The sequence below is a fragment of the Nocardioides maradonensis genome (assembly GCF_054777115.1).
In genome coordinates, this window is the sequence record NZ_BAAHAZ010000027.1 from 1 (window position 1) to 49770 (window position 49770).

52 protein-coding genes are annotated in these 49770 nt (G+C 70.0%); 28 read left to right on the forward strand and 24 right to left on the reverse strand.

The genetic code is table 11. The annotated features are described in order from the left end of the window. Positions 1-342, forward strand: a 342-nt coding sequence (locus tag ACYVAQ_RS22380; protein WP_460792805.1) for a helix-turn-helix domain-containing protein, incomplete at its 5' end; no start/stop codon positions are given. A gap of 15 nt (positions 343-357) precedes the next feature. Here the strand turns inward: ACYVAQ_RS22380 and ACYVAQ_RS22385 are convergent. Continuing rightward, entirely contained in the window at positions 358-741 is a 384-nt protein-coding gene (locus tag ACYVAQ_RS22385; protein ID WP_460792806.1) for a hypothetical protein, read from the reverse strand. A gap of 103 nt (positions 742-844) precedes the next feature. Here ACYVAQ_RS22385 and ACYVAQ_RS22390 point away from each other — a divergent pair, with 103 nt between their 5' ends. Further along, complete coding sequence (locus ACYVAQ_RS22390; protein ID WP_460792807.1) at positions 845-1096, forward strand: hypothetical protein; 252 nt, start codon at positions 845-847, stop codon at positions 1094-1096. 201 nt (positions 1097-1297) lie between these two features. Further along, entirely contained in the window at positions 1298-1462 is a 165-nt protein-coding gene (locus ACYVAQ_RS22395; protein ID WP_460792808.1) for a hypothetical protein, read from the forward strand. Positions 1463-1471: 9 nt separating this feature from the next. Here ACYVAQ_RS22395 and ACYVAQ_RS22400 read toward each other — a convergent pair whose 3' ends face one another. The 20 genes from ACYVAQ_RS22400 to ACYVAQ_RS22495 all read right to left on the reverse strand — a co-directional run bounded on the left by ACYVAQ_RS22400 (position 1472) and on the right by ACYVAQ_RS22495 (position 31608). Next, the gene (locus ACYVAQ_RS22400) at positions 1472-1660 is read right to left on the reverse strand and encodes a hypothetical protein (RefSeq protein WP_460792809.1); all 189 of its coding nucleotides are present in this window, start codon (positions 1658-1660) and stop codon (positions 1472-1474) included. A 223-nt stretch (positions 1661-1883) separates the two neighbouring features. After that, positions 1884-3161, reverse strand: coding sequence for a M48 family metalloprotease (locus ACYVAQ_RS22405; RefSeq protein WP_460792810.1), 1278 nt, complete (start codon positions 3159-3161; stop codon positions 1884-1886). 156 nt (positions 3162-3317) lie between these two features. After that, positions 3318-9410: an LAGLIDADG family homing endonuclease gene (locus tag ACYVAQ_RS22410; protein ID WP_460792811.1), complete on the reverse strand. Its 6093-nt coding sequence runs from the start codon at positions 9408-9410 to the stop codon at positions 3318-3320. Positions 9411-9475: 65 nt separating this feature from the next. Continuing rightward, positions 9476-10033 (reverse strand): hypothetical protein, encoded by a 558-nt coding sequence (locus ACYVAQ_RS22415; RefSeq protein WP_460792812.1) that lies wholly within the window; start codon positions 10031-10033, stop codon positions 9476-9478. Between the two features lie 221 nt (positions 10034-10254). Beyond that, positions 10255-12720, reverse strand: a complete 2466-nt coding sequence (locus ACYVAQ_RS22420; RefSeq protein ID WP_460792813.1) for a toprim domain-containing protein — start codon at positions 12718-12720, stop codon at positions 10255-10257. After that, positions 12717-13655 (reverse strand): DUF4913 domain-containing protein, encoded by a 939-nt coding sequence (locus tag ACYVAQ_RS22425; RefSeq protein WP_460792814.1) that lies wholly within the window; start codon positions 13653-13655, stop codon positions 12717-12719. The genes ACYVAQ_RS22420 and ACYVAQ_RS22425 overlap by 4 nt, the downstream gene beginning before the upstream one ends. A 1-nt stretch (position 13656) precedes the next feature. After that, complete coding sequence (locus tag ACYVAQ_RS22430; protein ID WP_460792815.1) at positions 13657-16605, reverse strand: TraM recognition domain-containing protein; 2949 nt, start codon at positions 16603-16605, stop codon at positions 13657-13659. Between the two features lie 78 nt (positions 16606-16683). Beyond that, the gene (locus tag ACYVAQ_RS22435) at positions 16684-16968 is read right to left on the reverse strand and encodes a hypothetical protein (RefSeq protein ID WP_460792816.1); all 285 of its coding nucleotides are present in this window, start codon (positions 16966-16968) and stop codon (positions 16684-16686) included. A 12-nt stretch (positions 16969-16980) separates the two neighbouring features. Further along, positions 16981-18630 carry an ATP/GTP-binding protein gene (locus ACYVAQ_RS22440; RefSeq protein ID WP_460792817.1) on the reverse strand — a complete coding sequence of 550 codons (1650 nt, stop codon included), beginning with the start codon at positions 18628-18630 and terminating at the stop codon, positions 16981-16983. Between the two features lie 11 nt (positions 18631-18641). Next, positions 18642-20183 carry an SCO6880 family protein gene (locus tag ACYVAQ_RS22445; RefSeq protein WP_460792818.1) on the reverse strand — a complete coding sequence of 514 codons (1542 nt, stop codon included), beginning with the start codon at positions 20181-20183 and terminating at the stop codon, positions 18642-18644. Positions 20184-20185: 2 nt separating this feature from the next. Further along, a complete protein-coding gene (locus ACYVAQ_RS22450) occupies positions 20186-20419 on the reverse strand; it encodes a hypothetical protein (protein ID WP_460792819.1) in 234 nt (77 codons plus the stop codon). An 81-nt stretch (positions 20420-20500) separates the two neighbouring features. Continuing rightward, entirely contained in the window at positions 20501-21691 is a 1191-nt protein-coding gene (locus tag ACYVAQ_RS22455; RefSeq protein ID WP_460792820.1) for a hypothetical protein, read from the reverse strand. A gap of 147 nt (positions 21692-21838) precedes the next feature. Beyond that, the gene (locus ACYVAQ_RS22460; protein ID WP_460792821.1) at positions 21839-22612 is read right to left on the reverse strand and encodes a hypothetical protein; all 774 of its coding nucleotides are present in this window, start codon (positions 22610-22612) and stop codon (positions 21839-21841) included. Between the two features lie 58 nt (positions 22613-22670). Beyond that, entirely contained in the window at positions 22671-22937 is a 267-nt protein-coding gene (locus tag ACYVAQ_RS22465) for a hypothetical protein (protein ID WP_460792823.1), read from the reverse strand. 37 nt (positions 22938-22974) lie between these two features. Then, complete coding sequence (locus ACYVAQ_RS22470) at positions 22975-23952, reverse strand: DUF6668 family protein (RefSeq protein ID WP_460792824.1); 978 nt, start codon at positions 23950-23952, stop codon at positions 22975-22977. 28 nt (positions 23953-23980) lie between these two features. Beyond that, complete coding sequence (locus ACYVAQ_RS22475; protein ID WP_460792825.1) at positions 23981-24451, reverse strand: hypothetical protein; 471 nt, start codon at positions 24449-24451, stop codon at positions 23981-23983. Continuing rightward, positions 24448-27234: an endonuclease/exonuclease/phosphatase family protein gene (locus ACYVAQ_RS22480; RefSeq protein ID WP_460792826.1), complete on the reverse strand. Its 2787-nt coding sequence runs from the start codon at positions 27232-27234 to the stop codon at positions 24448-24450. The genes ACYVAQ_RS22475 and ACYVAQ_RS22480 overlap by 4 nt, the downstream gene beginning before the upstream one ends. Beyond that, complete coding sequence (locus ACYVAQ_RS22485; RefSeq protein WP_460792827.1) at positions 27231-28859, reverse strand: outer membrane protein assembly factor BamB family protein; 1629 nt, start codon at positions 28857-28859, stop codon at positions 27231-27233. Before ACYVAQ_RS22485 ends, ACYVAQ_RS22480 begins: the two co-directional genes overlap by 4 nt. 182 nt (positions 28860-29041) lie before the next feature. Further along, positions 29042-30541: a hypothetical protein gene (locus ACYVAQ_RS22490; RefSeq protein WP_460792828.1), complete on the reverse strand. Its 1500-nt coding sequence runs from the start codon at positions 30539-30541 to the stop codon at positions 29042-29044. A gap of 83 nt (positions 30542-30624) precedes the next feature. Beyond that, a complete protein-coding gene (locus ACYVAQ_RS22495) occupies positions 30625-31608 on the reverse strand; it encodes a hypothetical protein (RefSeq protein ID WP_460792829.1) in 984 nt (327 codons plus the stop codon). 254 nt (positions 31609-31862) lie between these two features. Here ACYVAQ_RS22495 and ACYVAQ_RS22500 point away from each other — a divergent pair, with 254 nt between their 5' ends. The 4 genes from ACYVAQ_RS22500 (at position 31863) to ssb (ending at position 35774) form a co-directional block, all read left to right on the forward strand. Next, positions 31863-32297 carry a helix-turn-helix transcriptional regulator gene (locus ACYVAQ_RS22500; RefSeq protein WP_460792831.1) on the forward strand — a complete coding sequence of 145 codons (435 nt, stop codon included), beginning with the start codon at positions 31863-31865 and terminating at the stop codon, positions 32295-32297. A gap of 83 nt (positions 32298-32380) precedes the next feature. After that, positions 32381-32590 (forward strand): short coiled-coil protein, encoded by a 210-nt coding sequence (locus ACYVAQ_RS22505; RefSeq protein ID WP_460792832.1) that lies wholly within the window; start codon positions 32381-32383, stop codon positions 32588-32590. A 364-nt stretch (positions 32591-32954) separates the two neighbouring features. Continuing rightward, positions 32955-34820: a hypothetical protein gene (locus tag ACYVAQ_RS22510; protein ID WP_460792833.1), complete on the forward strand. Its 1866-nt coding sequence runs from the start codon at positions 32955-32957 to the stop codon at positions 34818-34820. A gap of 570 nt (positions 34821-35390) precedes the next feature. Beyond that, positions 35391-35774, forward strand: a complete 384-nt coding sequence (ssb, locus tag ACYVAQ_RS22515) for a single-stranded DNA-binding protein (protein WP_460792834.1) — start codon at positions 35391-35393, stop codon at positions 35772-35774. Between the two features lie 215 nt (positions 35775-35989). On the opposite strand, the gene ACYVAQ_RS22520 is transcribed toward ssb, so the two are convergent. Then, complete coding sequence (locus tag ACYVAQ_RS22520; protein ID WP_460792835.1) at positions 35990-36343, reverse strand: hypothetical protein; 354 nt, start codon at positions 36341-36343, stop codon at positions 35990-35992. Beyond that, positions 36324-36611 (reverse strand): hypothetical protein, encoded by a 288-nt coding sequence (locus ACYVAQ_RS22525; RefSeq protein ID WP_460792836.1) that lies wholly within the window; start codon positions 36609-36611, stop codon positions 36324-36326. Before ACYVAQ_RS22525 ends, ACYVAQ_RS22520 begins: the two co-directional genes overlap by 20 nt. Before the next feature lie 124 nt (positions 36612-36735). On the opposite strand from ACYVAQ_RS22525, the gene ACYVAQ_RS22530 reads away from it, so the two are divergent. From ACYVAQ_RS22530 to ACYVAQ_RS22615, 18 genes are all read left to right on the forward strand, one after another. After that, positions 36736-37143 (forward strand): hypothetical protein, encoded by a 408-nt coding sequence (locus ACYVAQ_RS22530; protein WP_460792837.1) that lies wholly within the window; start codon positions 36736-36738, stop codon positions 37141-37143. A 14-nt stretch (positions 37144-37157) separates the two neighbouring features. Continuing rightward, entirely contained in the window at positions 37158-37871 is a 714-nt protein-coding gene (locus ACYVAQ_RS22535; protein WP_460792838.1) for a DUF6349 family protein, read from the forward strand. A gap of 64 nt (positions 37872-37935) precedes the next feature. Further along, positions 37936-38265 carry a hypothetical protein gene (locus tag ACYVAQ_RS22540; RefSeq protein WP_460792839.1) on the forward strand — a complete coding sequence of 110 codons (330 nt, stop codon included), beginning with the start codon at positions 37936-37938 and terminating at the stop codon, positions 38263-38265. Positions 38266-38654: 389 nt separating this feature from the next. Beyond that, the gene (locus ACYVAQ_RS22545; RefSeq protein WP_460792840.1) at positions 38655-39053 is read left to right on the forward strand and encodes a hypothetical protein; all 399 of its coding nucleotides are present in this window, start codon (positions 38655-38657) and stop codon (positions 39051-39053) included. Next, entirely contained in the window at positions 39053-39235 is a 183-nt protein-coding gene (locus tag ACYVAQ_RS22550) for a hypothetical protein (protein WP_460792841.1), read from the forward strand. Before ACYVAQ_RS22545 ends, ACYVAQ_RS22550 begins: the two co-directional genes overlap by 1 nt. Then, a complete protein-coding gene (locus ACYVAQ_RS22555; protein WP_460792842.1) occupies positions 39235-40149 on the forward strand; it encodes a DNA adenine methylase in 915 nt (304 codons plus the stop codon). The genes ACYVAQ_RS22550 and ACYVAQ_RS22555 overlap by 1 nt, the downstream gene beginning before the upstream one ends. Positions 40150-40323: 174 nt before the next feature. Further along, positions 40324-40800, forward strand: a complete 477-nt coding sequence (locus ACYVAQ_RS22560) for a hypothetical protein (RefSeq protein ID WP_460792843.1) — start codon at positions 40324-40326, stop codon at positions 40798-40800. Continuing rightward, complete coding sequence (locus tag ACYVAQ_RS22565) at positions 40797-41060, forward strand: hypothetical protein (protein WP_460792844.1); 264 nt, start codon at positions 40797-40799, stop codon at positions 41058-41060. The genes ACYVAQ_RS22560 and ACYVAQ_RS22565 overlap by 4 nt, the downstream gene beginning before the upstream one ends. Before the next feature lie 441 nt (positions 41061-41501). Beyond that, on the forward strand, positions 41502-41711 hold the full coding sequence (locus tag ACYVAQ_RS22570) for a hypothetical protein (RefSeq protein ID WP_460792845.1): 210 nt from the start codon (positions 41502-41504) through the stop codon (positions 41709-41711). 5 nt (positions 41712-41716) lie between these two features. Then, positions 41717-41932: a hypothetical protein gene (locus tag ACYVAQ_RS22575; RefSeq protein ID WP_460792846.1), complete on the forward strand. Its 216-nt coding sequence runs from the start codon at positions 41717-41719 to the stop codon at positions 41930-41932. Then, positions 41929-42147, forward strand: coding sequence for a zinc finger domain-containing protein (locus tag ACYVAQ_RS22580; protein ID WP_460792847.1), 219 nt, complete (start codon positions 41929-41931; stop codon positions 42145-42147). Before ACYVAQ_RS22575 ends, ACYVAQ_RS22580 begins: the two co-directional genes overlap by 4 nt. Next, entirely contained in the window at positions 42144-42416 is a 273-nt protein-coding gene (locus tag ACYVAQ_RS22585) for a hypothetical protein (protein WP_460792849.1), read from the forward strand. The genes ACYVAQ_RS22580 and ACYVAQ_RS22585 overlap by 4 nt, the downstream gene beginning before the upstream one ends. 40 nt (positions 42417-42456) lie before the next feature. After that, entirely contained in the window at positions 42457-42960 is a 504-nt protein-coding gene (locus tag ACYVAQ_RS22590) for a hypothetical protein (RefSeq protein WP_460792850.1), read from the forward strand. Positions 42961-43016: 56 nt separating this feature from the next. Next, a complete protein-coding gene (locus tag ACYVAQ_RS22595) occupies positions 43017-43334 on the forward strand; it encodes a tudor domain-containing protein (protein ID WP_460792851.1) in 318 nt (105 codons plus the stop codon). A gap of 105 nt (positions 43335-43439) precedes the next feature. Continuing rightward, a complete protein-coding gene (locus tag ACYVAQ_RS22600) occupies positions 43440-43961 on the forward strand; it encodes a hypothetical protein (protein WP_460792852.1) in 522 nt (173 codons plus the stop codon). A 303-nt stretch (positions 43962-44264) separates the two neighbouring features. Then, the gene (locus ACYVAQ_RS22605) at positions 44265-45074 is read left to right on the forward strand and encodes a ParA family protein (RefSeq protein ID WP_460792853.1); all 810 of its coding nucleotides are present in this window, start codon (positions 44265-44267) and stop codon (positions 45072-45074) included. Then, a complete protein-coding gene (locus ACYVAQ_RS22610; protein WP_460792854.1) occupies positions 45071-45709 on the forward strand; it encodes a hypothetical protein in 639 nt (212 codons plus the stop codon). The genes ACYVAQ_RS22605 and ACYVAQ_RS22610 overlap by 4 nt, the downstream gene beginning before the upstream one ends. A 366-nt stretch (positions 45710-46075) precedes the next feature. Beyond that, positions 46076-46282 carry a hypothetical protein gene (locus tag ACYVAQ_RS22615; RefSeq protein ID WP_460792855.1) on the forward strand — a complete coding sequence of 69 codons (207 nt, stop codon included), beginning with the start codon at positions 46076-46078 and terminating at the stop codon, positions 46280-46282. A gap of 220 nt (positions 46283-46502) precedes the next feature. Here ACYVAQ_RS22615 and ACYVAQ_RS22620 read toward each other — a convergent pair whose 3' ends face one another. Beyond that, positions 46503-46805, reverse strand: a complete 303-nt coding sequence (locus ACYVAQ_RS22620; protein ID WP_460792856.1) for a hypothetical protein — start codon at positions 46803-46805, stop codon at positions 46503-46505. Between the two features lie 231 nt (positions 46806-47036). Here ACYVAQ_RS22620 and ACYVAQ_RS22625 point away from each other — a divergent pair, with 231 nt between their 5' ends. The 3 genes from ACYVAQ_RS22625 to ACYVAQ_RS22635 form a co-directional block, all read left to right on the forward strand. Further along, complete coding sequence (locus ACYVAQ_RS22625) at positions 47037-47453, forward strand: hypothetical protein (protein WP_460792858.1); 417 nt, start codon at positions 47037-47039, stop codon at positions 47451-47453. A gap of 146 nt (positions 47454-47599) precedes the next feature. Beyond that, the gene (locus tag ACYVAQ_RS22630; protein ID WP_460792859.1) at positions 47600-49240 is read left to right on the forward strand and encodes a relaxase/mobilization nuclease domain-containing protein; all 1641 of its coding nucleotides are present in this window, start codon (positions 47600-47602) and stop codon (positions 49238-49240) included. Positions 49241-49412: 172 nt separating this feature from the next. Continuing rightward, positions 49413-49770 (forward strand): recombinase family protein (locus ACYVAQ_RS22635; RefSeq protein WP_460792860.1); only part of this gene is annotated, 358 nt, incomplete at its 3' end.

Sequence of the window (49770 nt, forward strand, 5' to 3'; positions counted from 1 at the left end):
GAGCGCGGGGTGGCGCTGGCCCTCGGGCGCACGGTCTACGACCCGTCCGACCCGATGGGAAAGATGTTCTTCAACATCCTGGCCACCTTCGCCGAGTTCGAGCTCGACCTGATCCGGCTTCGCACCCGCGAGGGCATGGCGATCGCACGCGCGCAGGGCAAGCTCAAAGGCAAGCCACCCAAGCTCTCAGCCAAGCAGCAGAAGCACCTGGTGCACCTGGACCGCGAAGGCGAGCACACGATCAGCGACCTGGCGGAGCTGTTCAACGTCTCCAGGGCGACCGTCTACCGCGTGCTGCAGCGCCACGCCGCCACCGGCGCCGCGCCGCCCGCGACCCCGTAGGCCGGGCCCGGGGCGCTACGGCCCGACGCGCACGATCGCGCTCTGCAGGGCGCACAGGATGATCGCGGGCCCGCCGGGCCTGCTGGCAAGGTCCTCCAGCTGGCTCTCGGCCCACGGATCGAACCGCACGAGCGCCCACGGATCGAACCGCACGAGCGCTCGACTCCACGCATCGACCCAGCGCCCGGCGACGCGCAGGTCGGGCGGCGCCGGCCGGGAGGACCCTGTTTCTTCCAGGAGCACGTCCAGCAGGTCGCAGTCGGCCGGGCGGCCTCTGAGTAGGCGCGCGGCCAGCCACGCACTCAGGGCGTCGACCTCGCCGTCGACGTCGATCCCGACGCGCTCGCACACAGCCCGGTAGCCGTCTGGATCACGCTGAGTGAGTAGCTCGGCCAGCATCGCTGAGGGGTTGTTCGATCCACTTGTCATGGCAACCACCTATGCGCTCTGGCCGAGGCCTGCTCGATGCGCGCGATCGAACATGCGTTCTACACTTGCGAGGGTGTCGCACAACCCGCCGAAGAACGACGCTTGGCGGCCCTATCCCGACGTGCGGTTCGTGCTCGTGCGCAACGTTGGGCGACTCAAGCCCTCGCGCGGCCTGATCCTCAGCTGGGACGACGAACGCCGACCACGCCGGGCCTTCGTCGTCTACTGGGACGACACCGGCCTGCGGCCGACCGGGAAGTATCAGTGGTTCCCGAAGGACCGGCTGATCCCGGTCCGGGTCGACCCGAACTGGCGCGACTCCTGATGTGACCTAGCTCACGCCGTCGTCGGGGTGCATCGGTGAGCGCACGGCGCGGCTGCCGCACACCTGGCCAGGGTGACTACATCTATCGGCCCTTGGGGCCCCCACACCGACACCTACGACCCGGACTGCACCCAGCCGTGCTGCGACTGGACCTGCAGGTCTGACTGTCTCTGCGCCCGCTGCACCGCGGACCGCGGACCGGTGCTCGACCGCTACGGCCTTCGCCCGCCCGAGCACGCTCGGCTCGTCGACCACGCCACCTACCACCCCGCCTTCGCAGCCTCGCTCGCTGGCGAGGCCCAGCACCTCGAGGAGGTACTGCGCCGCGCCCGCGACGTCAGCGAGCTGGGCTTTCACCCCAGGTGACAGACCTGCTCACGCCGGGCCGGTCAGCGCGGCGATCGCCGCGCTGAGACCACCGAGGACCTGGCCGACGACCCAGCACCCGGCCACGGCCACCAGCGCCGCCACCACGAGCGCCGGACCTGGCCGCCCGGACCGCCACAGGCGGCCGACGGCCGGGCTGACGCTCACGACCAGGACTGCGAGAACGAGTGCCGACATGGGTGTCACCTTTCGTCTGAGAGCGCCCCTGCGGCCCCCTTCGCGCGTAGAAGGTGTCGCCGGCACCCGCTCTGTGACATCCCTCCTGCGCCCGCGCGGCCGATTTCGTCGAAAGGGCCACGGCGACCTCAGAGCCGGGGTAGCGTCTCGCCAGCCCCGTAGGAGACCCGAGACTCCTGCGGGGCTTCTTCGTCTGGTCCCGGACCGGCGCGGCCAGCCCTGGTCAGCTCGTCACGGCCCTCCGGACCTGGCGGTCCGGACGGGCAGCGAGGAGACGGACGAGCCGAGTGGCCTCGGCGTCAGGATCGCCGGTGGAATCCGCGGTCGTGATCGCGGCCAGGCGCTGTTCGGCTGCCGGGTGTGAGGAGTAGTCGCCGTGCAGGCGCCGGACCTCGGGGCGGTCGTCCCACTCGGCCCGCAGCAGCGTCAGCGCCGCGGTGCCCGCGGCGGTGCCGTAGCGGCGCGTGGCCACCAGATCACAGCGGACCTCGCGGGCCTGGGACCGGGCGGCACCGCTACGGGTCCGCTCCAGAGCGCCCCTGGAGCGGACGAGGATGGTCATGGCCAGGGCGAACGGGATCAGCATGCTGGCCAGGCAGCAGAGCACGACCACCGGGCCCGTGCCGAACAGAGCCGCCGCGGCCGCTACGCCGGCCGCCCACGCGGCCAGCAGTCCAGCACAGACCGCGAGAACACGGCCGAGCAGTGCCCCTGCGGCGCTCAGGTTCGCGCGGACCCGTAGGTCGCCGCAGGTGACGTGGGCCAGCTCGTGGGAGATGCTCCAGTTCAGTGCGGGCTCGCTCGACCGTCGGATCGCGAGCAGCGGCACGATGAGGCTCACCCGGCGGCCGCGGAAGATCCCGCGCCGGACCCGCATCACCGGCCCCGGCTCGTTGGTGATGATCACCCGCGGCTGCTCGAGGCCGACCTCGGCCGCGTTGGCCTCGACGAGCTGCTCGATGAGGGCCGTCTCGGTCGCCGTGGCGGGCCGGCCGGGGCGACGCAGCCGGCGGCCGCGTGGCACGCCCCGGCCCTCGTCGACCAGGCCGGGCAGCTCCTTGCAGTAGATCCGGGCTAGATCCGCGTGCGCGGCGGTGGTGGCCACCGTGATGCCGGCGGCGTCGATGATCGGGACCAGGTGCTCGAAGATCCGGCGTCGAAGCCGGCCGCCGGCCCCGGAGCCGATCACCGCGCACATGTGGTCTTCGCGGTGCCACACTCCGTGACGGCGAGCGAGGATCGCGAAGATCGCGTCGCGTTCCTCGCTCATGTAGTACCGCCGGGCGGGGTGGAGTGTCTTGCCGATCATCAGCGCCCATCCCATCGGGATCAGCAGCAGCCACACGACGGCTGTCCAGGCGTTGTAGGTGCGCTGCCAGCGTGTGGTTCCGTGGCGTGCGAAGTGGATGAATGCCCGCAGCTGCCACCAGGTGCAGCGCCAGGTGTCGCGGAGCCGTCGAGGTTCAACGGTGCCCGGCACGCTCGGCGGCCGCTCACCCATCGCGTGCTTCACTGTCCTCGCCAGCACCGCCGCCGCGGGGCTCCGGATCGGCGTGCTCGCGCGCCGCGGGGCCGGCAGGCAGGCTCGTGTCGAGGGCGCGGGGGTCGGGCTCCTCGATGGTTCGGAAGGTGCGGATCGGCCTCAACGCTGTGCTCCCTACTGGCGCCGCGTCGGGCCTGCGGCGCGCTGTCGCTCCGCCGCGGTGCGATCCACCCGAGCGGCGGCGAGGTCGCCACCGGGGCTGCTCGCTGCAGGCTGGGCAAGGCTGGCCGCGGTGGTGACGCGGCCGTGGCCGGCCGCCTCGAGGGCGGCCCGAGCTGCTGGGCTCAGCTCGGGCTCGGGAGCCGCCACCGCCTCGGCGCCCGGTGTGCCCTCGGGCTCGGCCTGTGCGGCGAGCTCGGCGTTGACCTGGTCCAGTCGGTCCTTGGCCCTGACCAGGTCCTCGGCGTGCGGGAACGGCTTGTCGAGCTTGGCCTCGACGTCGGCCAGTACCCGGGTGTCTTCGGCGATCTCGGCTTCGTACAGGCCGATGCGTTTCTCGATCGCGCCGGTCTTGTTCTCGATGCTGCGGATCAGGCCGACGCTGGCTCCCTGGAGCTCGCGCAGTGTGGTGCGGTGCGCGGATCCGGGCACCTCGGCCAGCCCGATCATCACCATGTGCTCGGCGTTGCGGTCGATCGCCGGTGCGCGATCGCCAACGATGGTCACCTCGTGCCCGCCGACGGCGCCCATGACGACTGGTTCGTCGTGGCGGGTCGTCGACAAGATGAGCTGCTGGTTGCGCATCGCCCACGCTGCGGCGGCCGCGGCCGCGTCGACGCGGTTGTCCAGCGTGGTCGACCCGATCTTCATCCGGAACGCGTCACCGCTGGTGTCGACGGTGCGTGCGGCCGCGGCGCGCAGCTCGTCCACGTCGCGGCTGCGCGCCTCGAGGTTGCCCTCCGCGACGTGGCGGGTCTGGCGCAGGGCCGCCTGGGCACGGTGGTGGGCGACCTCTTGCCGGCGGAGCTTCTGGTAGGCCGCCTCGGCGTTGGCCTTCTCCAGCACCAGCGGGTTGCCCGAGGCCAGTGCCTTCGCTTCGGCCGCGGACAGGGCGGTGTCGCCGATGTCGTCGATCTCGCGCGTGTCCAGGCGCCCGCGCATCACCTGGGCGATGAAGGTGGCCTTGCGGCCCACGGTCTGCCAGGAGTAGGCGTCGAAGGAGCGCTCGACGACGTAGCGGTAGATCGCCACCTCGGCGTTCTGGTTGCCCTGGCGGATGCCGCGGCCGTCGCGTTGCTCGAGGTCGGCCGGCCGCCAGGGGCAGTCGACGTGGTGCATCGCGGTGAGCCGGTTCTGCACGTTCGTGCCCACGCCCATCTTCGCCGTCGAGCCGATCAGGACCGCGACGTGGCCGCTGCGCGCGGATGCGAACAGGCGTGCCTTCGCGGCGTCGTTCTTGGCCTCGTGGATGAACCGGACCGCGTCCGGTGCCATGCCGCCCTCGATGAGCTTGCTCCGCAGCTCGGTGTAGGCGTCCCAGCGGGTCTCGTGCGGGGTGCCGAGGTCGCTGAACACCAGCTGCAGCCCGCCCCGGATCGGGGACGACTCGCCGGTCACTTCGTCGAGGTAGACGTTGTCGCGGGTCTGTTTCCAGTGATCGAGGATCCTGGAGGCGACGGCGTCGAGCTTGACCGTTCCGGACTGTCGGGCGGCCTGGTCGACCAGACGCAGGTCGAGTGCCGCCTTCCGGCCGTCGGTGGAGATGAGGAGCATGTTGTCCTCGCTGGCGTCGACCTGGCGGCTGGCGACCTTCTCCGCGCGATCGGCGATCTGCGCGATGTAGTCCTCCAGCTCGGGGGTCGGGTCGAGCACGACGGTTTCCACGTCGCGCTTGCCGTCGCTGGCCCTCGGGGCCAGCTCGGGGACCGGGAGGTTCAGGTCCTCGGCGGTCTTCACGTCGGCGAAGACGTGCCACATGCGCAGCATCTCGGGCACGTTCTGGAACTTGGAGAACCGAGTCTTGAGCCGGAACCCGCCCGCCGGGCCCATCTCCATCTCGGTGACCTGGGAGCCGAACGTGGCCGCCCAGCCATCGAAGGAGGTGACGCCGGCCGCGGCGAGCAGGTCGGGGCGCAGGTAGCGCTGCATCACGTAGGCCTCGGTCACCGAGTTGGCCAGCGGCGTCGCGGTGGCCATCGTGGCCACCCGGTCCCCGTGCCGCTGGCGCAGGTACTCCAGCTTCATGTGCAGGTCGGTGGCCTGCTGGGAGCCCTCGATCGCGGCGTCGCGGATGTTGGAGACGGTCGCGAGGTTCTTGTACATGTGCGCCTCGTCGACGACCAGGTAGTCGATCCCGGTGTCCTCGAAGGACAGTCCGGGATCGCGGGGCATCGCAAGGGCCTTCTTGTGCCGCTCCTCCACGGCCAGGATCCGCTTCTCGATGCGCTTGACGCTCATCGAGTCCGCCTCGCGGGCTGCCTCCAGGCCTGCGCGGAGCTCGACGAGCTGTTGGTCGATGTAGCGGGCCTCGAAGTCGGCCGAGAGGCCGATCTTCTTGAACGCGCCCTGGGTCAGGATGATCGCGTCCCAGTCGTTGGCCGCCGCCCGCGCGACGAACAGCCGGCGCTTGTCGCCGGTCAGGTCCTGGGTCGATGCGGCGAGCACCCGGGCGCGGGGGTAGGCCTGGAGCCACTCGCGCGAGAACTGCTCGAGCATGTGGTTCGGGACCACCACGGCGGGCTTGGAGACCAAGCCCATCCGCTTCATCTCGGTGGCACCGCACACCATCTCGAGCGTGTTGTGCGTGACTACGAATCCCTCGGTGACGTACAGGTGCGACTCATGCGCGACCGCGATGCACTGCATCGGCTTGACTCCGAGTTGTTCCACGGTGACGATCGCGCGGCGAACGGGGCGTGAGCGGTCACGCACCTTCTCTGCCTTCCGCGACAGGCGGAACGGCACAGTGCCGTTGTCGAACGAGACCGAGACATCAAGCGATGTGCCGTTCGCGCGGGACCGAGGCCGGACGCGCGCGACGCCGCCAAGAGAACGGACGAGCCACGCGACGTCCTCCGCGAGACGTGCCGACACGGTGGACAGCGACATAGAGCCGCTCCGGTGATCCACCGTGCCGTCCGCGTCCATGACGCCCTGCAGGACCGCCAGACGCACCGCGGTCGGCGCCTCGCGGTACGCCAGCGGGATGTGCTTGTAGTGAGATGTCTTGCCCATCAGATCCAGATCGTGCAGCGACCGGACCATCTCGTTTGCGTTCCGCTGGAGACGGACAGCACCCACGATCTTGTAGTCGTATCGCCGCGTGGCGGACTTCTTGACGACGTAGCCGAACGGAAGTGTCGATTCGACGGCCGCGACGACCTCCGGGTCAGCGGTCGAGAACCCGACCTGGCTGGCTGCGGCGAAATTCCCGTCGCCGATCAGGATCCCGAGCAGGTAGGGATCCAACGGCCTGTCACGGCCGCCGTCGAATTCGGCGGCCGCGGCGATCGGAACGTCCCACTTCGGCTGACCCTTGGTGTTTCGGAGGCCCCGTGACATCAGTTCGCGAAGCGTCAGAGTCTTCGGGGCGATGCCAGCAGCCCGCCAGTCCGGGGTCGAGACCGTCCACAGGTGCTCGTCGTTGCACTCGACCGTGGCGCCGTCGCTGAACGTCACCTTGTAGACGTCCTTCGGCCCCTGCGGGTAGACGCCCACGATCGGCGTAGCGGAGCCGTCGACGGTGATCACTGACTCGCCGACCATCAGGTCGCCCATGCGGCGGAACCCGCTGGGCGTCAAGACGGGCGCGTCCATCGGCTGCGCCTTGCCGGCGCCGACCTGGTGGAACAGCCCGACTGCTGGTTCGGCGATCATCCGCGCGACCGCGGCCCGCTGGTGCGGCCGCAGGGTCAGGGACTCCGCGAGGCCTGGCAGGGACAGGTAGTCGCCGGCGGTGGTGTAGTCGCGTAGACGGATGGAGTTGAAGCGTCGGTTGTAGATCGCGGCCAGCTCGCTGGCTCGCTGCGGGTCCTCCCAGACCCACTCGGAGAACCGTTCCTGCAGCGCGTCGGCCTTCTCCTGTGCCGCGGTGGTCTCGACCGGGTTCAAGACCCGGCGCTTGCGGCCGTCGGGCCCCTCGACCTCGTCGGAGACCTCGATGCGCTTTTGCTCCATCAGGGACTGTGCGATGTCGGTGGCCGGGCGGCGTTCGGTGCCCCAGTCGTTGGTGGCGCGGATGCCCCATCGTGCGCCGCGGACCTCCCATTCGCCCGGCATCGGGTTCTCGACTCGCACCGTGCGGTCCTCGAGGAGCTCGGTGAGGAACTGCTGGTGCAGTTCCGCGCTGATCCACACTGCGCCGAGCCGGGCCTCGATCTCCTCCACGCCGATCGGGTCCGGCAGGACAGTGGTGAGCGCCTCGACGTTGACTCGGAACCGGTCATCGGTCGCCGCGGCGTCGACGGCGGCGTCGAGCTTGGTCCGTACGTCGCCGGAGAGGTAGTCGGGTGCGTGGACCAGGTCGCCGGTGACCGGGTCGTCGTAGACCATGTCACCGAGCGCGATGCGGGCCTCGTCCTCGGCGACGCCGAGCAGTCGGGCGATCAGCTGCAGGTCGACGTCGCCTGTCTCGTCCAGCGACAGCGCGATCGCCTCGGCCGGCGTCTCGGCGCCCTGCTTGAGCGGCCGCGGTACGACGACGCGCTGGACCAGCAGTGAGGCTGGGCTGCTGGTCTGGGCTTCCTCGTCGAAACGCTCCAGGGCGCGCACGAGGGCACTGTGCGGGTCCTGGCGGAACGTCACCAGGGCCCGTGGCGTGATGCGGGCGGTCTGCTCTACGCCGCGCTCGGGTTGGCCGGTGGCCGGGTCGAGCACTACCTCCCCGGTCTCGGGGTTGGTGAGCGGCTCGTAGCGGCCGGTGCCGCGCAGCGTGTACCGGTTGAGTGGCCCGTACTTGGCGACGTAGGCCTCGTAGTCGCCGCGCAGCTGCGTTCGCTGGGCCTCCAGCTCCGGGGTGTCCTCGACGTCGGCGGCCTCGGCCTCGAGCAGGCTGCGTGCGCCGTCACGTAGCCCGAGCAGCGCCCTGAGCTCGACCGCTTGAGTCTTGGGCACCGCCAGGGGCTCCAGGCGCCCACCGGCCGCGATCCGGAACCCGGATTCGGCCTGGGGGTCGGCGACGATCGAGCCGTCCCACAGCTCGGTCAGGTCGCTGACGGCCTGGGTGCGGGCCTGCACCGCCTCGGGGGTGACCTCGGTGAACACTTGGCCGCGGTCGCGGGCCTGGCGTACGACGTCGGAGAGCGCGACGGCCAGCCGGCCGTCGACGGTCGAGAGGTCCTCGACGAGGACCGACACGGTCTCGCCGCCGTACATGCCGGTCCCGACATGGAACTGGCCCAGCACGTGATCGGGGTGCTCGTCGAAGTAGTTGTTGACCCGGATCACCTTGCCGTCGACCTCGCGTGGGGTGACGGTCTCCCACGTCAGATCCGCCGGCGGGACGCCGTCGGCGCGCTTGCGGAAGAGCAGCAGGTCGGTGAGGGCCTCGGTGCCCGCGGCGCGGCGGTGGGCGCCGCTGGGGAGCCGTACGGCGCCGACCAGGTCGGCCTGCGCGTTCATCTCCCGGCGTGCGGCTGGGTTGGTGGCGTCCATCGTGAACGAGGACGTCAGCACCGCCACCATGCCGCCGGGTCGCGTCATGGCTAGCGACTTGATGATGAAGTGGTTGTGCATCGTGTGCTGGCCAGGGTTGTGCACCGGGTCGTGCAGTGTCACGTCGGCGAAAGGCACGTTCCCGACCACCGCGTCGAAGTGGTCGCGCGGGAACCGCGTGGACGCGAACGACTCCGCCCTGATGTCAGCATCGGGGTACAGGCCGTGCGCGATCGCCGCGGTGGTCGGGTCCAGCTCGATGCCGACCATCCGTGCACCCGCCGGTGCCATGCCGATGAAGGTGCCGGCGCCGCAGCCCGGCTCCAGCACGTCGCCGCCGGTGAACCCGAGCTCGGTGAGTGTGATCCAGATTTGGTCGACGTAGGAGGCGTCGGTGTAGTGCGCGTTGATCGTGGTCCGTCGCGCCGCGTCGTAGGCCCGGTCGTCGAGCAGCTCGCGCAGCTGCTCACGCTCCCGGGCCCACTCGGGCTTGGTGTCGTCGAAGACCTGCGGGATCGCGCCCCACGAGGACCAGCGCGCCAGGGTCTGCTGCTCCTCGGCTGTGGCGGGCCGGCCTTCGGCCTCGAGCAGGCGCGAGGTCTGGATCGCGGCCACGTTGGCGGCGAACCGGGCCTTTCCCCCGGAGGGGGCCAGGTCGCCTTGGGAGCGGGGCCGGAACGCTACAGCTCGGCGCTGCTCCCCTGCGGCGGCAGGAGCGCTCGCAGAGCCTGGATCCGCTCGCTCAGCTCGGCCTCGGTCATCTCCGAGGCCTCCCGGGGCAGCTGCACCAGCGGCAGCAGCGCCGTCCACCTGCGTTCCTGCTCGGCCTGCTCCTCGCTGAGCAGGGGCTGCGCCCAGCCTTCCCGGTCGGCTTCCTCCGCGGCCTCGTCCCTGAGCCGTGTCAGCTGGTCCTCGATCGTCGAGGGGCCCGGCAGGGCTCCCAGCAGGTCCTCCAGCTCCTCGATTAGGCTGCGCGGCTCCGGTTCCACCGAGTACACCAGGTCGCTCAGCACCAGGTCCTCGGCCTGCTTCTGGATCGCCCGCAGCTCCCGGACCGTCTCCAGGTACGGCAGGTCCGGCGGGAGCTGACGCTTCAGCCCGTCGCTGACCGTCACGATCTGCGCGGCCGCGGTCTCCCCCAGCGTCTCGAAGAACTCCGTCGGGTTCTTCAGCTCCGCGTACTTGCGCGGTGCGTGGCGGCGCCAGTGCTCCTGAGCCAGCACCCCGTACCTGTTCATCGCTGTCCCCTTCTGCGCCATCGCTCGCAAATAGGTCGAGAGCTGGCTGATAGTCGCCGCCGCGGGGTCGAGGCGGCGTCGTGCGGGCCTGGTCCAGGCGCGCGTCGGCCACGGGCTCCGGGGTCCCCCAGAGGTCGAACTCCAGCTGCTCGTCGCCGCCCGATCGCGCCACGCCCATCTCCTCGGTCTACTCGATCCTCGCATGCCGTTGCCTCCTTCCCTCAGCGGCGCAGGGTGCGTCCGTGGGTCTGCTGGACTCCGGTTCCCCGGGTCACCTTCGCCTGCACGCCACTGGTCCGTGTGGGTGCGTTCTGCACTTGGTCCTGGGTGGACTGGGAGAAGCCGTGCGAGGAGGCATCGCGAGCTGCGGCCTGCCGGTCGCTCATCTCCCCCTGCGCCTCGTTGCGCCGGTCGTAGGCGGCGGCCTCGGCGTGCTGGGCCTGCGCGGTGACGTCCTCGGCGATCTCCCTCTCCTCGCCTGCCTGGGTTGCCTGGCTCCACCCCTGCTCGGGTTCGGCATCGGGACCGCTCAGGGCCGGTCCGGTGCTCGTGCCGGTGGCCGCGGTCGCTGACGCTTCGGTGGTCTCGGCGGCCTGCCGGCGGTCGCGGGCCGCGTCGAGCTCGTCGACGCGGGTGGCGAGGATCTGTCGGTCGATCGGGTCGACGTAGGGCTCGATCCTGTCGATCAGTTCGGCGAAGCCCTCCCGGGTCGCGTCCGGTCCCGCCAGGTAGCGGTCCACGACCGCGTCGGCGGCTGTGCGGGCCTCGGGGAGGTCGGCCAGGGCGCTGCGCAGCAGCACCGGCCGGTCCTGCCACGCGGCGGCCGGGTCGCTGCCCGGGACCTCGACCTGGCGGACTTCGGCGCCCTTGCTGGACAGCTTGAAGAAGTCCTCCTCGGTGGCCTTCTGGCCGCCGGTGTCGGAGTCGTTGGCGACCCAGACGCGGCCGTTGGCCTTGGCCACGATCGCGTTGGCCTGCGTCTCGGTCATCGCGGTGCCCATCGGCGCCACGCCGGCCGCCTTGCCGTCGGAGGCGAGGCTGATCGCCATCGCGTCGAACGGGCCCTCGACGCGCACCAGCCGGGCGCCGGGTGCGGCCTCGTGGAGGCCGAAGACGTGATCGCCCTTGCGGAACGCCGGCGTCTCGCCGGTGTTGCGGACCTTGGGTGCTCGTGCGTCACCGGACAGGTCGCGGCCGAGGAATCCGACGGTCTCGCCGGTCTCGTGATCGCGGATGCCCATCATCGCGCGGTCGCGGAACACGTCGCGCACCCCGAACTTGCCGCGCTCGGCCAGGCCGGCGGCCACCATCTCCTCGTCGGTGGCGCCGTGGGCGCGGAGATGGTTGGTGAGGTTCTGCCAGCCTGACGGCGCGTAGCCGAGCTGCCACGGTCCCGACTCGAACTCCGAGCCGAGACGTTCGGTGAAGTACTTGTGTCCCGCCGATCCGGGCCGCAGCTGCGCGGCGTAGAAGTCGGCCGCCATGTTGTTGAGCTCGATGACGCGTTCGCGACGGATCGGCGCGGCCGCACCGGCAGACGGCGTCGTCGACGGGGCCGCTGAGGCTGCGGCGGCCTGGGGCCGTCGCTCGCGGGCCGCCTCGGCACTGCGCCGTGCACGGTCCTCTGCTGTACGGCGGGCCTCGGTGTTCTGTGCGGCCTGCTCGGTCAGCGCACCGATGAGCATCGACTCGGGGTTGAGTCCGCGGCGCTCGCGCATCATCGTGGCGATCTTCTCCGCGGACCTCTTCGCGCCGACGTCGCCGGTGAGGGCGGCCGCCGACGCGTCGCGCCATGCGTTCGCCAGCTCCTCGGGCTGTGCGGCATCGAAGCGGGCCGGGGTGAGGTAGGCGTGCCAGGAGTGGTTCTGTGCGATCTCCTCCGGCTGCCCGAGGTGCTCGGACAGGTCACCCATGCCGGCCTCCTGCATCGCGGCCTCATGCGAGGCGAGGTCGGTTGTGGTCCGCTGGTCGCGGCCCTCGTCCCAGACCTGGGCCAGGGCCTCGTCGCGGGCCTCGTGGTCGACGGTCCCGGCCGACGTCGTCCACTTGTCGGGGGTGAACTCCTCGCCGCGGCCGACGTGGTTGGCCCACTGCTCCCACTGGGAGCGCTCAGGGAGTACCTGGGTTTCGGAGTAGTACTGCCAGTCGTCGTGGAACGCCGTCTCGAGCGCGTTCATCGGTGGACGGTCCTGCTCCAGGGGCTTGATCTCGGCCGGGATGGTCCACCAGTCCGGGGCGTGGGTCGCGGCCAGTCCGTAGGCCTCGTTCATGCTCAGCAGCTTCGCGGCCGGCTTGGGGTCGGGCTGCAGGGTCGCGGGGTCGGTGAAGTTGACCAGCAGGGCCGGGTGCTGGCCGTGGGCGTTCTGGATGCGGCGGGCCATGTCCTGCTCCGCCATGCGGGCAGTCGGGTCCATCGCTGACCAGGCGGCGGCCGCGGCCCACCGGTGCGATGCGGCCACGGGGTGCAGCTTCTCCAGGCGCCCCTCGGCGGTCCAGGGGAGGTACTGCTGGCGGGCAGCGTCGCGCTGGGCGAGCCATTCCTCCCGGGTGCGGGCGGCGGCGTCGCGGGTCTTCTCCTGATGACGTCGCGCGTAGCGCTCCATCATCTGGGCCAGGCCAGTGGCCGCGGCGCGCAGCGCGCGGTCCATCTCGTGACCGATCTCGAGCTCTTCGTGTGCGTGGGTCATCGTCGTGCTCCCGAGGTAGTGGCGTTGCTGTGCTTTGTGATGGTGCTGTTCAACGTCGTATCAGTGAGCGCCGACGCATCCGCGCCGGCGACGGCGCCGCTCAGGGCGCCGGCGGCTGCGAGACCTCGCTGGATCTGCGCGGTCTCGATTTCGGCGAACATCCCGACCGGCACCGGGGCGCTGGGCCAGGTCGGCTCTGCGTTGTGGTAGCCCGATCCCGTCTTCGGGTCGACCTTCTTCATGTCGCACTTGTGGAAGACGCCGTCAGGGTCGGTGAGGGTGCGCATGTGGACGTCGAAGTGGTCGCGCAGCCACGTCGAGAACGACGGGGCGGGCTGCAGGCGCATCAGCTCGAAGGCCTCCCAGATCGCCTCCAGGCGGGTGATCGCCTCGGCGTGCTCCCACCAGTGGTCACACCAGCGGACCCGCTCGGCGACGTACTTGTGGACCCAGTTGGGCAGCACGAACTTCTCCACAAACAGGTCGACGGTCGCGAACCGCGCCGGCTCCGGTTCCGGGTCAGGCTGGGCGGGGGTCGACAGCGCCCTCATCAGCGCCTCGGTCTCGGCGTCGACGCGGCGAGCGGCAGTTTCGAGCTTGTGCTCGGCCCGCTCCAGCTTCCGGCCCGCGCGCGTGAACGCGCGCCGCGCCTTGGCCAGCTCTTCGCGGGCCGCTGCTCTCTGCCACTCCTCCTTCCCCTCGTCGGCCTCGATCGCGGCGGCCTTGACCTCGAGTACCGCGATGCGGCCCTCGAGGTCGGCCAGCGTGTCCTGGGCGGTGTCGACGGCATCCTGAGCGCGCTCCAGGGCCGTCTCGGCGGCCGGGAGGTCACCGGTGACGACCACCGGCACCTCCGCGGGCCTGCGTCGGGCCTCTGGCTCGGGGAGCTCGCTATAGAGCTCGGGCGTCTCGTAGTCGTCGTCGCTCGCCGGCATTTCAGATCACCTCCGCGACGTCTTCGCGTTCGGCGTTGACCATCTCGTCCTCGGCCTCCATCCACGCCTGCTTGAACGCAGCGGTGGAGGCCTCGATGCGGGGCGCGTCGACACGTTTGGAGCAGTCGACGAGCTCGCCGAGGATCGAGCGGCCACCGGCCGGCATGACGATGACGCGGCCGCGCGGGAACGCGGCCAGGTCGGACTCGGCGAAGATCCGCTCGTCCTTGAGCTGGGACGAGGTTGAGGAGTGGCCCGGTCCGACCGAGCGTGAGTGGTCCAGGCGCTGCCGGTCACCGATGAGCTGCGCCAGACCCGCTAGGTGCTCCTCGTCGCGCAGGCCTCGGCCGGCGCACGCGATGTTCGCTGCGGACCACATCTCGGTGAATCCGTCCTTGCCCCAGCACTTGAAGCCCTGAGCACGCGACTGGAGGATCACCACCAGGATCAGGCCCAGCGAGCCTGAGTAGCTGAACAGCGAGGGCAGCTCGCCCCAGCGCACGATGTTCGCGCACTCGTCGAGCATGAACAGGATCGGTGTCGGGACCCGGTCCCCGACCTCCTCGGCCAGGTCCATTCCGGCCGCGTGCAGCGCGATCGTCAGCGCGCCGACCAGTGCACGGGAGGAACCGGGCCCGTCCTTGGACAGCATGTAGATCGTCTGCGTGGAGCGGACGAAGTCGTAGGTCGAGAACTCCGGAAGGTCCTCGCCCTCCTCGGGCGGGGTGATCCACTTGGTGAACTTCGGGTTCCGCATCCACCGCACGGCCGAGCGTGCGCCGCCGTAGATGCCGTCGCGGGTCTCGGGGACCATCGACCTGGTCGAGTCGATGTCGTCCGCGGTGGCGTCGTAGCCGTGCGCCCGGAGGATCTCGGCGGGGTCGGTGTCGACACCTGGCCCGCCCTCGGGGAACTTGAGCCACTTCGCGATCGCCGTCACCGGCTGCTCACCGACCGCGGCCGCCATCACGAGCGCGGTCAGCAGGGCCAGTGACTCGGGGCCGAAGAACGGGTCCTCGGCGCCGAGGTCGCCGCCGGTGCGCGAGTCGCGCCAGATCGTTGCCAGCTTCTCCGCGCGCTCCAGGTCGGTGACGTAGCTCAGCGGGTTCCACCAGAACCGGGCGCCGTGGCGGAAGATGTTCTGCGGGTCGAAGACCCAGCAGCCGCCGAGCTCGGAGCGGGGACCCATCGTCATGTACACGATGTCGCGCTTGTTGCTCGTCGCCGCGACCGCTCCCTTGTGCTCGACGATCTGCGGGACCGCCACCGAGCGGGTGTTGTGGGTGACCACGAAGTCCTCGGTGACGAACAACCCGTCGAGGTTGGCCACCGAGATGCACGTCATGTCCGTGGGCTCGGCCGGCTCGATCGCCACGATGGAGCGAACCGGCGTCTCCGAGCGCCGCGCCGCGCGCCACTCCGCCCACCGGCCCACCTTGCGCGGCAGCCGGAACGGGCATCCGAGCTGGCCAGGAAGCCGGATGTGGGAGCGGTACGCCGGGAGGTGGGTGGTCTCCCTGCGGCTGGTCGTGACGGTGCCGCCCAGCGACTGCACCAGGAACCGCACGTCTTCGCTGAGATGGGGTGAGGACGTGGAGAACTGCACGCCGCCGTGGTCGATCCATCCGTCGGTGTCGAGCAGACCGGCGAGGACCGCGGCCCGCACGGCCGGCGGGGCCAGCAGGTAGTCCTGCGGCACGAACTTCTCCTCCGAGCGGTGCATGTGCAGCCCCAGCTGCTTGACCGCCTCCAGCAGCGCGTGACGGCGGCGCCCGCCAAGGCCCTGGACCGAGGAGGCCCGGAAGTCGTAGCCGCGGGTGCCGTCTTCCTTGGTGGTGTTCGGCACCCACCGCAGCGGCGGTGGGAGCGGCAGCATCGGAAGCAGGTCGTCGGGCTCCGCCGTGCTGAGTCCCACCGAATGCTTCTGGAAGCATCCGTCGCCCAGCAGGACGCCAAGGAAGTACGGCTCGATAGGGAGCAGCGGTCGCCGCTGCTCGAGTCGGGCACGGCGCTGCCATGCCAGCTCGGTCGCGTCAGGGCGCATCGTCCGCTCCGTCGGCGCCGGCCGCTCTGTCGGGTAGGGCGTCCCGAGCGGGAGCACCCCCTCGAACTCGACCGGCGCCACAAGCGGCAGGTAGAACCGAGCGCGGCCGTCTGAGGTCTTCAGGCCCCGCTCCAGGATTTCCGCGGTTGTCAACGTCTCCCAGCGGTCGTAGACAGCGCGATCGGCGCGGTGCTTGCCTCGCACCGTCCACAGGTGTTCGGGGTTGCAGATGACCTCGGTGCGGTCGTTCAGCGTTACCCGATACGCCTTGCACATCCCCTGGGGGAACACTCCGGTCACAGGGGTCGGCTGACCATCGACGCCGATCACGCGCTGGCCCGGGCGCAGGTCCTTGATCGGGACCCAGCCGTGGGGCGTGAGCACCGGAGCGTCGGACCGGAGCGCTTTCCCTGCTCGTGGGCCCATGATCCACACCTGACACCACTCGTAGGTGGAGTACAGCCACTCACCGGTCAGCACCGACTTGCACAGCGCGACACCGATCCCGGCCTTCTCGGATCCGAGCCTCTCGGTATCGGCTGCGACCGAGGCTGCTCGCAGCTCCTCGAGGTCGCGCCTCGACGACATCGACGAGGCCAGCCGGTCGGTCCACTCGCGGCCGGTCATCGCCTTGTAGATCGAGCGGCCGATCCACCACACGATCCCGACCAGCGGCACCGCGAAGACCACCAGCCAGCCCGAGGCGGCCAGTGACCACCGGCCCTTCGGGCCGGGCTGGAGCAGCCATCGGCCCGGGCCGCCGGCGCCGTGGCCGGCCACTGACGCGGCGAGCCAGGCGAGCATCCAGCCGCCGACCAGGACCACCAGCAGCCCGAGGACGCCCAGCCACAGCCACAGGCCTTCGTTGCCCGGCGAGGAGCGCTTGTTGGGGCGGGTATCAGACATGGGTGCGCCTCCTTGAGGGGCAGGGAAAAGCAGCAGCGAGGAGAGGGAGGGGCCGCGGCGCGCCGCGCAGGGTGGCGGTCATCGGTCCTCCCCCGGTGTCGGGTCGACGACGTCGCGCGGAACCGGGGTGCTCGAGGTGCGCCACTGGATCACCAGCTCCTCGACGCTTTGGGGATGACGCCGGCTGTAGGAGACCAGCAGCAGCGCCGCCACCATCCCGACGAAGTACACCGGGCTGGTCAGCCAGGCAGGCAGGTCGACGAACAGCGCCAGCGCGGAGACCGCGAGAGCGGCGAGCATCACCAGCCAGCACACGCCCCGAGAGCGCCTGGAGAGCGCGAGCTGTGCTGGATGGAAGCCCATGACCGTCTCCCGCTATCCGGCCGCGTAGGCGTCGAGAAGCTCTGAGCCGAGCCGCCGCGCGGCCGCGATGGCGTCCTCGAAGGTCTTGTTGGTGTCGTGGATCCCCGTCTCGATCTCGACCGGGGTCAGGTTGACCCGGAACGGGATACCTGGCCGCTTGCCGGACTTGATCAAGAACTTGCCCTTACCGACCGGCTCACCACCCTCGCCGGTCTCCGGGTCGACCTCGCCGATCTGCGCCCAGCCGGTGAGCATCTCCTTCTCGGTGTCCGAGATAGCGAACACCTCCTCGAGGTTGCCCAGCTCGCCCGGGTTCAGCCCGCCCATGTAGACCATCTCCGAGGCGGCGACGAAGCCCCACGCCTTCGCGGTGGCTTCCTCGTTGTGGAGCTTCAAGTCGTCCATGCCGTGCGTGCACAGCAGCTGGCCCAGACCCATCGTGCGGTTGAGTCGCGTGATCTCGTCGACGCGGTCGACCATGAACTCCGCGGCCCGCAGCGCGCGCCACAGCTCGTCCATGATCAGCAGGTAGATCCGGCGCGGAGCCAGCCCCGCGTCGGCCAGCGACTTGGCCGCGGCCAGCGCCGTGGACCCGTAGGTCCAGCACACCAGCTGCACGCCGGCCTGGAGCGCGGGATCCATCTCCTCGAACGCCGAAAGGTCGAAGACCACCGGCTTGTCGATCTCCAGTGGCGTCGTGGTGTGGTGAGCGAAGACCTCACCAAAGATCTCCGACCCGCCCGTCAGCGAGTTGAGCGCGTCGAGCAGCCCCTCGGCCCGGTCGTCGTACCGCTCGTCCTGGCCACGGTCCTGGGCCTGGATCCGCACCCGCGGGTGCCGGCTCTTGACCAGCGCCTGCACGTCACCGAACACCGGCACCCGGCCCGGGTTCTCCTCATCCCACGCGGCCAGCGCCGCAGAGAGCATGTTCCGCTCATGGGCGGCCAAGTCGCGCCCCAGCGCGAGCGCGCACAGCCCCACCGCGACGTTGATCCGGCGACCCCGGATGTTCGCCGAGACCCTGGCACGCACGTCGTCAGGCAGCCGCGGCAGCTGCGCCGCCACCGGCCCCGGGTCGAGTGGGTTGATGAACGAATCGGCACGGTTCAGCGCGATGTGCTGACCGTCCATCTGCTTGATCAGCTCGACGTAGTCCGGCTTCCAGTCCGACAGCGCCATCGGGAGGATGCTCTTGTACGGCAAGAACCCCGCGATCCGACGGATGAGGGTGGATTTCCCTACGCCGCGGCGCGCGATGATGAAGCCGCTGGGGTTGTTGACCATGCCGTGCAGGAACCACGACATCGGGTCCCCGCAGACCCAGCCGCGGCCCTCGAGGTGCTCGCCCAGCGGGGTGCCGATCAGCGGCAGGCTGGAGCCGACCACGAACGGGTACAGACCGCAGACCTGCAGGACCGTGGCCCGGAACTCCGGGGTCGGCATGATCCGCAGCGTCCGACCCCCGCCCGCCAGACGCCAACCCTTCGGACCAAGCTGGCCGATGACGCCCTCACGTTCGGCCTTGGTGAGCCGGCGCCTCTTCGGCTCCTCATAAGGCGCCTGCAGCTCCTTGCGCTCCCGACGCTCCCGACGAGACTGCGCCCAACGGGAGAACAGCGGTGCCCGGTCGTCCTGGCGGTGTGAGGCCTTCGCGAATGCCATCGCAACCCCTCCTAGATCTGGTCCGCGAACGTCGCGAGGCCCGCGTGGCGCGTGGGGACCATGCCCAGCGGCAGCGCGGAGATGAACGCCGAGTCCTGCGCACCGCGCGGGATCCGGAACCGCAGCCGCGCGGAGGGCGCCAGGCGGGCGGTCACGATCGTGGAGACCCGGTTGAGCAGCTTGCGCTCATCCATCACCGTGACCGTGGCCAGCATCCCGACCCGGATCAGTGGCGCTCCCTGCGCCTCCTGGTCCGCGGTGCGCTTGGCGATCGCCAGCGCGGCCTCCTGTGCCGACTTCGCCCGAGGCGACTGTGAGACCGCGATCGAGGCCGCGGTCACGTCGCGCTCGGCGATCTCGGCCGACTTGGTCGGCAGCTCGGTGCGGTAGCAGAGCGTGACGCGCTTGCGAGCGATGTCGCGGTGGGGCTTGAGCAGCTGCTCGAGGACCGTGCCGAAGAAGGCACCCTTGGGCGCCTCGCGCATCTGCCACGTCCTCGACCAAGCGCCCTCGTGCTGGTAGCAGTCGAAGTGGTTCACGGCCGTCAGCGGGCCGACCTCATCCCAGGTCAACTGGGTGCCTCCCGAGAGCTGGGCCTCCTCCACCAGGGGTGCCGCGCCCGGGTTGAACGCCACGTGGGTGGCGTCGGTGATCTGCTGGGCTGTCGCTGCCCGGCACGAGGACCCTGCGCCGGTCTGCACCAGCGTCGAGATCAGCTCGGGCAGCAGGTCGGAGATGATGTCGCGCATCTCCGAGGCCGTGCGGGTGTGGACCTCGCCGGTCTCGTCGTCCTTCTCCTCACCGTCGAAGGTCACCGTGATGCGGGTCATCACCTGCGGCGACCCGGTCGCGCCCAAGCCCTGCAGCTGGGCGGCCATCGCACGCGAAAACGCCGGCACCGCGTCCATGTCCTCGGCCGCGCCGCGGTCGATCGCACGCGCCAGCCGCTGCCCTGAGTCAGGGGCGGATTCCACCGTGACCTGCGCGGCCACGATGTTGCCGGTCTTGTTCAGCTGGCCCTGCCACGCCGCCCACTGCGCGACCTCGTTGTCGAAGGTGTCGGGGTCCTTGCCGGACTTGCCCGAGGGGTGGCAGTTGATCACCACCGAGTACAGGTTCGTCTCGCCCCACGTGAGCAGGCCGAACGGGTTGCCGTGCACGTCACGGTGCTCACTCAGGGTCGTGCGGGCCCCTACCCCAGGGAGTCCGATCGTCATGTCAGGAACCTTTCCGGTCAGACCCTGCGACAGGATCGTGTCGCCGTTCTTCTCCGCGCGACGGAACGCACGCTTCGCAAACCACTTGCTGTAGTGCCCCTGGCCGTCGCGGGTCTTGATCGCCTCGGGCAAGATCGCGCCGAGCGAGACCACCACCCACAGTGCTGCCAAGATCAGCGCCCAGATCCCGAGCTGGAACAACATCCCGGCCACGATCACGCCGACCAGGCCGATCGAGGCCAGCACCAGCGCCCCGGTGGCCAGGAACGACAGGCCCCAAAGGCCAGTCAGCCGCGGCGGACGGAGCCCCGCGTACTGCCGCTGTGAAATCGCCATGACTACGCACCCGCCCTGCGGGCCGCACGGCGGGCCGATAGCGCGGCCACCGTCCACCCGATCGCGCACAACAGCAGCACGACGAAGCCGAGCGCCCACAGCGCGCCAGCGGCATAGCCGTCCGAGTGCGACACCGGGCCCGCCAGCGCCGCCACCGCGGCGAACAGGGCCCAGAGGGTCGCCGCCGCCACCCTCCGCGATCTCGCACGGCGCGAGGCCGAACGACGAGAACTCATGAGTACCTCCGAGATATATCTATGCTTTGTGATGTAGCGAGTTTAGCGCACGTTGCGCAGCGCGGGAAGGATGCGCGCGAGCTAATCGCCCGACGCGTCCTCGCCGGCCTGGCCCGCCTGGCCCGCAAGGTTCTGCACCATCCCCGCACCCATCTGCGACGCCGTCGACGAGCCGCCCGTCCCTGAGCCCTCGGGGGCGGACTGGGCCGACTGTCCCGCTGCGATCGGGGACGCGCCCTGCTGCTGCGCTGCCGGCGCCTCCGGCGGCGCACCCTGCTCGGGCTCCTTCCTCGAGCTCGGGTCCGCGCCGGTCGGGCCGTCGCCGTCCGACGGCGTGGCGTCCTTCGCCCCTGGCGCCTGCCCGCCGCCACCGGCACCGGAGCCGCCCCCCAGTCCCCCGCCGCTTGCTCCCGCGGCCGCCCCCGCCGCGGATCCACCGCCGGTGCCGGCGAGCGCGACCATCGCCGCGCCCGTGGCCAGCATCCCGACCGCCGCGCCGCCGGAGAACGCCGACGAAGAACCCATCGCGGCCGCCGGCGCGACGAACTTGATCAACGTCGGCAGCGCCAGGGCCGCCATCACCATGATCGTCAGGCCGTAGATCGCGTTGTAGATCTGCGCCTGCGTGGTCGCCCCATCGGACATCAGCTTGATCCCGACCGCGTAGATCACTGCCGCCACCGGCTTGTAGAGGACGAAGCCCATGATCAGCATCGCGATGCGCTTCCACCGCAGCCAGCCCTCGTCACTCGCGGTCCCCGCACCGGTCGCCTGGGCGAAGCACAGCAGGGTGATGATCGACGCGCCGCGAACGATCATGAACAGGATCTGCACGATCCCGGCCAGGATCGCGAGCAAGTACACGATCAGCAGGGCACCCGAAGCGTTCGGCGTACCCGTGGCCGAGCCCAGCATCGCGTTCTCGAAGATCGACGCGAAGCCGCCCGAGACGTCCTGCCCCGAGGCCTGCTGCAAGATCCAGGGTGCGAAGGCGTCGCCGAACTGGAGACCCAGCATCGTCACCGCCAGCAGCGGCAGACCCGAAGCCAACGTCGTCACCAGCGCCCGCAGGATGCCGTTGAAGCCCTCCCCCGCCCGGCGGGTGTCGTAGCTGACCTTCAACAGCGTCATGCTCACCGTCATCACGAAGATCACCAGAGCGACCGGACTGATCCACGACTGCACCGAGGTGATCGTGGCCGAGCCCTGCCAGCTCTGACCCGACCCCGTCGCCACCTGTGGATCCGGCACCTTCATCCAGAAGGTCGACACCGTCTCCAACAGATCCCGAGCCCCATTCGCGATCATCTGGAAGAACGCATCCGCAGCCGAGCCAGCCACAGCCTGCGCACCGCTACCGATCGCGTCCGTCACGCAGCCGCCCCACGACAGGGGATTCACCGAGCATCCCATCGCCGATCACGCTCCCGGGCCGAAGTTGGTGAATCCTGCAGGCATGGCCGCCACCGGTCCCGGTGTGCCGGCCATATTCGCGCCGTCGGCCTTCCAGTCCCCACCGCTCCACACCATCGAGCTGGGAACCTCGAGGAGCTTTCCGGCCGACGACATGATCAGGCGGAGGTTGCATCGATCCGCCGTGCAGGCATCAATGCGATAGGCCGCCACGGTGAACGCGGCGCCCGAGCCATTCGTTGTCTGCCCCTCAGCCACGAGCTGATCCCGCTGAGCCCCGGGCGTCATGAGCGCCTGGACGACGCTCGAGTAGTCCGCCGGGCTCGCTGAGCCGATCTCGAACGGAAAGTTGATCGCCGCGAACAGCGCGCCGGTCGGCGTGTGCTGGTAGCACGCCCTCACGCCCTGCTGCGTTCTGGTCGGACCGTACTGCGGCGAGCTTGGCGCAGTGAACGAACCGACCGGATCCCATGTCGCCCTTGGGGGCAGGTTCGGGACCGAGCGGCTGCCCTTGGTTCCGTTGCATCCGAGGTCCGCCCACCCTGTGAGCGCGGGCGTCGTGGTCGACGCCGTGGGCGACGAGGAGAGGGGGGCCGTGGGGTTGCCGGTGGGGGTGGGTGGGGTCGTGGCTCCGGTGGTGTTGTGGTTGGGCAGCAGGAAGATCACCAGCAGGGCGATGCCGACGAGGGTCATGAACAGGGCCGCAGCGGTCCACCAGCCGTTTTTGGAGAAGAACGTGGCGGCTCTGCTGGTCTCGACTTGGACGTCGTTGTTGCTCATCGGATCAGTCCTCCTGATGGCTTCCGAGATGGGGCGTCGGGTGCGGTCGCCGGGCGGGTTAGCCGATGACCGCGAAGGTGGTGAAGATCGCAGCGGCCGCGCCCAGGATGATGGCGCAGACGAGGATGATGACGGAGGCCGTTCCGCCCTCGAAGCGTCCGTGGCGCAGTGCCTCGAACCCGGTCTTGCCGATCGAGATCTGGAAGGCGATGAACAGGCCGAGGGAGACGAGGCCGGTGGTCCAGGCCGAGATGACGTTGAGCTTGTCCATGCCGGGCGGCAGGAGCATCGGGATGAGGTAGGCGGTCGAGCTGATCTGGTTCATGGCTTCCTGGCTTTCTGTGCTGTGTGTTTTGGCGGGGCTAGATGGTGCGGTTGTTGGCTGTTGCTCGGTGGGGCGGTTCGTGGCGGTCGGTGAGCTCGGTGGCCTTCTTGAGGATTCGGCGTACGTCGCGGCCGCGCGCGCCGCGCTCGGCGACCGGCGGGAGTGCGACGTTGTGCCGGAGGTCTTCAGACCACGGGACCGTCCAGCAGTTGGGGAATGCCTTCTCCACCGACTTCAGTCGCCGGGCGAGCTGCTTGGACAGCGGGCCGGGTGCGTCGTGGACGACGACGATGCCCAGGACCGTGATTGGGCCGAGGCCGCGGGCGGCGTACTGCTGAGCGGTGCGCAGCGCGAGGTCCAGGCCGTGCGCGTGGGTGCGGGCCACGAACAGCACGGGGATTTCCACTGAGCGGAGTCCGGCCAGGCCGACGCCACAGTCGGCGGCCTGGGGGCCGAGCTCGGCGGCCAGTGTCGAGGTTCCGGCGCCGCCGTGGAGTCCGACGAGCTGCACGACGGTGCTCGGCGTTCCGGCAGTGCTGGGCCACGAGGACGGCACCGCGAGTGCGGGGTTGAGCGGTACGGGCGCGACCGGCGGGTTCCGCGGTCCGGTCGTGTGACCGAACCCGACCGCCGCGAGCCCTCTCCCCCTCTCCTCGCTGCTCGTGTCCTGTACCTGTGGGCCGCCCTCGAGGGCCGGCCCGGGCAGGAACGGGTTCACGCTTGCAGCCGTCGCCGGCGACACCGCGGCCGCCGAGCCTCCCCGGCCGAACAGGCGCCGCTTGGTCGTCTCGGCGGCGGGTTCTACGGCGATCTGCTCTGCGGCGACGTGGCTTGGGTCGACATGGGTCGTGTCGACATGGTTCGTGGAGATCTCCTCGGTCGGCTCCGGTGCTGGCGCGTGCGAGGCCTGGCGCTGGCGGGCGGCCTCCTTTGCGCGCTCTGCCCACCGTCCGGCGCCGCCGGACGGCGGCGCGGCCGCTTCGTCGGTCGGGCTGGTGGGGGTCTGATCACTCATCAGTCGTTCACTCCTCTGGACATGGGGGTCAGTGGATTCCGGGCGGGAACTCGATCTGGAGCAGGTACCAGGGCTGGCCAGGGCCGGCGTGCTCCATGAAGAGCGCGAAGGGGCCGCGGTCGGTCTGTACGTGCACCAGAGCGGTGGTGGCCGGGTCGTCGGGCGCCTTGGGGTCCAGCCGGTACGGGCCGGTGATCTTCAGGGCCGGGATGTTGGCCGGGTCGGTCCCGGCGTAGGCCTGCTGGCCTGCCGGGGAGAGCAGGGGCTGGAGCTGTGTCCACCAGGTGCCGTAGTCGAGGGTGGGCTGGTCCCAGGTGGTGAAGACGGTCCGTGCTGCGCTGACGGCGTCGGTGGAGGGCGTCGTGCTCGCCGTACTGGTCGAGGAGCTGGTCGAGGTGCCCTGGGAGCTCGTCGCTGGGCTGGTGTGGCCGCAGCCGCCCAGGAGCCCGGCCAGGAGTGCCGTGGCGGCAGCGGTGAGGAGAGGGCGGTGGGTGGTCATGCGGCGCTGCTTCCTGTTCCAGGGGCGGCCCAGGGGGCGGCCCAGCCGAGGTAGGTCTGGTGCCACTTGGTGATGGGCATCGAGGCGGGCACGATCCCGACGCGGCCGGTGGTGGGCAGGTCGGTGGAGGCGATCATGTTGTTACCGAGGTAGACCACGACGTGCCCGGCGGTGTCGCCGGCGTTGGCGCTCTTGAAGTACAGCCAGGCGCCGATCGGCGGGGACTGGCCGTCGGCCGCCGTGGCTGGGTGTGCGGCGCTGGTGGAGACGTAGTGGGCCCATCCGTCGGCTGCGGTGTTGTAGCCCGACATTGCGCGGCCGGAGAGGTTGGCGACGAAGTGCTGACACTTGCGGTACCAGGACCCGTTGACGGTGTGGAAGAACGGGTCGTAGGTCCCGGCCTGCACGAACGCCTGAGCGCGGGCCATCAGCTGGTCGGGCGGGTAGGGGCCGACGTAGGCCACGCCGGAGGTAGTGAAGCTGATCTGGCTCGTGCCGCCGGTGGTGGTGCTCGAGCAGTCGAAGGACGCCGGGTTGGCCAGTTGGGCGGCGGCGGTGCCCTGCAGGGCCGCGTAGAGCCGCAGGCCGGTCTGCCAGTAGGGCTGGTAGTAGTTCGGGTCGGCGTTGGCCTGGACCGCGTGAGCGGCGAGCGTGGGCGACATGCCCTGCCAGCCCGGAACGCGGAGCAGGGCCTTGAAGAAGTTCGCTGCAGCGACCTGCGGGCTCATCCGGTCCGCGGTGGTCCCCCACGCGCCGTTGTTGCGCTGCTGGAAGATCCCGATGGAGTCCCGGTCGCCGTAGTTGATGTTGTGCAGCTTCGATTCCCCGTAGGCCGTCATTAGGCCGATCGCGATGCCTCGCGGAGGTATGTTGAGCGTCTTGCCCGCTCCCACCACCGCCATCGCGTTGCGCACCTGGTCGGCCGCGAAGCCCGGCACCGAGGGCGGCGCGCCCTGTTGGCCCAGGCCCTGCGGGCTCACGGTGGCCGCGACGGGCCCGATGCCCAGCTGGGCCAGCGGATCCGGGCCACCGCCGCAGCAGCCGGCTCCGGTGCCCACTGCCGGCACGACGGCGCCGGACGACGATCCCGCGGCCGCGCCGTCCAGGTTCAGGGTGGTGACGTTGTAGAAGGGGTGGTCGGAGGTGGCACCTGCGGCCAGGTTGCGGTGGCTGACGACTTGGGCCTGGCGCGGGTAGAAGACGTAGTCGATGCCGGACGTGGGGCTGTCGGTGTAGCTGTAGCCGGCGGCCGTCATCTGCGGCACCGCGGCCCACGTCTGGGTCTGTGAGGGGTGGTTGTTGAAGTCCCCACCGACGAGAACCGGGCCGTAGGCGGCGAGCCGGCTGGTCAGGGCGGTCAGGTTGGCCATTCCTTGGCCGTACGAGGCCGCGCGGCCGCCGATGACGGCGCCGTGACCGCCCAGTCCCTGGGGGTTGACCGGCAGGTGTGTGGCTACGACGACGATCCGCGATCCGGTGCCGGTGCGGGACTGGAGCACGACCCAGGTGGCGTAGCGGGAGCGGATGTGGCCGTTCTCCATCTGCTTGGTGATCAGCCGCTCACGGCCGGCACCGACGTTCGTCCACGTGGTGCTGTTCCACATCACGATGTTTTCCATCGCGCTGCCGCCGGCGTCGCCCTGGGGGTCACCGGTGGGGTCGCGCCACCCGTCGTAGCCAGTAACCGCGGTGGTGAGGCTGCGCACCGTGCGGTGGGTCTGCTCGTTGAGCGTGATGAAGTCCGGGTGCGCGGTGACAATCTTGCGGATGCCAGCCGGCCCCTTGCTGGTGTAGCCGCGCTTGCTCGGCAGGTTGGCCTGGACCATCGTGACGGTGCCGCTGGCGGCACCGCCGCCCGCCGCGGCGGGGACGACACCGTTCGCCGTCGACGAGCTGCCGACCGACGCGGTGGTGTGGACGAACGGGTGGTCGGTGAACGAGTGAGCGTTGTCGTTGGTCGACTGGTCGACGACGGTTCCGGAGAAGGTGACGCTAGGGCTGCCGAGGATCCAGTCGATGCCCTTGCTGTTCGGGTTTGCGAAGGTCCATCCCCGCTGATCGTTGGCAGCGAGCGCACGGATCATGGCGTTCTTGAACTGGCTGCGGTCGTTCATGTCGCCGGTCATCACGATGCCGGCCGAGGGGTTCGCGCGCGCCACTGCGGCCAGAGCGCTCGCCTCGTGGCGGATCGCCGTCGCTCGGTTGCCGGCCTGGTTGCCGCCGACGTTCGCGGGGTTGTGGGTGTTGAGCACCCAGACGTCGCCGCTCCCGCTGGTCGAGACGAAGTGCACGAACGGGATGGAGTCGGTCTCGGTGTTGAAGTACGGGATCTTCACGTAGTGCACCGAGGCCACCGACCAGGCCGCCGGTTGGTAGGCGATCGCGTCGTCGAAGCCCACGTGGCGGCCCTTGCGGCTCGACACCAGTGACCAGGTGCCGCCGGCCTGGGCTTTGAATGCGTCGGACTGGGGCTTCTCGAACTCTTGGAACCCGACGATCGAAACTCCGGCGGCGTCGATCGCCTGGATCATGTTCGGCACCCGTACCTGGTAGGAGCGTTCCCCAGGGTGCGGGTTCTTGCCGTAGTGGCTTGCTCCGCGCCAGTTGAGGGTGCCGATCGCGACCTGGCCGGGTCCTGCAGCTGCGGGGGCGGTGTTGTTGCCGCCCAGCAGCCCGCAGGCCAGCGCGGCGTTGACGTCGGACTGGCCGCCGACGATGGGGATCACGAGCAGCACGATGAAGACCAGCGGGAAGCCGATGGCTGCGGCGGCGAGGCCCTTCATCGCTGGCGTCCCGGGGCGGGGGTGAGCGCGTAGAGCCAGGCGTTGGTGCCGCCGCCTGCGGTGACTAGGTACGCCGAGGATCCGACGACGGCCTGGGGTGCGGTCACCTGAGTTGAGGGCGGCGCGGTGTCCGAGGTGCCGCCCAGGCCGCGGGGCCCGGCCGAGAGCACGTTGCTGGCACCGGTGCCGAACGCGATCTGGTCGCCGACCGTGACCGTGGTCCACTCCCCCAGGCCGGTGGTCTTGCCGCTGAGCAGGTTCACCACGGTGTCGCCGTAGATGCCCCAGCGCCCCGCGGGGCCGCTCAGCAGCGGCAGCTGCTGGCCGCTGGTGCCGGTCGACGTCGCCGAGGTCGCCGGCAGCAGGTGCGTGACCCAGGTCCGGGGCCACGGGCCGTTGAGCGTGGTCGGGGCGGCGTAGGCAGCGAGCTTCACGCCGGTGCTGGTGCTCGAGGAGCTCGCGTAGGCCAGCACCAGGCGCTGCCCGGTCCAGCCCGCGACCGTGACCGCACCCTTGCCGGCGGCCTGCAGGGGCTGACCGGCGCCGGATACGGCTCCGGAGGTCGAGACGTAGACCCGGTCATGGGCCGCGGCGATGAGGGAGCCGTTCGGTCCGGGACCCACGGGCTCGGCGCCAGCGGGCATCACCCGGTCGACGAGCTGGCCGCCGACGATGATCTGGGCGATGTTGGACTGGCCGGTGACGACCGGCCCGGTCGCGCTGATGCGCACCTGGGACCCGACGGAGGTGTCGAAGGCCCATTCGCCGGTCTCCTTGCCCGTGGCCGGATCGAGAGCCACGAGGTTGACCGAGGTCGCGACCACGACGGCCTCCTGGCCGTCGACGGTGGTCACGGTGGGCCCACTGGTGAGGGTGGAGCCGAGGTCGGTCGACCACTCCTGGACGCCGGTGGATGCGGTGTAGGCGGTGATGTGGTCGGTTGAGCCGGCGGCGGCGTAGACGCGGGTCGCGTCAGCGCTGACGCCACCGGTGGTGCTTCCGGTCGAGGTACCGACTTGGACAGCCCAGCTCGCCACCGGGGAGTATCCGGCCGGCGCCACGACCGGGAGTTGGCGCGGGCCCGGGACGGTCGGGTCGCTGTGCTGGGGGTGGCCGCGGAAGAACAGCGCATAGACGGCGAGGCAGATCAGCGCCAGAGGGAAGGCGATGATCACCAGCAGCAGCGGGTGAGGCCGGAACTTCTCGGACTGCTCGAGGTCCGGTGTGGGGTACGTGCGCTTCTTGCCCTTCTTGCCCGCCGCCGTCGGTGCGGCGTCGGCCGCGGTCTCGGCGGCACTGACGGGGGTCGGGTCGCTGGTGTCGTGGACCTCGCCGGAGCTGGTGACCACCATCTTGAACACGCCACCGTCGGGTGCCTGACCGGTGACGCGGATCGCTTTCATCGCACCCAGGCGCCGCTCCGCGGTCCGCGCGGCCGCGGTGATGATGGCGTCACGCACCGGCGCCATGTCATCGCTGGTGTGGATGACCTTGTCGTCGACGAGGCCGACGTAGGCGCCGTCGTCGTCCTCGCGGATCTCGGCGCGCAGCATCGGGTACATCGGCACCGCCGCCGGATCGAACCCGTTCTCCCCGTCGATCGCGGTCAGGTCTGCTCGCGACACTTCAACTCAACTCCCCCGAGATCCCGCGCATCAAACGCGGGAAGGCCCTCGCAGGGTAGAGCCGGCGGCCGACACAAGCCGATGTTTCCGCAGCTGAGCGTGCTGCCAGCGTTCCTCCCGAGACCACCGCTTGCACCTTCCTCCCTCTCCTCGATTGCCCCTATCCGTGGGCGTCGCTTCGGTCAGCTCGTCACTCGCGTCGGGATCCCGCACGACGAGGTCGACCCGCCGATGAGCGGGCCGTTGCCCAGCGTCGAGGCGAAGATGAACCAGCCGGTCTTGGAGACCGTCGTGCGCTGGGTGTACGTGCCGTTGCCACTCACCGAGCGGCTGATCGTCTTGAGTAGCTTCCCCGAGTAGCACTTGGCCTTGGTCTTGTCCGTGAACGGGCCGTAGACCCGAGTGGCGAGGCTGTGGGCTTCGGTGCGGTCGAACCCGCTGATCGTGACGTCGGGACCGAACCTTGCGCCGGTCGTCACGCTGGTGACCGTCCCGTGCCGCGCCTGCTTCGTGGTGGTGGCGTGCCGGGCCGGGTAAGCCGCGCCGCACGTCGAGGCCGCGGTGGAGCTCACGTTGGCCTCGACCGCCACGCTCCACACGTAGTAGCCCGACTTCGCCGGGCTCCAGGCCGTCGGCAGCGCGTAGGTGCCGTCGGCCGAGATCGTCGACGTGCCGGTCCATACAGCCGTTCGACCCGAGCAGCTGACGCTGGTCGAGTCGAACGGGCCGTAGATCGCGAAGTCGACCGTGCGGGTGCCGGTGCCTCCCGTGACCGTGTACGTGCCCGCCAGTGGGCGGCCGGTCCAGGTCGACGCCGCGGTGTTGTGCTCAGAGACCGTCTGGGCCGTGACGCCCACGCCGCTCGTCGAGGCGCGGGCGGCGTAGGTCCGCCCGACCAGGGCCAGCGCGGAGGCCGACTTGTTGTACGGCTTGGCCACCAGCAGGTGCGACTCGGGCGTCTTGGCGGCCGCGGTGATCGTGGTGGTCCCGGCCGCCGCGGTGAAGTAGGCCGTGGCCACGCCCGCGGAGTTGGTGGCCACGACCTGAGTGGTCTGGCCCGGGTAGGTGAACCGCACCGGTAGGCCGGCCCAGCTCGACAGCGTCGGAGCGTGGCCAGCCGCGTTGACGATCTTGTAGCGGACCGCGGTCTGGTTGCCGGCAGCGACCGTGGTCGCGGTCAGCGTGGCCCGATAGGGGCCCGCGTGCCCGGTAGCCTGACGGATCAGGGTGCGGGCGTAGCTGCGCACCGTCGAGCCGTGACCGGTGTGGTTGGTTCGCCGGATCGTGTACCTGGCGCCGAGCTTCCACCTGCCGCCCCGTAGCAGTGCGTAGGTCGCGACGTCGACCGCGGCCGCGGTCGAGCGGTCCTTGGTCTTGCCGTACTCGGAGAGGATCCACGCGGCCCGCGACGTCGCGGCCGGGGTGGGTGCCTTCGTGCCGCCGAGGTTCGCGACCTTCACCGGCGCCCGGTAGCGCGACTGAGCCGCGCTCTTGTGGGGCTCGATCCGGTACCCACGGCGCGTGCCGGTCACGTAGCGGCCCACGAACCCGCCGTCGGCGTACTGGGTCTTGGCGATCGCGTAGCCCAGCGCTCGCTTCGAGAGCGCCGTGGCCGAGGCCGGGCCTGCCTCGAGCGCGGCGACCGCGCCGAGGACCAGCATCGTGGCCACCAGGCTGGCCACGAGGCGCGCAGGGCGCCGATGGGACCAACTGGTGAGGCGTGGACCGAGATTCATGAACGTTCTCCCCCTTGTGAGCTGACCAGTCATCGGACCGGACCGGTCGGACCTCCGGAGCCGGGCCCGACAGGGCCACGACCGCCGGAGGAGGTGTGGTGGTGATGTGTCGCCGTGTGCGTGTGCGTGTGCGTGGGCGAGGCCGTGGGAGCCGCGGTGGGAGCGACCGTGGCGGCCGGTGATGCCGGCGGCTGCGGAGCAGACACCGTCACCGTCCCGGAGGCCGCGACACGACCATCGACGACGCTCACGCGCCACCGCGCCTTTCCGGCGCGGAGCCCGTCGACGACGATCACCTGTCCTACTCGCCGGAGCACGACCTTGGTCCGCACCGCATGAGCGGGACCAGCGGGATCGACCGTCACCGTGGCCATGACGGGAAGTCGCGTGGCCGTCACGGTCAGTCGGACGCTGTGCACGCGCCCGGCCGCGCGCACCCGCACGGTCCGGGCCGGCGGTGCCGGCGAGCTGCTCGGCGTCAGCGTTGCGGACGGAGAGGCCAGCTCCGAGCTGGCGGCCGTCGGGGTGACCTTCGGCTCGACGCCGTGGCGGCCCAGCAGGACCGCGAGGCCGCCCGCGGCCAGCACCAGAACGGACACCAGAAGCAGCGCGAGCCGCTTCGTGCCCCTGGAGCTCTTCGAGGTGCTGGCCGTGGACGGCTCCGGCGCGATCACGATCTGTGGCGTCTCAGGCTGTGCCCCGTTGGCGGTGACCGCCTCAGCAGGCGTCGCGGCCGCCGCCGCGAGGCCTGCGGCAGCTACGGGCACGTCGGCGACCTCGCCGTCCGCGCTGAGCACGAACTCGCGCGCCTCGGTCCCGGTCATGCGGACGTGGACCGCTCCCCCGGCGCTCTCGGCCGCGCTCAGCAGCGCCTCGAGGACCTGGTCCTCCAAGCCGCCGGCGTCGGGTGCCGCGAGCTCGTGGGTCTGACCGAGCGTCGTCACCGTGGCAGAGCGCTCGCGCATCACCACAGCGACAACCTGCAGTCCGCTGGTCGCGGGTCCGTGCGTCATTTACCCTCCCGAGTGAGGCGTTACGCGTGTTACCAGTCGCCGTGCGTTGTCCCTCTAACGACCGAGGGCCGTATCTGGAAACGTCACCCTCACATAGTACCCCTTCTATGGAGGTATGTCTAAGAGCCTCGTTCTAACACGGTATTTCTAAGTACCTCTGTTTAAGTTACCCTGACGGTAGTAACTCACACAGCTTGCCTTTCTCGGGGGTGGCGCACATGCAACCAACAGCCAGAACGCGGCATCATGCCCGGGTGACGCGCACAACGATCCCCACCTGGTCAGGCCCAGCACTGCGTGCCGCGATCGACCACAAAGGCTGGACGTTGGCCCAGGCTGCCGCCCGCGTCGACGTGGCCGAAGCGCGCGTCCAGCGCTGGACCTACGGCGCCGTGCCCGACCCAGAGACCTTCGTCCGCCTCGCGCACGTCCTCGACGTCCCCACCACCCAGCTCGCGCCCCTCAGCGCCTCCCCCACGCTCCTCGAGCGCCGCTGGCACGCCGGCCACACCGTGGCCACGCTCGCCGAGCAGCTCGGCCGCAGCGCCGCCTACATCGGCCGACTCCTCCGCGGCGGCGACCCCATCGCCCCCGCGACCCTCCCCCAGTGGGCCCAAGCCCTCGGCATCACCGAGGCGCAAGTGACCCAAGCCTGGGAGAACACCCGCGCGCAGCTGCTCGACTCTTAATCGCTCGCGCGCGGCCGGAGCCGACACGCCCACCACAGCGCAAATGGCATCCGGATTCACGCGCCCCGGGCAGGATTCTCCTTATGGCCCAGGTACATCGCAGCGCGCGTCGCGATGCCGCCATCACCTGGCGGCTCAGTGCAGAGCAGAAGGCAGCCCTGGAGCGCGATGCCAAGGAACTCGGCATCAGCATGCAGACGCTGCTCGACCGCATCGTCCTTGGCGTACACGACGCCAAGGACCTCCGTCCTGGCCCCAGCCCCGACAGAGAGCTCTTCTCAATGACCGGATGACCTGGCGGGGCCGAGATCCCCGAAAAACGCGAAAGACGCCCGTTCGCAGCGGACGTCTTCGCTGAAGCTCTGAAACCTACTCACTCCACGCCAGAGGATGTGATCGAGGTGGCTTCGTGCTACCCAGATTAGCAGCGCGCTCCGACATCGGCACCTCACGCGCCGAAAAGGTCTCCCGTTTTTGCGGCACGCTCCCTGGACCCGCATCGCATGAGTCGGCGAGCGTATGAGCCACCCGGCTCCCTCCACCGAGGTCCTCGCTGCCCGCGAGGCGTGGGCGCGTGTGGGGATGCGTCTGTCGGCTAACGGCCGGATGCGGGTTTCACGCTCGGGTCAGGGTTTCAGCCGGCGCGGTGAGCGCGACGTGACCGTCGAGCTGCCCTCGCAGGTGGCCGCGGTGCTGCTGTACGACGCCCAGGGTTGTGCGCCGGTGTTCGTGGTCGACCTGGACTCGGCCAAGGCCGGCGCCGACGTCGTCGACGCGGACATGGCCGCGATCGAGGCGCTGATGGCCGATTCTGGTCTCCACGCGCGATTCTCAGACCGTGCGGTCTCCGGCGGCCGCCACCTGTACGTGCCGCTGGCCGTCCCGCTCCCCCACCACGACGCACGCCTGGCGGCGATCGCGTTGGAGGAGCTGTTCTCGTCGGTCGACTCGATGCCGATGCGCGGCGCAACGGACGGCTGTATCCGCCCTCCCGGGGCTTGGCACCGTCACGGCGGGCACCAGGTCCTCTCCGGTCCCGTGGAGGCCGCAGAGGCCGCGCTGGATCATCCGAACGACGAGCTGGCCTGGCGCCGCTTCTTCGACGAGCTGCTCAGGCGGCGTCGTGCCGCCCACGCCGCTGGACTCATCGCACCCTCCACGGCCGACGACACCGCCACGGCCGGTGCGCGTGGTGCGCTAAACCCGCTAGCCACGCCCGAACCCGCCCACAACGCTCGGCCTGCTCCTCCATCCCTCTCCTCGTCTGCTGCTTGTGCCGGCGACGTCGCCGGCGTGCTCCAGGGCGACGGTGAGGAGCAGCTCGAGCCGCTGCGCGGCTTCACCGAGCCGGATGCCGACTACCAGCGCATCGCCCGTACGGGCGAGTACGACGAGCAGCGCTACGAGTCCCCCTCCGAGGCCCGTCAGGGCGTCCTGTGGGCCGCGGTGGCCTCGGGCTGGTCCTTCACCGACCTGGTGACCCGCATCGAGAACGGCACCTGGCCAGGCATGGCCAGCTTCTACGCCAAGTACCGCGACACCGACCGCCACCGGGTCCTGAGCCGCGAATGGCGCAAGGCCGTCGACCTCGAAAAACGCCGCCGCGGCGAACGCGAGCAAGCCCGTGTCCGCACAACCACCACTAGCGCTCGTAATACACGCGCGCGGCACCCCGCACAGCCCCCACCCCGAGTCGAGCGCACGCGGGCGCAGGTCGAGCGGTTCGTGCGGGAGTGGCTGGTCGCGGTGGAGCTGCTCCACGGGCCCCGATCGGATCTGACGCTGCGGTCCTTGCTGGTCGCGCTGGCACAGATGGCTGTCCTGTCGGGCACCACCGACATCCAGATCGGGAACCGTGGCCTGGCGATCGCCGCGGCCACGGACAACGGGACGATCAGCCGGCTGCTCCGCACGCTCCTGGACGAGCCCACGGACCGCGCGCTGATCGACCTGGTCAAGGAAGGCCGCGGTGTCCAGGCCCACGTCATCGAGCTACGCATTCCGGACCTGCTCGCCCCGGCCTGCGCAGCGCGACCGTGGCGACGCGGCCGCATCCACGGCATCCGGGCCGCGTTCCGCGAGCTCGGACGGGCCGCAGCCTTCGTCTACGACGCGCTGGGACAACTCGACGCACCCATCGGCGGCCGCGAGCTGGCCGCACAGGCGCGACTCTCCCCCAGCGCGACCTACGAGGCCCTGGAGGTACTCGCCGCGTGGGGGCTGGCCATCAACACCGGACACGGGTGGAGGATCGGTGAGGCGTCCCTGGGCCGTCTGGCCGAAGTGTTCGGCGTCGACGACGCCGTGCGAGCCCAGATCGAGCGCTACCGGGCCGAGCGCCGCGCCTGGTGGGCATGGCTGGTCGCTCGCGGCCGGCTCGACCCAGCCTGGATCGAGCAACGCACCACTCCCCCACCAGAACCGGATCCCCCGCCCCCACGCACGGCATGGGAGGACGACACCAGCTGCGTCGAGCTGCTGATGCGAGAGCTCGGCGCCCAGCTCGACGAACGCGCCGGCTGACGACCCGGCCGGACACGGCCCCCTCCACCGGGGGCGGTGTCACTTACGCGGACATAGCGCATACGGCGTACGAGTGTCGTTGGCCGTGGCCATACGGGCGTGCGGCACTCGTACCCCCGGGAGGGTGGGCCGGACGGTGTGCGCCCAGGGCGCACGGGATGCCTCCCGGTCCCCGCTGGCGGGCTGCGATGTGTCGGGTCCTCGACGTAGCGTGCGGCCAGCAGATGTTTCTCTCGGGGGGAACCGCCCATGACCAGCGACTCCAGCGGTCGGCACATCGGGTGCTCCACCCTGCCGCAACACCGGCGAGCTCAAGGCTGGCTCCGACCGGTCGCACCTGACTCCACGGACACTGCGCCTCACCAACCGGACCCGCAACCCTCGGCCACGCCGTGGCCGGCCTCCGGGCGAACTTCTGATCGGCGCTGCGCTGATTTCCTCACAGAACTTCGCCCTCCGGCCGGTACCCGAAGGTTGCCCGCCCAGCCGTCGACGCGCTGAGCCCCCACCGTCAGGAACAACCTCACACCCAGCCCCGAGCACCGGGGCACACACCAAGGAGCACCCGAAATGACCGACATCACCTTCGCCGGCAACCTGGCCACCGACCCCGAGCTGCGCTTCACCCCCACCGGCGCCGCGGTCGTCGAGTTCCGCGTCATCGAGAACCGCCGGGTCAACAACGGCACCCGCGAGAACCCCGACTGGGCCGACGCCGAGCCCAACGCCTTCCGGGTCAAGGCCTGGCGCTCCCTGGCCGAGCACATCGCTGACTCGGCCGCCAAGGGCGATCGCCTCACCGTCACCGGCCGCCTGGTCACCGAGAAGTACAACGACCGCGAGACCGGCGAAGCCCGCATCACCCAGTACGTGGTGGCCGACGAGGTCGGGTTCTCCCTGAAGTACCACACCGTGGTCGCGACCAAGGCGACCAAGACCGAGCAGCCCAGCTGAGGGGAAGCGGGGGCCCGAGGGCCGGCGGACCACCAGGTCCGCCGGCCCTCATTCGTCGTTTTTTCGGCCTCGCGCACCGACACGTCGCCAAGAGCCCAGCATCCGGGCCTCGGCCCCGGTGCGTGGGCCACACGGCTCGAAGGCGAGGAGAAGGCCGGCCTGCGGCCGAGGCAGCGAGGAGAGAGGGGAACGGCGCGACCGGGTGCGGCGCGGGCTCAGCGAGCAGGCGCGTGCGCCTTGATGTACTCCTCGGCTGCTGAACGCATCACCTCGGAGAAGCTCCGGCCCTCGTGCTCGACCACAGCACCGAACTGCGCATCGAGCGACTTGGGCACCCGCAGCCGCCACGGCACCGACGGCCCCCCGTCAGCGGCCAGTGTCGGCCGCCCACCCAGGTTCCGAAGCACCTCCTGCTCCTCAGGCGTCTCGGCCGCCTCGAGCAGCATCGCCCGCATCGCCTCGTGCCCCTCGGGCGTGCCCCTGACCGCCCGCGCGCCAGCGGGCAGCTCGTAGTCCTCAGAGCCGAACTGGTCGGCCCACTCGTCGTAATCAGTCCTCTTCGCGCTCATCGAGAATCTCCTCCGCTCTCCTGATGGTGGTCTCACGTGCCTTCATGACATGGAAGATGACGATGTCCCTCGGCGGGATCCGGTGCCCCATCACCTCCAGGAGCGGCCCACCGACGTACGCCGGTCCAATCCACAGATCCGGCCGCCCCTCCCCCACACGAGGCTCGTCGAACTCCGGCAGGTAGATCCGGTAGTACGACATCGCGAACAGCACGTCCTCATGCGCGATCCCCCGCTTGTCCGCGCTGTCCGTCCACCTGATCGCCACACCCCTACTGTATCACGAAACCCTAGGTTTCGGAATACAAAACCATGCACCAAACCCTAGACATTGCTGCGCTAGTTACGCTAAACTAGACATATCACAAAGCACGAACTATCTAGGAGCAGTCATGGCAACCACGCCCAGCAACATCCCCGGCTACGACTCCCGTCACAGCGACGGCACCCCCGGCCTGGAGTACTACTCCAACGAGTGCGCCTTCGCCTGGACCGGCGACACCAGCGACCCGATCGAGATCTCCTTTCGCGGCTACGGCGAGCCCGTGGCCCACCTCATCCACGTCTCGCCCCGCTGCGAGTTCGCCGAGCCGCGGCCGCTCCTGGCCCACATCGGCTACTTCCAGCGCGTGTGCGAGCAGTGGATCGAGTTCATCCTCGAGCAGGACGACGACGGCGCCGAGGCATGGATCACCGACATGGAGACCGAGATGGACACCGAGACCCGCGCCTCGGTCGCCCGCCACGTCGAGACCGGCCTGTACGACCTCCGGTTCCGCCAGCCCGCCCCTCAGGCCTGAGGGGCGGCAGGCCCGTGACAACCGCGCACTCCCCCGCCCAAGACGCGCTCTTCGAGCTGGTCGACCTCCTGCCCGCCCTGCGGCTGCCCAACAACCTCCTGGCACGCCAGGAGACGGCCCTGCAGCGCCGCGACGGCGCCGAGGCCCTCGCCCTGCACGCTGCGTGGTCTGAGGAGCGTGCAGACCGCTCCTGGGCCGACGTGCGCCGCGATGGGCCGACCTACTGCTGGTCCCCCGTCCTCTGGGGACCCAAGAGCGACCCCGAGCGCGACGCGACCGGCTGCCACCCCCGCATCCTCAGCGTCGACCTCCGCTGCCAGCACCCCTACAGCGCGGGATGCCAGTGCGTCGGCGACCTGGTCTACCGCCACCTGTGCACCTGCGGCCACGTCGACCAGGCCCGCGGCTGCGAGAACGACGCGGCCGAGGACGCGATGGACCACGCCTGGACCGGCTGGCGCGACCTCCCGATCCTGGCCAGCTCGATGCCCCCCGAGACCAAGCAGAAGGCCCGCTGGCTCGCTGCGGCCCAGGAGGCCTACCCCACCGGCTGGATCGAGGCCGGCGGCCCCGTGCGCACCGCCCGCGGCGGGTACGGCACCCGCCACGTCCCCGCCCGCACCCCGCACCACGGCTACGACATGGGCGTCCAGGTGGCCGAGAACTACCTCAGCCACGTCTTCAAGCCCGGCCTGTACGAGCCCACCCTGCTCGACACCACCGCGTGAACCATCCGCGCCACCTGCGCTAAACCCGCTACCTCCGACAGACGACACCCTCGGGAGCAGCCACGTGACCAGCATGGCCGACGACGTCGAGGAGATCCTCGCCGCCCACACCCCGCCCACCTCGTTCAGCCTCCAGCACGACCCGCAGTCCTGGTGCGGCTGCTGGCACTGGCAGGCAGACGAGGCGGCCGTACGCCGCCACGGCTACCGCGAACTCGTGCGCCAGCACCGCCGCCACCTGGCCGAGGTCCTCGCCGAGGCATGCTTCGAGGCGATCGCCAGCTGGACCGCGACGATCGAGGACCAGCTACGACGCGAGTACGGCGAGCGCGCTGCAGCCCGCAAGGCCGCGACCGTCCCGCCACCGGCTCAGCCCGAGGCGGTGCTCTTCTGATGACGCCCCTCGTCCGTCGCCGCGGCCCGCTGGCCGCGACCCTCGCCCTGCTCGTCACGCTCACCGCCTGCACCGTCCCCGCCGAGCACCACGCGGCCCCAGGGACGAAGGCACCCCACCCCTCACCGCATCATCACGAGCCCCACGCGCCCTCCAGCGCCCCCAGGACTGCCTCAGCGGCTACCAGCACGCCCACAAGGCCCGCAGAGCCCGCAGGCGGGCATCCAGCCGCTCTGGTGCGCACGGGACGAGGCTGGGGGAGTGGCGGCATCGCCGGACCCGTCCCAGCGCCCGGAGCCAGACAAGAAACACCCTTCACGCTATAGACGCTCATGCGCTAGTTACGCTAAACTAGAGGTATCACAAAGCACGCCCCTCTAGGAGGAACCATGAGCATCGCAACCGAGACCGCCCTCAACGAGGCGATCCACGACTACCAGCAGGCGATCGCCGACGTTCAGCGCCTGGCGCTGCTCGGCCTGGCCGAGACCCTGCGCGAGGAGTACGCCGACCGCGTCCAGTACGTGCTGGTCGAGCCGTGCGACCAGGGCCCGTACCTGTGCCCCACCGAGCACGGCGCCGGACACGTCGGCGACACGCAGTTCAGCGACGAGGACCAGGACTGGATCGGGGAGTACGTCCACAACCTCTGGGACCCCGAAGACGGCACCTGGACCGGGTCCTGGAAGCCGTTCGCGCTGCCGCACGCCGAGCACCGCGGCAGCTGGTGGCTGGACCTGGATCTGATCCTGTTCTGCGGCGGCGACCACCGGATGGTGGGGGAGTGATGAGCGCGGCCACGGTCACGTTCCGCCGCGAGCACGCGCAGCTCGGCGCCGGCTGCGACTTCCCCACCTGCAAGCGCCGCGCGCTCCAGGGATCGAAGATGTGCGACCACCACGAGATGGTCAGGCTCGCCGCCAACGGCTCATGGGTCGACGATGGACACCCCGAAGGAGGACACGGCTGATGCACGCACCCGATCCGGTCACGCCGCTGGTGCCCTACCACGGCGGGAAGGGCCGCCTGGCGCCCTGGATCGCGTCCCTGCTGCCCCCGCACCGGGTCTACGTGGAGCCGTTCGCCGGCAGCGCCGCGGTGCTGCTGGCGAAGGCGCCCGCGATCCACGAGGTCCTCAACGACATCGACGGCAACGCCGTGGCGTTCTACCGCGTGCTGCGCGACCAGCCCGAGGAGCTGGAGCGCGTCTGCCGCCTCACGCCCTACTCCCGCGAGGAGTTCGCCCGGGCCGACCTGGCCGAGGACGGCCTGAGCGACCTCGAGCGCGCCCGCCGCTGGTGGGTCCGCACCAACCAGTCCTTCGCCCACACCGGCAGCACCCGCACCGGCTGGTCGACCAGCATCAAACGCGGCTCCAACAACGCCCGCACCGTGCTGAACCGCATCGACCGGTTCGAGGCCGCCGCCCGGCGCCTGGGCACCGTGACCCTGGAGAGCATGGACGCCGTCGAGCTCATCGAGCGCTACTCCGTCTCCGACGGCGTCATCTACGCCGATCCCCCGTACCTGGTCACCACCCGAACCACGATGACCAAGCGCCCGATGGGTGACTACGTGCACGAGTTCGCCTCCGAGGAGGACCACCGCCGCCTCGCCAAGGCACTGCAGGCCAGCTGCTCGACCGTGTTGCTCTCCGGCTACCACAGCCCGCTCTATGACGAGCTCTACGCCGACTGGCACCGCACCGAACGCCGCGTGCTGCGCCGAACCTCCAACGGCCGCTCCGCCGCCCAGGTGCACACCGTCGAGGTGATCTGGTCCAACCGCCCCATCGACGTACAGACCAGCATCAACTTCGACTCACCCCACCTCGTCGACGACACCGACGACGAGCACGAACGCGACGAGACAACCCAGCACTGAGGAGAGGGGAGCCGGCGGCCGCGGTTCGGCTGGGCAGCCAGGGCCGCCCGCCCGTGGGTCCTCCCTCTCCTCACGGCGCATTCGAGGGAAGTCCGTCCAGGCAAAGGCTAGACATCTGCGCTAGTTACGCTAAACTAGAGGTATCACAAAGCACGGACCTCTCTAGGAGCAACCATGACCGCGACTGTCGCGCAGCGAGACCAGGCGTACCACTCGATCTTCGTCACCGCCCTCGAAGGCGGCATCGGCTACTGGTCGCGCTGCCGGGTGTACCGATGGATGAAGGAAGGCGCCGACCCGAACGGTTCGGTCCGCGAACTCCACGACACGCTCGGGTTCTACGCCGAGATCATCGACATCGAGACGACCGCCGAGTCGTACGACCCCAAGGACCACCCGGCCATGCTCGGCTCCGCCGAAGCGGTCGACGGCGAGGAGTACGCCGTGTTCCGCATCGACCGCGAGGTCATCGCACGCGGCGTCCGGAAGTTCATCGCCAAGGCCAAGGAGGTGCCCTGGCTGCCCGCGTCGTACTTCGGACAGGCCGCCGTCTGCCTGGACTGGGCAAAGTGGGACGACCTGGACATCGACGCCGACGTCGCCGACATGATCGTTCAGCTCGGCCTGTTCGGCGAGGCGATCTACGGATGAGCGCCCAGACGCCCGACCCTGCGGCCGCCCCCAGGGCCACCCGGCAGATCCGAGTCCAGCGCACCTACCTGATCCAGCGCATCCAGGAGTGGGTCGTCGACATTCCCGCGAACTACGACACCGACGAGTGGAAGGCCAACGACTTCGTCGGATTCGACGAGTACCTCACCGCCAACGGCGACCTCGTCCGCGAGGACTACGACCACGTCGAGTACGACGACCTCGAGCTGACCGTCCTCACCGAGCCAGGTGCGGCATGACCGAGCTGAGGACCGGCGACCAGGTGGTGTACACCCCGAGCTGGGGCGCCGAGTGGGCAGCGGTGGTCGAGCTGCTTGACGGTATCGAGACGCCCGGCGATGTGCGCTTGTCGGCTGGTCGGTCGCCGCGATGGGGTCAAGTCGTCCGACGTAGGCCGATGTCCTGCTGCTGCCCGAGCGCGCGTTACACCTGGCCGAGGAACTGATGTGGTGACCGGGGGTCGCCGGTAGATCGAGCCTGCGGCCGGCGGGGGAGTGAACCCTGGGCGCCGAGGAGAGGGGAGCAAACCGGGGTAGGCCTGTTGTCGCGGGTCTGCTGTAGGACTCCCTCTCCCCGGCGCGGGCTGAATTACAAGAAATAGACCTAGACAAAGTCTAGACATGTCCGCTAGTTACGCTAAACTAGAGGTATCACAAAGCACGATCCTCCAGGAGCGAACCATGAACACTCACCAGGCGATCACCCTCCGGCAGCGCAGGCAGGAGAAGTTGGCCAAGAACGCAGCCCTGCTCGCCCGCGCGGCGAAGATCCCCGCCAAGACCGGGCAGCGGCAGTTGTGCGGATGCGGACACCACGAGCTGGCAGCGGGCGTCAGGAGCGTGTGGGACCACGGTCTGCTCCACACCGCCAGCGCGTGCCTGGGCGCGTGAGAGCGATGAGCACCCTCACCGCCAGGGCTCGCGCGGCCGCCCTCGCGCGAGCCAAGGAGGCCATGGGACAGCTCGAAGCCAACCCGGCCAACGGGCAGCGCGCCCTCGGCTACGGCCGCGACGCACTCAACACCGTGTGGAACAGCACCGACACCACCGCCGTGCACGAGGCCGTGGCCCTCCTCGAGGAGATGGCTCACCAGATCGGTGCCGCCGCATGAAGACCACCCGAAACGCCGCGCTCGACCGGCTCGCCCTTGGCAGCAACTGCCCCGAGTGCGGAGCTACGCCCGACGAGTCATGTCGGACACGCCGAGCCAACAACGCCACCAACCCCCACAGCCGCCGCATCGACCGAGCGTGCAACGCCTACGAGGCCACCGCCGCGAGGGCCGGCCGCATCGACGTACGCAAGTCCGAGGAAGGAACCCGATGACCAGCCACACATCCGGCTACGCCCGCATGATCAGCGATGCGATCCAGCTCGAGGACCCCGACACCCTTGCCCTGGTCGAGAACCTCATGCGTGAGCAGACCGGGGGAGTGCTCGACCACCTCACCGCCCGCCAGTTCGCCAAGCACGCCCGCGACGCTTACAGCGACGCCCGGGCCTGGGACACCAGCGGCGCCGTCAACGGGTTCACCCTGGCCGACTACTGCCGCGCCAGCGGCATCACCCCGCCCCGCTGGACCCGCGAACCGTGAACCGCCCCGAACCGTCGGACCCATCAGGGAGGATGACCGCATGAGCGCACTCACACCCGCGGCTCTCCAGGTCCTGGCCGACGCCGGCCTCAGCGAGGCCGCCTGGATCGAGTGGTGCGAAGGACCTGGCGCCACCGAGTGGCGCGGCGACGCCTGCGGCTGCTCCGACGACCGCTGCAGAGACGGCTACCACCACGAGCGCGACGAGGAATGCGGCTGCCTGCCCGCCCTCATCGCAGAGCGGGCCCGCAGCTACGCCGCGGCCGCCGAGCTGGCACCGATCTGGCAGGCCTACAGGGCCGCCCTTGAGGCCAACGACGGCGCCGGCGACCCTGACGCGTACGAGGCCGCCTGGGCGGCCGCCGAGGCATGGGTGCGGACCTACGACCCGAACACCATCTCGTTCTCACTCGACGCCCTCGTGAACGGCCGAGCCGGTCTGTCGACCCGCAACCGCTACAACGACGACGACCACCTGATCTGGCAGCCCGGCATGGACCGCCTCGTCCGCTGGGCCGACGAGGTCGACCCAGTCGACGCGTGAAGAGGAAAGGACCGGAAACCGATGGTCCCCAGCGGCACCTACGAAAGGCGCCACTCATGACGCGCGAGCCCAACTACGTCGAGCAGGCCGCGGCCGCGTGGGCCGCGACCGATCCCCTCGAGCGGTGGGTCGACGCCGCCCCTGACGGACCGTCGCCGATCGAGGACACCGTCGGCGAGTACCTGGGGAACCACAACCCGTTCCCCGACGGCATGGCCGTCGACGTCGAGGTCCGCGGCGGCCAGGCCTGGGAGCCCGCCGTCATCGTCGAGCGCGTCGGCGTCGACGAGTGGACCGTCCAGTACGAGGACGGCAAGCAAGGCTGGCGCGACCACAGCGAGCTGCGCCCTGCCGTTCAGCAGGGGAAGCGATGACCGGCGAGTCCCGCCAGACCGCGGAGTCGAAGTGAAGCGCCGCAGTTAGCACCTGGCCCGCCCACGTGCACCGCACCAAGTCCAACCCGCTCGGGAGGAACCACGATGACCACCAACGACGACCACCACCGTCCAGCCGTCCCTGGAGCTCGCTGGGGCGCTGCACTCACCTCGGATCTGACCGTCGGTCAGCAGATCGCCGTCAAGGACCACATTCGCCAGGCGCGAGCAGGTCTCAAGCCGGGCCTCCGCAGCAACCTCTGGGCCAGTGTGCAGATCTACGAGCTCGAGGCCGGGCTCAAGCTCGGGGCCCGCGGCGATCGGGCGTTGCGCGCCGCGATCGACTTGATTCGCGATACGGGATGGCTCCGCGGCGAACGAGGGTTCGTCCTGGGCGGCTACGTCATGGCCCGCGAGCCGGATAGCCGTGCGCGGGCCATCGACTGGCAGCAGGTTGCCGGGCACGTTGACCGCATGCCCGGCACTGAGAGCGCCAAGGCCGCACTGCGCGTCGCTGTCAGCCTCGCCGGGGGAGCGGCGGTGGACTTCCACGACCAGTTGCAGATGCTCGGCCGTGAAGATCGCCGAGCGGTCCGCCGGGCGGTGAAGTTCGCGAGCCGCGCGTAACCGCCGCTGGCGGAAAAGGCGGAACGGCGCGCCGCAAGCGGCGCGCCGTTCCTATCACAAAGCACAGAACACCCATCTCGGAGCGAACTGCGTTCCCAACTGTACCGACCGATGAGGTCGTCGCCGCCCGGGTCCCGTCGGGTTCCTCCAGCGCACCTGGCGGCACGCCGGACACGCCCCTCAGTCCATCGACACTACTGCGCCACCTGCGCTAAACTCGATACATCACACAAGGCACAGGCGCACTCCGCGGGAATCTCCTCCGCCTCCTCGCGGCCGTCCACTGACTTTGAAGGAGACCGCATGAAGATCTTCGCGATCTGCAACCAGAAGGGCGGGGTGGGGAAGTCGACGACGACCTACCACCTCGCGCGCGCAGCTGTCCGCGCACAGCTGCGAGTGCTGGTGATCGACATCGACCCCCAGGGAAACCTGACCAGCGTCATCACCTCCGAGGCCAGCGACCCGCAGTTCCGCACCTACGCAGGTGTCGCCGACGTCCTGCACGAGGGCGACGGCCAGGCCAAGGCCCGCGAGGTACTTCTCCCGGGCATCTGGGACGGCCTCACCGTGATGCCCACGCCGAACGCCCGCACGCTGGCAGTCGTCGGCCAGAACCTCGTCACCGGACGGCTGGGCAAGGAACGACGTCTCGCCGAAGCCGTCGCCGACCTGGCCGACGACTTCGACCTGTGCCTCATCGACTGCCCGCCCTCGCTGGACCAGTTGACGATCAACGCCCTCGCCGCAGCCGACGGCGTCGTGGTCGTCGCGGAGGCGCGGCTGTGGGCCGCTGACGGCCTGGCGCACCTCCTGGAGACTGTGGAGGACGTACGCAAGTACTTCAACCCCGAGCTGCACGTCGCCGGCGTCGTGATCAACCGCTTCGAGCGCCGCACTGTGTCGGCCGAGCACTGGCTCGAGCAGCTGCGCACCGACTCCGAGCAGCGCGGCCTGCGGATCCTGGAGCCGATCGTCCACAAGCGCGTCAGCATCGCTGACTCGGTCGAGTCCAGCACCGCGCTCGACCTCGACTGGGGCGAGCAGGGCCGCGAGATCGCAGCCGGTTACGACGCCCACCTGAACGCCCTGATGAACGGAGCTGTCGCATGAGTCGACCCACCCCGAAGAAGTCCGCACTGTCCGGGTCTCCGATCGCGCCACCCTCGGCCGCCGAGCCCAGCTCCGCGCCGCCGCGACCCACCGCTGAGGAGACGGGAACGGCACCCGCCGCTCCGCGGCGGGGCAAGACCATCGAGGAGGTCGCGCCGTACCTGTTCGACAAGCCGACCAAGAAGCGGAAGACGACTGCCGAGATCGCGCGCGAGAAAGGCAAGGTTCCGCTCGGGCTGTACTTCCCCAGCGACGAGGCCCTCGACGAGGCACGACGTGCGTTCGTGACCGACTTCTGGGAGCACGACGGCGTCGACACGTTCTCCGAGTGGGTCAGCCAGGCGATCCTCACCCACGCATCCCTCGGGTACAACAAGCGCGCGGCGCTTGCCCAGCCCCGACGCGAGCGTCGCGCCGGAGTGAAGGGCAAGCTCCGCAAGATCGACGTACGTCGTGAGGTCAGCGATGCCGTCGACAAGGGCATCACCGAAGACCGCGAGCAGCTGCGTCGCCAGATCACGATCAGCACTTGGTGCAACGACGCGATCGTCGCCGCAGTGAACGCCACCAAGGCGCGCACCAACGGCGACCTCATGGAGATCGACGGCCAGCTCCCGCCCCGTCTGCGCAAGTAGCAACACCAGGCAACGGCGCGCTCCAGGTCATCGACGATCCAAGCGTCTGAGGCGGGCCGGCTGACCCGCGATGGGTCGCGCAAGAGCAGCTCCCGTACCTGAAGCACCCCGGACCGAACTGTCGGTACCTCAGATCACACTCACAAAGCACGCGCATCTCTCGGAAGGTTCTGAACCTATGAAGCTGCTTCTCTTGATACCCGTTGTGATCCTCGGGTGCTGGCAGGTCACTCGTGACCATGACGCCCTCGCGCAGATCACAGGGACCGTACTCCTCATCGCTGCGGCGTGCGCGGCGGTCGTCTTCGCGGCCCAGGACCTGATCTGGTTCGGGCGGGAACGCCGAGCTCGACGAGAGGGTCGGCGATGACGAAGCTTCTACTCATTCCGATCCCGACGACCATCGTCGGACTGATCGGCTTCGTCGCCTCTACCGCCGCCGATCCTGTCGCCAAGTACGTCTCCGTCGCTGGGTTCGTCCTGGGCTTCGTTGTCATGGCTGGCGCACTGTGGGTGCACCGCATCCAGGAGCAAGAGCAGACCCGCGTCACCGAGGATGGGCGGCAGGCGTGATCTGCGAGCCCTGTCGTGACCCGCACGATGCCGCCGACTGCGTCGACACCATCGCGCAGCGCGAGCATCCCTGGCGTCACTGCTGCTGTCAGCACAAGCCACGCGTCGCCGACGTCGACAACGCTCCGCCCATCGACGCCTGAGTGGCGTCCCGCTCCGCACAAAACGCAAGCCGCCCCCGGCCGTACTTGGCCGGGGGCGCTTCCGTTCATGTCTCTGCCTAGTTCGTCTGCTCCGGTTCCGGCCCGGCCGCGACCGGCGGTGTTGCCCGGCGCTTGCGCGCAGGCGCCTTCGCGCGCCGCGCCGGAGCTGCCGTGATCCCGAGCTGACGTAGTTCGGTCGACGTCCATCCGGCGTCGGTCGCGGTGCTGACTGCCTCGCTCATCCGCTTCTCTGCGGCCGCGAGGCTGGCCTTCGCCAGCTCGAGCTCAGCCGCGGCCTCTTCGAGGCCGGTGATCGCGTTACGACGTCCCTGGAGCAGCTGCTCGGCCCGGGACAGGAGGCTGTGGGTGTCTTCGCTCATGGCACCCACTTTAAGTCACCTCCGCGTGCGGTGGCCAGTGACACCCTCTCCTCGGTGCCTCTCCCCGCAGTTTCCCTGCCCCGCCGAGGACGGTCGCGATCAACGCGAAGTCATACGGCGGGAGCAAGATGTAGGTCATGGTGCCCTTGAACTCCGTTCTTCGGGTACCATGACCTGAGATGAGCCGCTGAGCAGCGCGGCTCAATGACGTGAAGCGGGGAGGTGTAAGGCGTGGAGAACACCGAGGAGAACCACCTCAGCGGTGGTCGACCGCGGACGCGGCGCAGCTACACCAAGGGTGTGTCACGCGCGCACCGCACCGTCATCCGTCATACCGACGAGGAGTGGGCGCGCGTCACCGCCGCAGCCGCGCACCTTGGCCTCAGTGTTCCGGGGTTCTACGAGCGTGCCGCGTTCGCCGGTTCCGCCCAGGCCGCGGTCGAGCTGTCCATCATCGAGGACCAGCTCTTCGGCGTACGTCGGCTGCTCGCCAACGCTGCCAACAACCTGAACCAGGTCGCGCGATCGCTCAACACCGACGGCACCTATGACGGCGGTCAGCTCGCGGGCAGTCTGGGCCTGTTCGAGTCAACGATCGAGCGGCTCACCGAGTTGCTCGAGCAGCTTCCCGGGAACGGTGTGCAGTGATCGTTCGCGCACTCGCCACCGGAAAGGATGCCGCCGGGCTGACCCGATACCTGTTCGGTCCGGGCAAGGCCAACGAGCACACGAACCAGCGCATCGTCGCCGGTTCGCCGGAGCTGATGGGCGAGTGGTCGGGTCAGTCACTGTCGATGCGCGAGGCGACGCACCTGGGCCGGGTCGTCGAGGCGTCGTGGCGACGGCAGTACGCGCCCGAGCTGGCGCTGGCGGGCCTTGGTGCGGGTGGCATTTCGCGCGAAGGGCTGCACAGCGCGATCAGTGAGCGGCTCGCAGCCGAGCGCGCCGACGGAGCGGTGCGCCATGACCTGGCCGCGCAGCAGGATCACGTGTTCCACGCGACGATCTCGCTGCACCCGAGCGAGGGCCCATTCACTGATGAGCAGTGGAACGAAGTGGCCACCAAGTACATGGAGGCGATGGGCTTCACGGGTCAGGAAGGTCGGCCGGACGCGTCGTGGTACGCGGTGCACCACGGGCTGTCGAAGGACGGCAACGACCACATCCACATCGTTGCCTCGACGACTCTTCGTGACGGTCGACGCATCGACCTGCACAACAGCGGTCGTCGTTCTCAGGACGTCCGGCGCGAGGTGCTGGAGAAGCTCGACTTCGTCCAGCCGTTGCACGAGGCGAGTCGCGCGCACCGCACTCCGCGGACCTCCAGCTTCACCGCGGCAGAGCACAACATCGCGCGCGATCGTGCGGCCCGCGGCGAAGGTCCGGCGACACCGGACCGAGTGCTACTGCAGCGCCTGTTGCGCGCTGCGGCAGCGGACGCGACGACGGAGGCCGCGTTCATCAACAACGTCATCAAGCACCGTCGCCAGCCGGACGGGGCAGGCCTGGAGATCGTTGCGGCCAGGTGGAAGCCAGGCAGCAACAAGCAGGACGTCACGGGCTACAAGATCCGCTTCAAGAACGGCACGTGGTTCTCCGCGTCGACGCTCTCGCCGGACCTCACGCTCGGCAAGCTTCGCGCCAGCTGGACCGGCGAGACGGACGCGTCGCGGTCCTACGCGCGCGCACTGTGGGCCGAGCAGGCGCGCGGCGAGAAGCGCGCCGCCACACCCGACGCGCCCGAGCAGCTCGACCAGGCCGCGGCCCATCTCGCCTCCGTCAACGAGACGCTGCAGGCACTCGACCCGACAGACGTCGACGCGTGGAACCACGTCGAGGCCGCGGCCGCCGGCGCGACCGCGGTGCTGTCGACGGCCGCACCCAGCGGCGTCGACGAGGACGGCCGGGAGACCGGGTTCAACGTCGACGCCGGACGCGCCTCCGATGTGCTCACCCGCCAGTGGCTCGAGGACAACTACAACCGCCAGGCGACCGGTGCACCGCAGGTGCCCGCCGGTCTGTCCGGGATGGAGATCGCCACCCGTCACCTGCAGCTCGCGATCCGCGCGACCGGCACCGATCGCCACAACGGCTGGCTCGCCGTGATCCGGCAGCTGGGACGCACCATGACGGCGATCGCCGACGCCAAGGAAGCACGCGGCGAGCTCATCGCCGCGGAGACGCTGCGGCGCGACGGCATGGCCGCGATGGCGCGCCTGGAGACGTGGCTCGGCGCCACCGTCACCCCGCCAACGGCAGCTGCACCGGAGCCAGCCGCCGACCTCTCCGCGGCCGCGAAGGCTGCGCGCGAAGCATCCGCGCACGCCACCGAAGGCCGCACCGCAACCACACCGGCGACCACGCAGCCCGGCCAGCCGGCACGGGTCGACCGCGGCCCGGAACCGCGAAGGGACCGCGGCCCCCGCCGCGGCTAGATCAGCTGAGGTTCCGCGGGCCGCGCCGACAGGCCATGTCCGTTGAGGGATTGCTCTGCGGACACGTGGACGTGACCGGAGGTGGAGCAGGGTGGCCGGCTCCGACCATGTCTCATTGAGGCCGCCCGCGTTACCGTCTCGGTTGTCGGTCCCATTCCGTACAGTCACCGTCATGAGCGCACTCCGAGTCGGCTACGCCCGGTGCTCCACCGACCGCCAGGATCTGGCGGTGCAGCGCAAAGCGCTGCTCGAGCTCGACGTCGACGAGCAGCTGATCTACGTCGACCGCGGTCTTAGCGGCGCGAAGCGGGCCCGTCCGGGACTGGACCAGGCCCTCGCGGCCGTCCGCACCGGCGACACGCTCGTCGTTCCGCGACTCGATCGTCTCGCCCGGTCCGTGCCCGACGCTCGGGCCATCGGTGACTCGCTCGCCGAGCGCGGGGTGGCGCTGGCCCTCGGGCGCACGGTCTACGACCCGTCCGACCCGATGGGAAAGATGTTCTTCAACATCCTGGCCACCTTCGCCGAGT

Coding starts and splice junctions, on each gene's coding strand:
- ACYVAQ_RS22385 (WP_460792806.1), bottom strand. CDS start 741: ATGCTGGCCGAGCTACTCACTCAGCGTGATCCAGACGGCTACCGGGCT.
- ACYVAQ_RS22400 (WP_460792809.1), bottom strand. CDS start 1,660: ATGTCGGCACTCGTTCTCGCAGTCCTGGTCGTGAGCGTCAGCCCGGCC.
- ACYVAQ_RS22405 (WP_460792810.1), bottom strand. CDS start 3,161: ATGGGTGAGCGGCCGCCGAGCGTGCCGGGCACCGTTGAACCTCGACGG.
- ACYVAQ_RS22415 (WP_460792812.1), bottom strand. CDS start 10,033: ATGAACAGGTACGGGGTGCTGGCTCAGGAGCACTGGCGCCGCCACGCA.
- ACYVAQ_RS22420 (WP_460792813.1), bottom strand. CDS start 12,720: ATGACCCACGCACACGAAGAGCTCGAGATCGGTCACGAGATGGACCGC.
- ACYVAQ_RS22425 (WP_460792814.1), bottom strand. CDS start 13,655: ATGCCGGCGAGCGACGACGACTACGAGACGCCCGAGCTCTATAGCGAG.
- ACYVAQ_RS22430 (WP_460792815.1), bottom strand. CDS start 16,605: ATGTCTGATACCCGCCCCAACAAGCGCTCCTCGCCGGGCAACGAAGGC.
- ACYVAQ_RS22435 (WP_460792816.1), bottom strand. CDS start 16,968: ATGGGCTTCCATCCAGCACAGCTCGCGCTCTCCAGGCGCTCTCGGGGC.
- ACYVAQ_RS22440 (WP_460792817.1), bottom strand. CDS start 18,630: ATGGCATTCGCGAAGGCCTCACACCGCCAGGACGACCGGGCACCGCTG.
- ACYVAQ_RS22445 (WP_460792818.1), bottom strand. CDS start 20,183: ATGGCGATTTCACAGCGGCAGTACGCGGGGCTCCGTCCGCCGCGGCTG.
- ACYVAQ_RS22450 (WP_460792819.1), bottom strand. CDS start 20,419: ATGAGTTCTCGTCGTTCGGCCTCGCGCCGTGCGAGATCGCGGAGGGTG.
- ACYVAQ_RS22460 (WP_460792821.1), bottom strand. CDS start 22,612: ATGAGCAACAACGACGTCCAAGTCGAGACCAGCAGAGCCGCCACGTTC.
- ACYVAQ_RS22465 (WP_460792823.1), bottom strand. CDS start 22,937: ATGAACCAGATCAGCTCGACCGCCTACCTCATCCCGATGCTCCTGCCG.
- ACYVAQ_RS22470 (WP_460792824.1), bottom strand. CDS start 23,952: ATGAGTGATCAGACCCCCACCAGCCCGACCGACGAAGCGGCCGCGCCG.
- ACYVAQ_RS22475 (WP_460792825.1), bottom strand. CDS start 24,451: ATGACCACCCACCGCCCTCTCCTCACCGCTGCCGCCACGGCACTCCTG.
- ACYVAQ_RS22480 (WP_460792826.1), bottom strand. CDS start 27,234: ATGAAGGGCCTCGCCGCCGCAGCCATCGGCTTCCCGCTGGTCTTCATC.
- ACYVAQ_RS22495 (WP_460792829.1), bottom strand. CDS start 31,608: ATGACGCACGGACCCGCGACCAGCGGACTGCAGGTTGTCGCTGTGGTG.
- ACYVAQ_RS22505 (WP_460792832.1), top strand. CDS start 32,381: ATGGCCCAGGTACATCGCAGCGCGCGTCGCGATGCCGCCATCACCTGG.
- ssb (WP_460792834.1), top strand. CDS start 35,391: ATGACCGACATCACCTTCGCCGGCAACCTGGCCACCGACCCCGAGCTG.
- ACYVAQ_RS22520 (WP_460792835.1), bottom strand. CDS start 36,343: ATGAGCGCGAAGAGGACTGATTACGACGAGTGGGCCGACCAGTTCGGC.
- ACYVAQ_RS22530 (WP_460792837.1), top strand. CDS start 36,736: ATGGCAACCACGCCCAGCAACATCCCCGGCTACGACTCCCGTCACAGC.
- ACYVAQ_RS22545 (WP_460792840.1), top strand. CDS start 38,655: ATGAGCATCGCAACCGAGACCGCCCTCAACGAGGCGATCCACGACTAC.
- ACYVAQ_RS22550 (WP_460792841.1), top strand. CDS start 39,053: ATGAGCGCGGCCACGGTCACGTTCCGCCGCGAGCACGCGCAGCTCGGC.
- ACYVAQ_RS22555 (WP_460792842.1), top strand. CDS start 39,235: ATGCACGCACCCGATCCGGTCACGCCGCTGGTGCCCTACCACGGCGGG.
- ACYVAQ_RS22560 (WP_460792843.1), top strand. CDS start 40,324: ATGACCGCGACTGTCGCGCAGCGAGACCAGGCGTACCACTCGATCTTC.
- ACYVAQ_RS22565 (WP_460792844.1), top strand. CDS start 40,797: ATGAGCGCCCAGACGCCCGACCCTGCGGCCGCCCCCAGGGCCACCCGG.
- ACYVAQ_RS22570 (WP_460792845.1), top strand. CDS start 41,502: ATGAACACTCACCAGGCGATCACCCTCCGGCAGCGCAGGCAGGAGAAG.
- ACYVAQ_RS22575 (WP_460792846.1), top strand. CDS start 41,717: ATGAGCACCCTCACCGCCAGGGCTCGCGCGGCCGCCCTCGCGCGAGCC.
- ACYVAQ_RS22580 (WP_460792847.1), top strand. CDS start 41,929: ATGAAGACCACCCGAAACGCCGCGCTCGACCGGCTCGCCCTTGGCAGC.
- ACYVAQ_RS22585 (WP_460792849.1), top strand. CDS start 42,144: ATGACCAGCCACACATCCGGCTACGCCCGCATGATCAGCGATGCGATC.
- ACYVAQ_RS22590 (WP_460792850.1), top strand. CDS start 42,457: ATGAGCGCACTCACACCCGCGGCTCTCCAGGTCCTGGCCGACGCCGGC.
- ACYVAQ_RS22595 (WP_460792851.1), top strand. CDS start 43,017: ATGACGCGCGAGCCCAACTACGTCGAGCAGGCCGCGGCCGCGTGGGCC.
- ACYVAQ_RS22600 (WP_460792852.1), top strand. CDS start 43,440: ATGACCACCAACGACGACCACCACCGTCCAGCCGTCCCTGGAGCTCGC.
- ACYVAQ_RS22605 (WP_460792853.1), top strand. CDS start 44,265: ATGAAGATCTTCGCGATCTGCAACCAGAAGGGCGGGGTGGGGAAGTCG.
- ACYVAQ_RS22610 (WP_460792854.1), top strand. CDS start 45,071: ATGAGTCGACCCACCCCGAAGAAGTCCGCACTGTCCGGGTCTCCGATC.
- ACYVAQ_RS22615 (WP_460792855.1), top strand. CDS start 46,076: ATGACGAAGCTTCTACTCATTCCGATCCCGACGACCATCGTCGGACTG.
- ACYVAQ_RS22620 (WP_460792856.1), bottom strand. CDS start 46,805: ATGAGCGAAGACACCCACAGCCTCCTGTCCCGGGCCGAGCAGCTGCTC.
- ACYVAQ_RS22630 (WP_460792859.1), top strand. CDS start 47,600: ATGCGCGAGGCGACGCACCTGGGCCGGGTCGTCGAGGCGTCGTGGCGA.